51 protein-coding genes (2 of these 51 only partly in view) are annotated in these 56,673 nt (G+C 64.8%); 16 read left to right on the forward strand and 35 right to left on the reverse strand.

Features of this window, described 5'->3' with window-relative positions:
• Both ACSQ3O_RS17990 and ACSQ3O_RS17995 read left to right on the forward strand, forming a co-directional pair.
• Nucleotides 1-297 carry the 3' portion of a cell division protein ZapA gene (locus tag ACSQ3O_RS17990; protein ID WP_298454679.1) on the forward strand. Its footprint begins 72 nt before the window's first position, so only the last 297 of its 369 coding nucleotides appear in the window; its start codon lies beyond the left edge, outside the window; the stop codon is at nt 295-297.
• A 434-nt stretch (nt 298-731) separates the two neighbouring features.
• Nucleotides 732-1,547 (forward strand): sulfite exporter TauE/SafE family protein, encoded by an 816-nt coding sequence (locus ACSQ3O_RS17995; protein WP_436139927.1) that lies wholly within the window; start codon nt 732-734, stop codon nt 1,545-1,547.
• 71 nt (nt 1,548-1,618) lie between these two features.
• Here ACSQ3O_RS17995 and ACSQ3O_RS18000 read toward each other — a convergent pair whose 3' ends face one another.
• The 4 genes from ACSQ3O_RS18000 to hemN form a co-directional block, all read right to left on the reverse strand.
• Entirely contained in the window at nt 1,619-4,063 is a 2,445-nt protein-coding gene (locus ACSQ3O_RS18000; RefSeq protein WP_436139928.1) for an EAL domain-containing protein, read from the reverse strand.
• Complete coding sequence (locus tag ACSQ3O_RS18005) at nt 4,060-5,361, reverse strand: HD-GYP domain-containing protein (protein WP_436139929.1); 1,302 nt, start codon at nt 5,359-5,361, stop codon at nt 4,060-4,062. Before ACSQ3O_RS18005 ends, ACSQ3O_RS18000 begins: the two co-directional genes overlap by 4 nt.
• Before the next feature lie 259 nt (nt 5,362-5,620).
• On the reverse strand, nt 5,621-6,376 hold the full coding sequence (locus ACSQ3O_RS18010) for a sulfite exporter TauE/SafE family protein (protein ID WP_436139930.1): 756 nt from the start codon (nt 6,374-6,376) through the stop codon (nt 5,621-5,623).
• 5 nt (nt 6,377-6,381) lie between these two features.
• The gene (gene hemN / locus ACSQ3O_RS18015) at nt 6,382-7,764 is read right to left on the reverse strand and encodes an oxygen-independent coproporphyrinogen III oxidase (protein ID WP_137748511.1); all 1,383 of its coding nucleotides are present in this window, start codon (nt 7,762-7,764) and stop codon (nt 6,382-6,384) included.
• A gap of 193 nt (nt 7,765-7,957) precedes the next feature.
• Here hemN and fnr point away from each other — a divergent pair, with 193 nt between their 5' ends.
• Complete coding sequence (gene fnr / locus ACSQ3O_RS18020; RefSeq protein ID WP_063461830.1) at nt 7,958-8,680, forward strand: fumarate/nitrate reduction transcriptional regulator Fnr; 723 nt, start codon at nt 7,958-7,960, stop codon at nt 8,678-8,680.
• A 111-nt stretch (nt 8,681-8,791) separates the two neighbouring features.
• On the opposite strand, the gene ACSQ3O_RS18025 is transcribed toward fnr, so the two are convergent.
• The 9 genes from ACSQ3O_RS18025 to ACSQ3O_RS18065 form a co-directional block, all read right to left on the reverse strand.
• On the reverse strand, nt 8,792-9,085 hold the full coding sequence (locus ACSQ3O_RS18025) for a hypothetical protein (RefSeq protein ID WP_137748512.1): 294 nt from the start codon (nt 9,083-9,085) through the stop codon (nt 8,792-8,794).
• Nucleotides 9,086-9,163: 78 nt separating this feature from the next.
• Entirely contained in the window at nt 9,164-9,439 is a 276-nt protein-coding gene (locus ACSQ3O_RS18030) for a FixH family protein (RefSeq protein ID WP_137748513.1), read from the reverse strand.
• Between the two features lie 69 nt (nt 9,440-9,508).
• Nucleotides 9,509-10,954 carry a cytochrome c oxidase accessory protein CcoG gene (ccoG, locus tag ACSQ3O_RS18035; RefSeq protein WP_436139931.1) on the reverse strand — a complete coding sequence of 482 codons (1,446 nt, stop codon included), beginning with the start codon at nt 10,952-10,954 and terminating at the stop codon, nt 9,509-9,511.
• A gap of 87 nt (nt 10,955-11,041) precedes the next feature.
• Nucleotides 11,042-11,962: a cytochrome-c oxidase, cbb3-type subunit III gene (gene ccoP, locus ACSQ3O_RS18040; RefSeq protein ID WP_137748515.1), complete on the reverse strand. Its 921-nt coding sequence runs from the start codon at nt 11,960-11,962 to the stop codon at nt 11,042-11,044.
• Between the two features lie 24 nt (nt 11,963-11,986).
• The gene (locus ACSQ3O_RS18045; RefSeq protein WP_436139932.1) at nt 11,987-12,124 is read right to left on the reverse strand and encodes a cbb3-type cytochrome oxidase subunit 3; all 138 of its coding nucleotides are present in this window, start codon (nt 12,122-12,124) and stop codon (nt 11,987-11,989) included.
• A 12-nt stretch (nt 12,125-12,136) separates the two neighbouring features.
• Entirely contained in the window at nt 12,137-12,769 is a 633-nt protein-coding gene (gene ccoO / locus ACSQ3O_RS18050; protein WP_436139933.1) for a cytochrome-c oxidase, cbb3-type subunit II, read from the reverse strand.
• Between the two features lie 17 nt (nt 12,770-12,786).
• Complete coding sequence (ccoN, locus tag ACSQ3O_RS18055; RefSeq protein WP_436139934.1) at nt 12,787-14,226, reverse strand: cytochrome-c oxidase, cbb3-type subunit I; 1,440 nt, start codon at nt 14,224-14,226, stop codon at nt 12,787-12,789.
• Nucleotides 14,227-14,290: 64 nt separating this feature from the next.
• Complete coding sequence (gene ccoS / locus ACSQ3O_RS18060) at nt 14,291-14,428, reverse strand: cbb3-type cytochrome oxidase assembly protein CcoS (RefSeq protein ID WP_094287546.1); 138 nt, start codon at nt 14,426-14,428, stop codon at nt 14,291-14,293.
• The gene (locus tag ACSQ3O_RS18065) at nt 14,428-16,863 is read right to left on the reverse strand and encodes a heavy metal translocating P-type ATPase (protein ID WP_436141145.1); all 2,436 of its coding nucleotides are present in this window, start codon (nt 16,861-16,863) and stop codon (nt 14,428-14,430) included. The genes ccoS and ACSQ3O_RS18065 overlap by 1 nt, the downstream gene beginning before the upstream one ends.
• A 158-nt stretch (nt 16,864-17,021) precedes the next feature.
• On the opposite strand from ACSQ3O_RS18065, the gene ACSQ3O_RS18070 reads away from it, so the two are divergent.
• Nucleotides 17,022-17,465 (forward strand): universal stress protein, encoded by a 444-nt coding sequence (locus tag ACSQ3O_RS18070; protein WP_137748518.1) that lies wholly within the window; start codon nt 17,022-17,024, stop codon nt 17,463-17,465.
• Between the two features lie 134 nt (nt 17,466-17,599).
• On the opposite strand, the gene ACSQ3O_RS18075 is transcribed toward ACSQ3O_RS18070, so the two are convergent.
• From ACSQ3O_RS18075 to ACSQ3O_RS18100, 6 genes are all read right to left on the reverse strand, one after another.
• Nucleotides 17,600-18,313: an ABC transporter ATP-binding protein gene (locus ACSQ3O_RS18075; RefSeq protein WP_436139935.1), complete on the reverse strand. Its 714-nt coding sequence runs from the start codon at nt 18,311-18,313 to the stop codon at nt 17,600-17,602.
• Nucleotides 18,310-19,080: an ABC transporter ATP-binding protein gene (locus ACSQ3O_RS18080; protein ID WP_436139936.1), complete on the reverse strand. Its 771-nt coding sequence runs from the start codon at nt 19,078-19,080 to the stop codon at nt 18,310-18,312. The genes ACSQ3O_RS18075 and ACSQ3O_RS18080 overlap by 4 nt, the downstream gene beginning before the upstream one ends.
• The gene (locus tag ACSQ3O_RS18085) at nt 19,077-19,958 is read right to left on the reverse strand and encodes a branched-chain amino acid ABC transporter permease (RefSeq protein ID WP_137748520.1); all 882 of its coding nucleotides are present in this window, start codon (nt 19,956-19,958) and stop codon (nt 19,077-19,079) included. Before ACSQ3O_RS18085 ends, ACSQ3O_RS18080 begins: the two co-directional genes overlap by 4 nt.
• 12 nt (nt 19,959-19,970) lie before the next feature.
• On the reverse strand, nt 19,971-20,846 hold the full coding sequence (locus tag ACSQ3O_RS18090; RefSeq protein ID WP_436139937.1) for a branched-chain amino acid ABC transporter permease: 876 nt from the start codon (nt 20,844-20,846) through the stop codon (nt 19,971-19,973).
• A 213-nt stretch (nt 20,847-21,059) separates the two neighbouring features.
• Nucleotides 21,060-22,280 carry an ABC transporter substrate-binding protein gene (locus ACSQ3O_RS18095; protein WP_436139938.1) on the reverse strand — a complete coding sequence of 407 codons (1,221 nt, stop codon included), beginning with the start codon at nt 22,278-22,280 and terminating at the stop codon, nt 21,060-21,062.
• A gap of 30 nt (nt 22,281-22,310) precedes the next feature.
• Nucleotides 22,311-23,543: an amidohydrolase family protein gene (locus ACSQ3O_RS18100; protein ID WP_436141146.1), complete on the reverse strand. Its 1,233-nt coding sequence runs from the start codon at nt 23,541-23,543 to the stop codon at nt 22,311-22,313.
• Between the two features lie 226 nt (nt 23,544-23,769).
• Here ACSQ3O_RS18100 and ACSQ3O_RS18105 point away from each other — a divergent pair, with 226 nt between their 5' ends.
• Nucleotides 23,770-24,729 carry a LysR substrate-binding domain-containing protein gene (locus tag ACSQ3O_RS18105; protein ID WP_436139939.1) on the forward strand — a complete coding sequence of 320 codons (960 nt, stop codon included), beginning with the start codon at nt 23,770-23,772 and terminating at the stop codon, nt 24,727-24,729.
• 58 nt (nt 24,730-24,787) lie between these two features.
• Here the strand turns inward: ACSQ3O_RS18105 and ACSQ3O_RS18110 are convergent, their stop codons facing one another.
• From ACSQ3O_RS18110 to ACSQ3O_RS18160, 11 genes are all read right to left on the reverse strand, one after another.
• Nucleotides 24,788-26,341, reverse strand: coding sequence for a malonate--CoA ligase (locus ACSQ3O_RS18110; protein WP_436139940.1), 1,554 nt, complete (start codon nt 26,339-26,341; stop codon nt 24,788-24,790).
• 56 nt (nt 26,342-26,397) lie between these two features.
• Nucleotides 26,398-27,201, reverse strand: a complete 804-nt coding sequence (locus ACSQ3O_RS18115) for an enoyl-CoA hydratase/isomerase family protein (protein WP_436139941.1) — start codon at nt 27,199-27,201, stop codon at nt 26,398-26,400.
• A gap of 8 nt (nt 27,202-27,209) precedes the next feature.
• Nucleotides 27,210-28,211 carry a Bug family tripartite tricarboxylate transporter substrate binding protein gene (locus tag ACSQ3O_RS18120; RefSeq protein ID WP_137748526.1) on the reverse strand — a complete coding sequence of 334 codons (1,002 nt, stop codon included), beginning with the start codon at nt 28,209-28,211 and terminating at the stop codon, nt 27,210-27,212.
• A 172-nt stretch (nt 28,212-28,383) separates the two neighbouring features.
• Nucleotides 28,384-29,868, reverse strand: coding sequence for a malonyl-CoA decarboxylase (locus ACSQ3O_RS18125; protein ID WP_298454866.1), 1,485 nt, complete (start codon nt 29,866-29,868; stop codon nt 28,384-28,386).
• The gene (locus ACSQ3O_RS18130; protein WP_063461815.1) at nt 29,868-30,536 is read right to left on the reverse strand and encodes a GntR family transcriptional regulator; all 669 of its coding nucleotides are present in this window, start codon (nt 30,534-30,536) and stop codon (nt 29,868-29,870) included. Before ACSQ3O_RS18130 ends, ACSQ3O_RS18125 begins: the two co-directional genes overlap by 1 nt.
• Before the next feature lie 396 nt (nt 30,537-30,932).
• Nucleotides 30,933-31,697 (reverse strand): IS21-like element helper ATPase IstB, encoded by a 765-nt coding sequence (gene istB, locus ACSQ3O_RS18135; RefSeq protein ID WP_374258801.1) that lies wholly within the window; start codon nt 31,695-31,697, stop codon nt 30,933-30,935.
• Nucleotides 31,698-31,702: 5 nt separating this feature from the next.
• Nucleotides 31,703-33,349, reverse strand: a complete 1,647-nt coding sequence (gene istA / locus ACSQ3O_RS18140) for an IS21 family transposase (protein WP_374258795.1) — start codon at nt 33,347-33,349, stop codon at nt 31,703-31,705.
• Between the two features lie 755 nt (nt 33,350-34,104).
• Nucleotides 34,105-34,908 (reverse strand): IS21-like element ISThsp10 family helper ATPase IstB, encoded by an 804-nt coding sequence (istB, locus tag ACSQ3O_RS18145; RefSeq protein WP_436138810.1) that lies wholly within the window; start codon nt 34,906-34,908, stop codon nt 34,105-34,107.
• Entirely contained in the window at nt 34,898-36,424 is a 1,527-nt protein-coding gene (istA, locus tag ACSQ3O_RS18150) for an IS21 family transposase (RefSeq protein WP_436138811.1), read from the reverse strand. The genes istB (ACSQ3O_RS18145) and istA (ACSQ3O_RS18150) overlap by 11 nt, the downstream gene beginning before the upstream one ends.
• A gap of 85 nt (nt 36,425-36,509) precedes the next feature.
• Entirely contained in the window at nt 36,510-36,788 is a 279-nt protein-coding gene (locus ACSQ3O_RS18155; protein ID WP_436139942.1) for a hypothetical protein, read from the reverse strand.
• A 374-nt stretch (nt 36,789-37,162) separates the two neighbouring features.
• Nucleotides 37,163-38,080 (reverse strand): LysR family transcriptional regulator, encoded by a 918-nt coding sequence (locus ACSQ3O_RS18160; protein WP_436139943.1) that lies wholly within the window; start codon nt 38,078-38,080, stop codon nt 37,163-37,165.
• 117 nt (nt 38,081-38,197) lie between these two features.
• On the opposite strand from ACSQ3O_RS18160, the gene ACSQ3O_RS18165 reads away from it, so the two are divergent.
• Nucleotides 38,198-39,151: a DMT family transporter gene (locus ACSQ3O_RS18165; protein WP_436139944.1), complete on the forward strand. Its 954-nt coding sequence runs from the start codon at nt 38,198-38,200 to the stop codon at nt 39,149-39,151.
• Nucleotides 39,152-39,339: 188 nt separating this feature from the next.
• Here the strand turns inward: ACSQ3O_RS18165 and lgt are convergent, their stop codons facing one another.
• Entirely contained in the window at nt 39,340-40,167 is an 828-nt protein-coding gene (gene lgt, locus ACSQ3O_RS18170; protein WP_436139945.1) for a prolipoprotein diacylglyceryl transferase, read from the reverse strand.
• Nucleotides 40,168-40,349: 182 nt separating this feature from the next.
• On the opposite strand from lgt, the gene bfr reads away from it, so the two are divergent.
• Nucleotides 40,350-40,829, forward strand: a complete 480-nt coding sequence (gene bfr, locus ACSQ3O_RS18175) for a bacterioferritin (RefSeq protein WP_436139946.1) — start codon at nt 40,350-40,352, stop codon at nt 40,827-40,829.
• Between the two features lie 159 nt (nt 40,830-40,988).
• Here the strand turns inward: bfr and ilvD (ACSQ3O_RS18180) are convergent, their stop codons facing one another.
• Nucleotides 40,989-42,848 carry a dihydroxy-acid dehydratase gene (gene ilvD, locus ACSQ3O_RS18180; RefSeq protein WP_436139947.1) on the reverse strand — a complete coding sequence of 620 codons (1,860 nt, stop codon included), beginning with the start codon at nt 42,846-42,848 and terminating at the stop codon, nt 40,989-40,991.
• 410 nt (nt 42,849-43,258) lie between these two features.
• Here ilvD (ACSQ3O_RS18180) and ilvD (ACSQ3O_RS18185) point away from each other — a divergent pair, with 410 nt between their 5' ends.
• Nucleotides 43,259-44,962 (forward strand): dihydroxy-acid dehydratase, encoded by a 1,704-nt coding sequence (gene ilvD, locus ACSQ3O_RS18185; RefSeq protein WP_436139948.1) that lies wholly within the window; start codon nt 43,259-43,261, stop codon nt 44,960-44,962.
• Between the two features lie 202 nt (nt 44,963-45,164).
• On the opposite strand, the gene ACSQ3O_RS18190 is transcribed toward ilvD (ACSQ3O_RS18185), so the two are convergent.
• Nucleotides 45,165-45,407 carry a TIGR04438 family Trp-rich protein gene (locus ACSQ3O_RS18190; protein ID WP_124512892.1) on the reverse strand — a complete coding sequence of 81 codons (243 nt, stop codon included), beginning with the start codon at nt 45,405-45,407 and terminating at the stop codon, nt 45,165-45,167.
• Between the two features lie 115 nt (nt 45,408-45,522).
• Here ACSQ3O_RS18190 and ACSQ3O_RS18195 point away from each other — a divergent pair, with 115 nt between their 5' ends.
• The gene (locus tag ACSQ3O_RS18195) at nt 45,523-45,828 is read left to right on the forward strand and encodes a c-type cytochrome (protein ID WP_298454587.1); all 306 of its coding nucleotides are present in this window, start codon (nt 45,523-45,525) and stop codon (nt 45,826-45,828) included.
• Nucleotides 45,829-46,090: 262 nt separating this feature from the next.
• Here the strand turns inward: ACSQ3O_RS18195 and acs are convergent, their stop codons facing one another.
• Entirely contained in the window at nt 46,091-48,085 is a 1,995-nt protein-coding gene (gene acs, locus ACSQ3O_RS18200; RefSeq protein ID WP_137748538.1) for an acetate--CoA ligase, read from the reverse strand.
• A gap of 187 nt (nt 48,086-48,272) precedes the next feature.
• Between acs and ACSQ3O_RS18205 the strand changes: the two genes are divergently transcribed.
• From ACSQ3O_RS18205 to ACSQ3O_RS18230, 6 genes are all read left to right on the forward strand, one after another.
• Nucleotides 48,273-48,881, forward strand: coding sequence for a TIGR00645 family protein (locus tag ACSQ3O_RS18205; RefSeq protein ID WP_137748539.1), 609 nt, complete (start codon nt 48,273-48,275; stop codon nt 48,879-48,881).
• 318 nt (nt 48,882-49,199) lie between these two features.
• A complete protein-coding gene (locus ACSQ3O_RS18210) occupies nt 49,200-50,084 on the forward strand; it encodes an intradiol ring-cleavage dioxygenase (RefSeq protein ID WP_436139949.1) in 885 nt (294 codons plus the stop codon).
• Between the two features lie 67 nt (nt 50,085-50,151).
• Nucleotides 50,152-50,430, forward strand: coding sequence for a hypothetical protein (locus ACSQ3O_RS18215; RefSeq protein ID WP_436139950.1), 279 nt, complete (start codon nt 50,152-50,154; stop codon nt 50,428-50,430).
• A gap of 31 nt (nt 50,431-50,461) precedes the next feature.
• Nucleotides 50,462-52,018: an ATP-binding protein gene (locus ACSQ3O_RS18220; protein ID WP_436139951.1), complete on the forward strand. Its 1,557-nt coding sequence runs from the start codon at nt 50,462-50,464 to the stop codon at nt 52,016-52,018.
• The gene (locus ACSQ3O_RS18225) at nt 52,015-52,713 is read left to right on the forward strand and encodes a response regulator (RefSeq protein ID WP_436139952.1); all 699 of its coding nucleotides are present in this window, start codon (nt 52,015-52,017) and stop codon (nt 52,711-52,713) included. The genes ACSQ3O_RS18220 and ACSQ3O_RS18225 overlap by 4 nt, the downstream gene beginning before the upstream one ends.
• 157 nt (nt 52,714-52,870) lie before the next feature.
• On the forward strand, nt 52,871-53,689 hold the full coding sequence (locus ACSQ3O_RS18230) for a Crp/Fnr family transcriptional regulator (protein WP_436139953.1): 819 nt from the start codon (nt 52,871-52,873) through the stop codon (nt 53,687-53,689).
• Between the two features lie 185 nt (nt 53,690-53,874).
• Here ACSQ3O_RS18230 and fumC read toward each other — a convergent pair whose 3' ends face one another.
• Entirely contained in the window at nt 53,875-55,284 is a 1,410-nt protein-coding gene (gene fumC / locus ACSQ3O_RS18235) for a class II fumarate hydratase (protein ID WP_436139954.1), read from the reverse strand.
• Between the two features lie 190 nt (nt 55,285-55,474).
• On the opposite strand from fumC, the gene ACSQ3O_RS18240 reads away from it, so the two are divergent.
• Nucleotides 55,475-56,673, forward strand: partial view of a fumarate hydratase gene (locus ACSQ3O_RS18240; RefSeq protein WP_436139955.1) — the 5' portion only. The gene runs 379 nt beyond the window's last position; the window shows 1,199 of its 1,578 coding nt (coding positions 1-1,199); the start codon lies at nt 55,475-55,477; the stop codon falls past the right edge of the window.

The raw sequence follows: 56,673 nt of genomic DNA on the forward strand, positions 1-56,673 counted from the left end.
CTGCTTGATGCCGTGGAGCGTGTGGATACCGCGATGACACGCATCCGCGACGCCGGCAAGGTGCGCGCCCGTGAACGCATCGCCGTGCTGGCGGCCCTGAACCTGGCTTTCGAGATCGCAGACCGCGAAGCGGCCGACCTGGCGGCGGGTTCTGCAGCCAAAGCAGCACCGTCTTTATCGCCCGCATCAGGTTCGGGGCACCAGGAATCCCTGTTGCCCGACGACGAAAACCAACGCCTGCAGACGCTGGTGCAGCGCCTGGACCAGGCCCTGGGCGACGACGGCCGCCTGCTCTGAGGTCACCCTCCACCACCCCGGCAGACATACTTCACGCGAAGTACAGGCCGCGCCCGAGGTAGTCGGCCATGCTCCAGCAGACCTGCGGGCTTTTACTTCGCGGCGCCCTCTGCGCCTGCGGCAAGCGCCTACAATGGTGAGGTCTGCGAAGCCGCCGGGCTTTATATTTCCTTGAACCAATGCTCAACGAGCTCGGGCTTGGTACATCGCCCGGTGAGCGTGATCATCTCGCGTCAGATGAACCCAACGCTTGGCTGCCCTCGCCCACCTGAACCCCCGGTTCAGGATGAGAGTCCGGTGGTATTCGCAGACACCCTCTTCTTCATGCCCCAGCCCATGCACACCGTCGCCGCCCCTCTGCGGGCAGGGCATTGCATCCCGGTCGCCGGACTCTGCTCCGCCCCCGTTCCTTTTTCCTTTCTTTTCATCGCGCCATGCTGGACCCTCTCCTGATCATTGAACTCGGTGTGCTGGGCCTGGCTACCGGCTTTCTGGCCGGCCTGCTCGGCATTGGTGGCGGCATGCTGCTGGTGCCGTTCCTGACCTACATCCTGGGCGCACAAAAAGTGGCGCCCGACCTGGCGGTCAAGATGGCGATTGCCACATCGATGGCGACCATCATGTTCACATCGATCTCCAGCGTGCGGGCCCACCACAAGCGCGGCGCTGTGCGCTGGGACATCGTCAAGCGCCTGGCCCCCGGCATCGTGCTGGGTGGCTTTTTGGCAAGCCTCGGGGTGTTCGCGCTGCTCAAGGGGTCCTTCCTCGCCATCTTCTTCGCGCTGTTCGTGAGCTTCTCTGCTACACAAATGTTCCTGGACAAGAAGCCCGCCCCTTCGCGCCAGATGCCCGGCGGCGCAGGCCAGGTGGCGGCCGGTGGCGTGATCGGATTTTTGTCAGGGCTGGTCGGCGCTGGCGGCGGTTTTGTGAGCGTGCCCTTCATGACCTGGTGCAACGTGCCTATCCACAATGCGGTGGCCACCAGTGCAGCATTGGGCTTTCCGATCGCGCTGGCCAATGTGGTCGGCTACGTGGTGGGCGGGCAGAACGTGGAGGGCCTGCCTGCTGCGTCCCTGGGTTATGTCTGGCTGCCTGCGCTTGCAGTGATCGCCACCTGCAGCGTGCTGACGGCCCCGCTGGGCGCCAAGGCTGCGCACAGCCTGCCCGTGAAACAGCTCAAGCGCGTTTTTGCCTATCTGCTGTTTGGCCTCGCGGCCTACATGCTGTGGAAGGGTGTCGCAGCCCTCTGAGGCTGAGACGCTGACAGAGCCGCCGCCCTCTCTGGGCGCAGGCTCTACCGCCCCGGTTGGGCGCCGGGGCCCTACGAAATGATGGGCCGGTGTTTGCCCTGCGCTTTCAGCGGCAGGGGCTCACGCAGCATGGCGCGGAACTTCTCAGCCGGCAGTCCGGGCGCGCACAGAAAGCCCTGGTAGTGTTCGCACAGCATCTGCTGCAACACGGCCTGCTGGGTTTCGGTCTCCACCCCCTCGGCCACCACCTCGATGTGCATGGCGCGGCCCATGCTGATGATGGCACTCACGATGGCACGGTCGCCATCGTCATCGGGCAGGCCACGCACAAAGGACTGGTCGATCTTGAGCTTGTGGATGGGCAGTTTCTTGAGGTAGGCCAGGCTTGAGTAGCCCGTGCCGAAGTCATCGATGGCCAGGCCAATGCCCAGGTCAGCGAGCACCCGCAGCCGCTGCTCCATTTCCTGCGCATCTTGCAGCAGGATGGTTTCGGTCAATTCCAGTTCCAGCAAGGTCGGTGGGAGCTGGTGTACCGCCAGCAGGCGCGTGATCCGGTCCACAAAGTCAGGCTGGCGGAACTCCAGGGCCGACACGTTCACAGAAATCATGATCGGCATGCCACTGTGCATCCATACCGACGCTTCCCGCACGGCCTGCTCCATCACCCAGGCGCCCAGGGTCACGATGTAGCCCGACTCCTCGGCCAGCGGGATGAACACGCCAGGCGAGACCGCGCCGAACTCGGGGTCGGTCCAGCGGATCAACGCCTCGGCCCCGGTGATGCGCCCCGTGGCCATGTTGACCTGCGGCTGGTAGTGCACAGCCATGCGCTGCAGGCCCAGCGCCTGGCGCATGGCGTGCTCCATCTGCATGCGCGCGAGCAGGTTGGCGTTCATCTGCGGCTGGTAGAAGCCGTAGCTGCCGCGCCCCCGTTCCTTGACACGGTACATCGCGGTATCAGACTGCTTGATCAGGTCGTCGAGTGTCGCCCCGTCCTGCGGATACAGCGCAATGCCAATGCTGCACTGGATGGAAAACCCCATGCTGTCGAGCATGAAGGGTTTGAGCATGTCGTCCAGGATGCGGCGCGCCACGCTCTCGGCCACCGGCGCATCACCGCCATGCAGGTAGATGACAAACTCATCGCCCCCAAGCCGGCACAGCATGTCTGTTTGCCGCAAACAGGTCTGCAGACGCTCGGCCACCAGCTGTAACACGCGGTCGCCAAAGGGATGGCCCAGAGAGTCGTTGATGATCTTGAAACGGTCCAGGTCCAGGAAGAGGATCGCAAAACCGGTGTCGCTCTGGCGCGCCCCCTGGATGGCGGTATCAACCCGCTGGGACAACAGCAGCCGGTTGGGCAGGCCGGTGAGCACGTCGCTGTAGGCCAGCTCCTCGATGCGCTTCTGCGCTGCATGCTGCAGCGTGAGGTCGCGCATGAAACCGATGCTCTGCACCAGCCGCCCTTCATCGTCGCGCAGCGCCACCCAGGACAGTTGCACAGCGCAATAGGCCCCGTTGTCGCGGGGCAGCCAAAGCTCTCCCTCCCAGAAACCGTCACGCGACCAGCCCTGCTGCACCCGCTCCATGAAACCAGCGTCCGAGCCACCACCAAACAGCGAGGCGGCCATGCAGCCCTCGAAGGCCTTGGCGGCAGGCCCCACCAGGCGCTCACAGCCTGGGTTCATGCGCATGATGCGGTGCTGGCTGTCGGCAATAAAAATGGCATCCAGGCTGGACTCGAACACGCGGGCCGCCAGGCGCAGGCTGGCCTGGATTTCAGTCTGCCGGGTAATGTCGCGGTAAGAATAGACGCGCCCCACCGCCCGTCCCTGACGGAACTGCGGCACCGTGCGCATTTCCAGCACCATGCCGCCGCGCAATTGCAGGATGTCGGTGCTCTCCTGCATGGGCTCACGCTCAATGGCCGCCATGCGTTCGGCGTAGACGCGCGCATCTGCCACCTGGCTGGCCATGAATGCATAGACGGCCGCATCGTCGCGCTCCACCAGCAGGTGTCGCGGCAAGCCCCAGAGCTGCGCCAGCCTTTGGTTAAAAGCACGCACACTGCGGTCCAGCCCGCAGACCAGCATGCCGTCGGCGGCGGAATCCAGCGTGGCGCGCAGTTCGGACAACAAGGTTTCCAGCTCGTGCTCCGTCGCCTCCTGAGCACTGCGGTCCAGCATGGTCAGCATGAAGGCCGTGCGCCCGTCCTGCCCCCAAGGCACCCGCGTCACATGCCGGTCCACAGGCACCAGCAGGCCATTGGCACGCACCAGGCTGGTGTACGAATGAATCCCCGCCGCAATCACTTCGGGAGGCTCTGCCCAGAAAGCCTGGTCCTGGGGAGTGGCAGCCAGTCCCAGCACGGGCTTGCCGACCATGTCGGCCACAGGCATGCCCACCAGCCGTTCTGCGGCTGCATTGGCATGCAGGATGAGATGGTGCGCCTCATCGACCAGCCAGACGGCTTCCTGCAGACCGTCTAGCCAGCCATGCGATTGCAAGTCGGTCACGTACCCGCCTCTTCGGGGCCGGGGCTGACCGCTCGCTCAAAAAAGTAACAAATGCGCTGCCGGGGCGAAAGATAGTCCAAGGCATCGCGAGGCAGCTGCGCTGGCTTGAGACTGCGGCGGATACCCAGCTCCGGCACGGTTTCCAGGTCCAGGATAGGGGCCTCATCCTTGGGCACCCGGGAATCATGGACGATGACCTTGGGTCGCAAGGGACGCGACGAATTCACCGAGGCCACAATCGCATAGCGGTCGTTGACCAGCTGGACGATGGAGCCGGGCGGATACACCCCCATCATGCGGATAAACGCGCCAAGCACCACGGAATCAAACTTCGCCTTGAGCTGGGCAAAGATGACGGACAGCGCCTCGTGGGGCGTGAGGGCATCAACACCGATGGCTGGATTGCACATGCGGTCATACCGGTTGACAAGCGCGAGCACCTGGCTCGCCCGCCCCAGGTCCGCTCCAGTGAGCCGCTGCGGAAACCCGCTGCCATCGGCCATTTCGTGGTGACGGGCCACAGCCACCACCACCGCCTCAGGAAACCCCATGCGTTTGGCCATCGCCACGGATTCCGCCACATGGGTCTCATACCGTGAGCGCTCCATCAGGGGCATGGAAGGGGTAGGTTGCCGCAGGTTCGGCGGCAGTTTGAGCTTACCCAGGTCGTGGATCAGTGCCGCCACTCCCAGGTCGTGCAACTCCTCGCTCTTCATGCCCAGGGCACGGCCCAGCAGGAGCGAAATGACCATCACGTTGATAGGGTGGAGGGCATTGCGCTCGCCCACCCCCTCTGACAGCAACCGGATCACCGAGTCTCCGTTTTCCAGCAGCTCGGAAACGCAGCCGGACACCAGCACCACGCCCTTGTCGCGCGCTTGATCGGGGTGTTCGGACACCGCCCGCTCCATCGCCTGGTACTGCCGGGTGGCTTCGGCGAATCGCTGGTTGCAGGCAGCCAGCGCCTTGTTCTGGGCCTCCAGCAGCTGCCGCCGCCGCAAGGCTTCGGTATCCACCGCCGCCGGGACACCCGGGGCAGCATCCAGGCCGTTCGCTGGGGGTGCCACCATCTCCGGCACGCTCCAGGCTGCGGGCACCAGCTCCTTGAGCGCGGGATCGCTCTTTTTGGGGAGATACCGCACCTCGGTCAACCCCAGTCCGCGCAAGGTCGCAATCTGCTCGGCCGACGCCACCCGGAAACTGCTGGTCGGAAAAGGATGATGCATCCAGCCCACATCGAGCTGGATGTACATGCCGACCCGCAGTTGGCTGATGTCGATGAGGATGGAGGAGTTCACTTCAGGCGCACGCGAAACATGGAGACATCAATGCCACCAATAGTTACGCAGATTATCACCAGTTACGGAGGCTTGTCTAAGGAGCAGAACCCCATCGCTGCGATACGGCAACACTTGGTAGGCATGTGCCCCCAAAGTGCGCAGAACATGGCAGTTGCGCCCGAAAACAAGGCCAGCCAGGTGTAGTGTCGGCCCGCTCACTACCCTGGGGTCACCCCCTCCCAACCGCCTTCTTACAGCTGTCCGCCAACGGCAAGCATCAGCGACACCAAAGTGAAGGCTTGTAGATCAGGTCCATCCAGAGCGCCCAGGCTGCAACGGCACAGAGCAAGCCCCCCGCAATCCGGGTGCCCCATTCGGCGCGGGCCAGATTCAGGCGGCGCCGGAGGCGGCTCCATGCCCACGGGCCGCCGACAAGCCAGACACCGCTGCCCACGCCAAAAAGCGCCATGCACAGCGCCCCTTCCAGGGGCCCGCCGCTCAACGCGGCCACCAGCAGCGCCGAATAAAGCAACCCGCAAGGCATCAATGCCCAGAGCACACCCGCCACCAGCACACCGCCCGGCGCACTCACCCACGGTCGTACACGCCCCCAGACGGCTCGCCCGGCCTGTTCCACCCAGGCGGGCTGGCGCGACTGCACCATCATCATCAAGCCCCAGGCCATGACGGCCACATGCATCAGGGTCCACGCAGGGCGCAAGGCCGTGGTCTGCTGCGTGAGCCAGGCCAGGCTGTCCATGGCCAGAGCAGCCAGCGCCCCTGCAGCCGCGTACCCCACCAAACGCCCCCCATGAAATGCGACACCACGCAGGGCCACACCACCACGCGGCGCCCAGTGCACGGCCTGCCCTACTGCAGCCTCTCGCTGCGTGCCGCCCCGTCCACCCGCTGCGGCGGCATGCTCCGCTCCCTGCCCGACCAGTGCGCCACAGGGTGCGGCGCACATGGCCAAGCAATGGGACCCGCCTGCGAGCCCCATGAGCAAAGCCGTCCAGGCGACCGTTGCAAGCATAGGACTCAGATGATGCGCGAAAACCGGGCGCGGTTGCGGTCTGCCTGCAGATAGCGGTCGAACACCATGGCAATGCCGCGCACAAAGAACCACCCCATGGCAGTCACCTCAATCCCTTCAGGCCCTACCCGCACCAACCCCTGCTCCGCCATGTCTTCGAGCTGGGCGATTTCGGCTGCAAAGTACTGCCGCACGTCGATCAACCAGGCCTGCTCCATGGATTCATAGAGCAACTCACCCTGGCACATCAGGGCCATGATGGCGGCGCGCCGCACAAGGTCGTCGCGCGTCAGCGCCAGTCCGCGCACCACCGGCAGGCGCCCCTGGTCGAGAAAGTCGTAGTACTCATCCAGCGTCTTGGAATTCTGGCTGTAGGTGGCGCCCACCCGGCCAATGGCAGACACGCCCAGGCCGATCAGGTCACAGTCGGGCTGTGTACTGTAGCCCTGGAAGTTGCGGTGCAAGCGCCCTTGCCGCTTGGCCACGGCCAGGGCATCTGAGGGCAGTGCAAAGTGGTCCATGCCCACATAGACATACCCCGCCTCCATGAATGCATCCAGCGAACGCGAGAGCATGGACAGCTTGCTCGACGCGGTAGGCAGCTCGGCCGACACAATGCGACGCTGGGGCTTGAAACGCTCGGGCAGGTGCGCGTAGGCATACAGCGCGATGCGGTCGGGACGAAGCTGTGCCACCTGCGCCAAGGTGCGGTCAAACGACTCGGGCGTCTGGCGTGGAAGGCCGTAGATCAGGTCCACATTCACCGAATCAAAACCCAGCGAACGAGCAGACTCCACCAGCGCAAACACCTGCTCGGCGGGCTGGATGCGGTGCACGGCCTTTTGCACTTCCGCGTCGAAATCCTGCACACCAAAACTCAGACGGTTGAACCCCAGCTCAGCCAGCAAGGCCAGCCGATCGGCATTGACGGTACGTGGATCCACCTCGATGGAATATTCGCCGCCCGGCGCGAGCGTGAAGCTGCGCTTGAGCATGGCCATGAGTTCGCGCAGACCTGCATCAGACAGGAACGTGGGCGTGCCGCCCCCCAGGTGCAACTGGCTCACGACCTGCCCCACGCCGCAATGGGCGGTGTGCAGATCAATCTCGCGGCTCAGGTAGCGCAGATAAACCTCTGCGCGATCGTGGTGCTTGGTGATGATCTTGTTGCAGGCGCAGTAGTAGCACAACGATTCGCAGAACGGAATGTGCACATACAGGGACAGGGGCAGGGCCTTGGCCACCGAGCCCGTCCGGCGTTGCTCCAACGCGAGGATGTAGTCCTCCTGCCCAAACGCCTCGACAAAACGATCAGCTGTCGGATAGGAGGTATAGCGGGGTCCCGGCACGTCGAAACGGCGCAGGAGATCGGGCGAAACAGCAGTCATGGGGGAATATCCTTGCGTACACCCTGACTGTGCCGTACCCTTAGGAACATGTCCTTGACCTGCATCAAGTGAACAATCAGGCCGACCAGCGACAATTTGATGCATGTCAGTCGCTCAGATGCCCCCGAAGGCCTTCCCAGCTTTTCGCATCGGGCACGATATGCTCGACGCTCCACCCCTAGCTCATGTGCCTATGAACCCGCTCACCATCAAAGTCGCCTGCTCCAACTGCAACCTGCGCGAGCTGTGCATGCCCGTGGGCCTGAACGAAGAGCAACTGCAGCGCATCGACGAGGTTGTTGCCGTTCGCCGCAAGGTCAAGCGCGGTGGCACGCTATTCCGCAACGGCGAATCCTTCACCTCACTCTACGCCATCCGCACCGGCTTTTTCAAGACCTGCGTGGCCACAGAAGACGGCCGCGATCAGGTCACGGGTTTCCAGATGGCGGGCGAAATCATCGGCCTTGACGGCATCGTGAACGACCACCACACCTGCGACGCAGTGGCCTTGGAGGATGCAGAGGTCTGCGTCATGCCCTTCGACCGCATCGAAGAACTGTCTCGTGAGGTCACGGCCCTGCAGCACCATGTGCACAAGATCATGAGCCGCGAGATCGTGCGCGAACACGGCGTGATGCTGCTCTTGGGCAGCATGCGCGCCGAAGAGCGCCTCGCCGCCTTCTTGCTGAACCTGGTGCAGCGCCTGCATGCGCGGGGCTTCTCGCAGTCCGAACTGGTGCTGCGCATGACCCGCGAAGAAATCGGCAGCTACCTGGGCCTGAAACTCGAAACCGTGAGCCGCACCTTCTCCAAGTTTGTGGAAGAAGGCATTGTGGAAGTCAAACAGCGCCATGTCCGCATCCTGGACACGGACGCCCTCAAGCGCATCGTGAATAGCCAGCAGGCCTGCCACTGACTTTGTAAGAGCCCTCGCCGGGCGATCAACTGCTGCCTGCCACATTTGGTGCCGATTTCAGTGCAAAGCAAACCGGCTGCCTAGCAGCCAGCACCGTACCCCACACCGCACTCAAGAGCAGGACGATGTCTTGCGGCAGTCATCCGGCCGCTCGCCCTCTGGCACCGGGCAACGGTTCAGCTCAAAAGGTGACATGGCCAGCAGCGTAGTCAGCGCACTGCTGGCCATGGTGACAACCCAGAACGCAAAAAAAGCCAGGGTATAGACCCCTTGCCGTGACAGCGCCAGCGGCTGGCCGAACCAGTGCAGGTCCTGCGGGTCCACCATCGCAAAAACAAGCATCTCCAGCACACCCGCCATCAAGAAGGCGGGCCATGCAATCCACATCAGGCGTTGCGTCCACATATCGTTCCTGTCTCCCGGGGTGGCTCATTGGTAGCAAGGTGGCACCCTATCCTTGGGCTGCCATGGCCTCGCACAGTTTCAACGTGGCTGGTCCTGCACCGGTGTGGCGGCATGATTGCGGCCCTTCATGGCCGGTGCCAGGCTCTTCTCGGGGGCTTCCAGCGTCTGGTTGATCTCGATTCCCTTGCGGTAATAGTCTTCCGCCACCACAGGGTCTGGCCGAGACACTGCCAGCCAAAGGGTCACAAAACCCGCGACGATCACGATGGCCGGGCCGGCAATCACCAGCCAGACATGGCCAAATTTCCACCAGGGGGCTGCTTCAGCCTGGGCAATGGCTGGGTTTGAAGACATGGCGACTTACTCCTTCACATTCATCTCGATCAACACAAGGCCAGGTCGGGCCTTGCACCGGGGCGCCACTCAGCGTGGCACCAGGAACACAGATTTTTCAGACACATGGGCAGCAGCGCCCACCGCCTGCACATCAAACTGCACGGCATGGGAACCCGGGCTTGCAGAACCATACGGTATCTGCAAGCGCACCGCCACCCAGCGCGACTCGGCCGCACCGATGTCCACTTCGGCGTCGGAGGACACCTCCAGGCCTTCCAGCCCCCGCGCACTGATGCGATAGCGTTGTTCGCCCTCCGTCGCGTTCATGATCTGCAGACGGTAGATGTTCTCCAGCTTGCCCCCAGCCACGATGCGCGACAGCGCTGCGCGGTCCCGCACCACATCGACCTTGAGCGGGGTCCGCACGACCAGGCTGGCCAGCATGGCCACACACAAGGCCAGCAGCACGGCGCTGTAGATCAGCACACGGGGCCGCAGCACACGCCGCAACATCTGCGACTGGGTCCACCGCTGGGCCACACCGTTCTGGGTGGAATAGCGGATCAGCCCCCGGGGATACTGCATCTTGTCCATGACCGTGTTGCACGCATCCACGCACAGGCCACAGCCAATACATTCGTACTGCAGACCCTTGCGGATGTCGATGCCCACCGGGCAGACCTGCACACACAACGAGCAGTCAATACAGTCGCCCAGCCCCTGCGCCTTGTAGTCGATGTTCTTCTTGCGCGGGCCGCGCTGCTCGCCGCGTTCGGGGTCGTAGGTCACGATCAGCGTGTCCTTGTCGAACATCGCACTCTGGAACCGCGCATACGGGCACATGTACTTGCAGACCTGCTCGCGCATGTAGCCGGCATTGCCGTAGGTGGCAAAGCCATAAAACAGCACCCAGAAAATCTGCCAGCCGCCCTGCAGTGCCAGCAACTCGCTGCCCAGCTCGCGGATGGGCACGAAGTACCCCACGAACGTGAATCCGGTCCACAAGGCCACAGCGATCCACACCACCTGCTTGAAGAACTTCTTGCGGATCTTCTCGAAGGTCCAGGGGCCGTTGTCCAGCCGCAGCCGCGCACTGCGATCACCTTCGATCTTGTGCTCGATCCACATGAACATTTCGGTGTAGACAGTCTGCGGGCATGCAAAACCACACCAAAGCCGCCCCGCCACTGCCGTGAAGAGAAACAGCGACAGCGCCGAGATGATCAAGAGCCCCGTGAGGTAGATGAAATCCTGCGGGTACAGCACCAACCCAAAGATGTAGAACCGGCGCGCGCCCAGATCGAACAGCACCATCTGGCGCTGCCCCCATTCAAACCAGGGCAGACAGTAAAACACGATCTGCGTGAGCAGCACCATGCCCCAGCGCCAGCGCGCAAACAGGCCGCTGATGGAGCGCGGATAGATCTTTTTCTGTGCTTCGTACAGCGAGATGATCTCGCCCTGAGCAGACGGCTCGGACGCCACGGGTGCGATGGGAATGACCTTGCGAGCAGGCTCGCCGGGGGGCTTCATGGTGTCAATTTACTCACAGGGAGTTAAACAGCCTAACAACAAAGGAGCCAGGCAACCACCGCCGGTGCGGTCGCCTGGCAACATCGGTCAACGCGCGGCAGCCGCCTGCTTGCCGTTCGACAAACTCCAGACATAGGCCGACAGGACCCCGATCTGGGCCTCCGTCAGCTTGTCGGCCTGCGCGGGCATCTGGTTGACTTTGCCGTTGTTGATCATGGCGGTGATCGCCGCCTCGCCCCAGCCATGCAACCAGATATCGTCCGTGAGATTGGGGGCGCCCAGGGCCTGATTGCCCTTGCCGTCCATGCCATGGCAGGCAGCGCATGCCGTGAACTTGGACTTGCCCAGCGAAGCGCGCAGCGAGTCGTGCGGGCTGCCCGACAGGCTCAGGACGTAGTGCGACAGGTTGCGCACATCTTCTGGCGAACCCACGGCAGCAGCCATGGGGGGCATGTTGCCGATACGGCCCTTTTCCAGGGTTTCGCGGATCTTCTCAGGCGTGCCGCCGTGCAGCCAGTCGCCGTCGGCCAGGTTGGGAAAGCCCTTGCTGCCGCGTGCATCCGAGCCGTGGCACTGTGCGCAGTTGTTCATGAACAGGCGCTCGCCAATGGCGTGGGCTTGCGGGTCCACCGCCACTTCTTCGGGCTTCATGGAGGCAAAACGGGCGTACAGCGGCTCCAGCTCCGCCTTCGCCTTGGCCATTTCGGCTTCGTACTCACCCTTTTGCGTCCAGTTGAGCTTGCCGGTGAAGCTCCCGAGACCTGGGTAGGCGGCCAGGTAGCCCAGGCCGAAGATGATGGTGATGACGAACAGCCACACCCACCAGCGTGGCAGAGGATTGTTCATCTCGACCAGGTCTTCGTCCCAGACATGGCCCGTGGTGTTGTCGGCCGTGGCCATCACCTTCTTGCGGCCCGCCATCCAAAGCAGGATGCCGCAGGCGATGATGCCGACCAGTGTCAGCGCGGTCACAAAGACCGACCAGAAATTGCTGGTGAAGTCACTCATGGGATGTTCTCGTTCTGGTGAGGGTCAATCTTGTTCGAAGGGCAGCTGCGCCGCTTCGTCAAACCGGGACTTGTTGCGGTCCCGGTAGGCCCAGACCCAAATGCCAATGAAGCAGGCCATCGAAGCCAGGGTGGCGACGATGCGCATGGTCGTGATGTCCATGGCCAATCTCCTTTACTTGAGCGCGCGGCCCATGACTTGCAGGTAGGCGACAAGGGCGTCCATTTCGGTCTTGCCCTTCACCTCGGCTGCGGCGGCTGCGATCTGTTCGTCGGTGTAAGGCACACCCACCGTGCGCAGCGCCTTCATGCGGGGCGCCACGCTGGCGGGGTCCACCACACTCTTCTCCAGCCAGGGATAGGCGGGCATGTTGGACTCGGGCACCACGTCGCGGGGGTTGTTCAGGTGGATGCGATGCCATTCGTCGCTGTACTTGCCGCCCACGCGGTGCAGGTCGGGACCGGTGCGCTTGCTGCCCCACTGGAAGGGGTGGTCGTAAACGAACTCACCCGCCACCGAGTAGTGGCCGTAGCGCAGCGTCTCGGCGCGGAAGGGGCGGATCATCTGCGAGTGGCAGTTGTAGCAGCCCTCGCGGATGTACACGTCGCGCCCCACCAGTTGCGTTGCGGTGTAGGGCTCCACGCCCTTCACGGCCTCGGTGGTGGACTTCTGGAAGAACAAGGGCACGATCTCCACCAGGCCGCCAATGGCGATCACCAGCAGGATCAGCACGATCATCAGGAAGTTGTTGGTCTCCACCTTTTCGTGGGTGAAGCCGGTGGAGGAAGATGAATTGTTGTTGGACATGAATTGACTCCTTCGGCTCAGGCGTGTGCGGCATTCACGGCGGGAATGGCCACCTTGACCGAACGGCCCGAGATCGCTGTCATCCACACGTTCCAGGCCATCACAAGCATGCCGCCCAGGTACAGCAAACCACCAGCCACGCGGATCACGTAGAACGGATAGGTCGCCTTCACGCTTTCCACAAAGGTGTAGGTCAGCGTGCCATCGGGGTTGATGGCGCGCCACATCAGGCCCTGCATCACACCGGCAATCCACATCGCGGCGATGTACAGCACGATGCCGATGGTGGCCATCCAGAAGTGCAACTCGATCGCCTTGATGGAGTGCATCTTGTCGCGGCCGAACAGGCGCGGAACCAGGTAATACAGCGAGCCCATAGAGATCAGGCCCACCCAACCCAGGGCGCCAGAGTGCACGTGGCCAATGGTCCAATCGGTGTAGTGGCTCAGGGCGTTGACGGTCTTGATGGACATCATCGGACCTTCGAACGTGGACATGCCGTAGAACGACAGCGACACGATCAGGAAGCGCAGGATGGGGTCGTCACGCAGCTTGTGCCATGCGCCCGACAGGGTCATGATGCCGTTGATCATGCCGCCCCAGCTGGGAGCCAGCAGGATGAGCGAGAACACCATGCCCACCGATTGCGTCCAGTCAGGCAGCGCGGTGTAGTGCAGGTGGTGTGGGCCGGCCCACATGTAGGTGAAGATCAGCGCCCAGAAGTGCACGATCGACAGGCGATACGAGTACACAGGGCGGCCTGCCTGCTTGGGGATGAAGTAGTACATCATCCCCAGGAAGCCTGCGGTGAGGAAGAAGCCCACGGCGTTGTGGCCATACCACCACTGCACCATGGCGTCCTGCACGCCAGCGTAGGCCGAGTAGCTCTTCATGAAGCCGGCAGGAATCGCTGCGCTGTTCACCAGATGCAGCAAGGCTACGGCCAGGATGAACGCACCGAAGAACCAGTTGGCCACATAGATGTGCTTGACCTTGCGGGTACCCACCGTGCCGAAGAACACGATGGCGTAGGACACCCAGACCAGCGTGATCAGGATATCGATGGGCCATTCGAGTTCAGCGTATTCCTTGCCCTGGGTGTAGCCCATCGGCAAGCTGACCACGGCGGCAGCGATGACCAGCACCCAGCCCCAGAAGGTGAATGCGGCCAACGGCCCTGCAAACAGGCGAACCTGGCAGGTGCGCTGCACCACGTAATAGCTGGTGGCAAACAGTGCGCTACCGCCAAACCCGAAGATCACCGCATTGGTGTGCAAGGGGCGCAGGCGGCCGTAACTGAGCCAGGGAATGCCAAAGTTGAGTTCTGGCCAGGCCAGCTGGGCGGCGATGACAACGCCCACCAGCATGCCAACCACCCCCACAACCACGGCCAAGATAGAAAACTGTCGCACCACCGTATCGTTGTAGTGTGCAGTCATAGTTTTTGGAGAATCCATCGGGCACCTCTTTGTATTGCAGTAAGAGTTTGTTGCAGGGCATCATTTCTGACATTGACACAAGTCAACCGTCTCGGAGAATGCGCTCCCCCTCTTGCTCCACGCTCTCGAACTGGCCGTGGTAGACCGCCCACCACAGCCCGCCCAGGATCAAGAGCACCAGCAGCACGGACAGCGGAATCAGCAGATATAGGATGTCCATCAGACGGGCTCCAGGGTGGTCTTCGCAAGGTTCAGGGGCGACTGCGGGGCCTTGCCCGCAGAAGATGTTTCGGCATCGGCCAACGCAGGCAGTGCAGGCAACGCTGGCAGGCCACGCGCCAGCCGCGCGGCGTTGAGCACCACCAGCAGTGAACTCAGCGCCATGCCCAGCCCGGCCAGCCATGCGGGCATCCAGCCCGCCACGGCCAGCGGCACACACAGCGCGTTGTAGCCCGCTGCCCACCACAGGTTCTGGCGCACCACGCGCAAGGTGCGGCGGGCCAGCAACACGGTCTGCGGCACCAGCGCCAGGCTGTCGCCCAGCACCACAAAATCTGCCTGCGACTGGGCCAGTGGCACAGCGCGGCCAAACGCAAACGACACATGGGCACCGGCGAGCACCGGGCCATCGTTGAGGCCGTCCCCCACCATGGCCACCTGGTGCCCACCTGCCTGCAGCGCTTGCAGGGCATCCAGCTTGCCCTGGGGCGAACATTCGCCCTGCACCTGCGCAATGCCCGCCTGCGCAGCCACACGCTGTACGGCCTGCACGCGGTCGCCCGACAGCAACTGCACCGCCACACCCTCCTGCTGCAGTGCTGCGACCACGGCAGGTGCCTCGCTGCGCAGGTCTTCCACCAGATCGAACCGGGCCAGCTCCAGCAGCACACCGTCGGGCCCTTGCGCCGACAGGACCACCTGCAACGCGGAGCTGCCCTGCTCCGGCGCTACCCCGGCATGGCGGGCTGAACCCAGCCAGACCTTGCACTCGGGCACAACGCCGGTGTTGTCCGACACGGTAGCGCTCAGGCCCAGGCCCGCGTCCTCTTGCAGGCTGGCAACGCACCAGCGCGCCTGCTGTGCAGGCGCCGATGCCGCAGCCACCACCGCACGCGATGCGGGGTGCATGGAGTGGCGCGCCAGCGCGGCCGCCAGGCCCAGCGCGTCATCGGCCGCCCACCCCTGCGCGGTGTGCACGGCCTGGAGCGCCATGCCGTCGCGGGTCAGGGTGCCGGTCTTGTCAAACACCAGCATGTCCACCTGGGCCAGGGCTTCCAGCCCCTGCAGGTTGCGCACCAGCACCCCATGGCGCGCCAGCGTGCCCGCCGCCGTGAGCATGGCCACCGGCGTGGCCAGCGACAGCGCGCAGGGGCAGGTCACAATGAGCACAGCCACGGCCACCATGAGCGCATGCCCAGGGTCCGACGGCCACCACCAGGCGGCCGCCAGCCCTGCAGCCAGCAGCACCGCCACCAAAAAGGGCCGCGCAATGCGGTCGGCCAGCAAGGCCAGTCGGGGCTTTTGCAGCGATGCGCTTTCCATCAGCGCCACGATCTGGGCAAACCGGGTCTGCCCGCCCGTGCCTTCCACCCGCACCTCCACGGGCGACTGCAGGTTGTAGCTGCCCGCCGTGACGTGGCTGCCCACCGGGCGCGCCACCGGCGTGGACTCTCCCGTCAGCAGCGCCTCGTCGGCATGTGTATTGCCTGCGGTGATGCAGCCATCGGCCGGGAAAGCCTCGCCCGGCAGCACGCGGATGGTGTCGCCAGCCACCAGGCGGCGGGTGGCCACGCGGGCAAAAGTGCCCGTGGCGTCGTCGCGCCGCTCCACGCTGTCGGGCAGGCGGTTCATCACGGCCTCCAGCGCACCGGCGGTGCGGTCGCGCAGGCGCAGCTCCAGCCAGCGGCCGGTGAGCAGGAAGAACACGAACATGGTCAGGGAGTCGTAGTACACCTCCTTGCCAAAAATGCCGCTCGGGTCAAACGTGCCCGCCGTGCTGACCACAAAGGTGATTGCCATGCCCAGCGCCACCGGCAGGTCCATGCTCACGCGGCGCAGCCGCACATCGCGCAGCGCACTGGCAAAGAAGGGGCCACACGAGAACACCACCATGGGCAGCGTGATGACCCAGGACGCCCAGCGCAGCAGCTGCTCCATCTCGCCCGACAGGTCGCCGGGCTGCGCCACATAGGCGGGCCACGCGTACATCATCACCTGCATCATGCAAAAGCCCGCCACCAACCAGCGCCACAGGGCGCGGCGGCTTTCGCGCTGGCGCTGCGCGCGTGCAAAGGCATCCATGGCCGGCATGGCGCGGTAGCCCGCGTTCAGCACGGCTTTCATCCAATGCGAAGGCAGCACCCTGCCGGGCTGCCACACCACGCGCGCACGGTGCGTGGCCGCGCTCACATCGGCCTGCAACACGCCGGGCACGGCGCGCAGAGCGTCTTCGATGGTGAGGGCGCAGGCGGCGCAGTGCATGCCTTCCAGCACCACATGCGAGTCCCAGGTGGAAGATTCGGGGTGGCCCCGCCCGGCCTCGGCAGCATCGGCGGGCAAGGGGCTGCCTGCGGGTGTGCAGGGGCGGCCAAACGCCAGCCATTCCTGCGGGTCGTCCAGCAACTGGGGGGGCACAGCGGGCGATGCCCCCGCCATGCCATCAGGCAGATGCGCCGGGGAAGCCACCGACACATCGGGTCGAAACATTGACATGGTTCAAGCCTATCGTTGGGCCATGACAGGTACATTGACCTGCATCAAGTCCCGGAACATGATTCATCCTAAGCTTGATCCATCGTTTTGAGGAGACCTTTATGTACAAACGCATCCTGATCGCAACGGACGGCTCCCCCCTTTCGGACAAGGCCGTGGAACATGGGCTGTCCCTGGCCGCCCTCACCGGCGCCTCGGCAGTAGCCCTCAAGGTGGTGCCCCGCTACCCCCGCAGCTACTTTGAAGGCGGCATGCCCGTCGATACGAATGATGTGAAGCGCATCGAAACGCAGTGGGGCGACGCAGCGCAGGCCATGGTCGATGGCGTCAAGGCCAAGGGCGAAGCCCAGGGAGTGTCGGTCAAGCCCGTCATCGCCAAGTCCGACCTCGTGGCCGAGGCCATCATCTCCGCCGCCAAGAAGCACAAGTGCGATGTGATCGTCATGGCCTCACACGGCCGCAAGGGCCTCAAGCGCCTGCTGCTGGGCAGCGAGACGCAGCATGTGCTCACCCACTCGCACATCCCTGTGCTGGTGCTGCGCTAAGCACCAAAATATGCATCAAAACAGGCTCTTCCGCCTATCCAATAAGCGGAAGCAGCTATCCAATCAATAGCAAAACACCGAGAGGTTTCAACGCCTGCTCGGTGTTTTTCATTCCCAGCCGGATCACCGGCCGGTCAATGGTTGCCCAGGTAGAGCTGCGCCATGCGCTCGTCGGCCAGCAGCCCTTGCGCCGGGCCCTGCAACACACAGCGCCCCTGGTCCAGGATGTAGCCCTGCTGGCTGATCTGCAGCGCCTGCCTTGCGCGTTGCTCCACCATTAGCACCGCCACGCCTGCGGCGGGCAGCTTCTGCACCATGTCGAATACCTTGCCCACCAATGACGGTGCCAGCGCCGCCGTGGGCTCATCGAGCACCATGATGCGCGGCGACGGCATGAGCGCCCGCGCAAAGGCCAGTTGCTGACGCTCGCCGCCCGAGAGGTTGCTGGCGGGCTGCGGCAGGCGCTCCAACAACGCCGGAAAGTCGGCCAGCACCTCGTCCATGCGGCGCTTGATGTTGGCCACGCCCCGCACCACCAGCAGGTTCTCGCGCACTGTGAGCGAAGGGAACACATTGGCCACCTGCGGCACATAGGCCAGCCCCGCGTCAAAACGGTCTTCGGCCGACAAGGCCGTGATGTCGCGCCCGCCCAGGTGGATGGTGCCCGCCACACGCGGCAGCAAGCCCAGCAGCGCCTTCACCAGCGTGGATTTGCCCGCGCCGTTGGTGCCCGCAATGGTCACGATCTCGCCCGGTGCCACAGCCAGGTCAATGCCATGGATGATGTCCACCTCGGAATACCCGCCGCGCAACTGCGCGATCTGCAGCAAGTTGTCTGCGCCGCTCATACCACCCCTCCCATATAGGCTTCCTGCACGCGCGGGTCGTCCAGCACGGTGTGCGGGTCGCCCTCGGCCAGGATGGCGCCCCGGTCCATCACGATCATGCGGTTCGACAGCGACTTGAGCGCCTGCAGGTGGTGCTCGATCACGATGAACGCGATGCCCTGCCCGTTCAGCTCGCGCACGCGGTCGCAAATCTCTTCGATCAGCACCGGGTTCACCCCAGCAAACGGCTCGTCCAGCAAGATGCAGCGCGGATCCAGCATCAGCACCCGGCCCAGCTCCACCAACTTCTTTTGCCCGCCTGAGAGGCCACCGGCCTTCACATCGCGCACCCGCGCCAGGTTCAAGAATTGCAGGATGCGGTCTGCCTTGGCAGACAGCTGAGCCTCATGCTCGCGCAGGCTGCGCGTCTGAAAGAAAGCATTCACCAGCCGCTCCCCTTGAGGGTTGGCCGCAGCCGCCATCAGGTTCTCATGCACCGTGAGGCTCTTGAACTCTCGCGGAATCTGGAACGTGCGCACCAGCCCCAGCCGCGCGCGGCGGTACGGCGGGATGCGCGTGATGTCTTGCCCATCAAACTGGATCTGCCCCGCATCCGCAGGCTGCTGCCCGGCAATGGCCGCAAACAGCGTGCTCTTGCCCGCACCGTTGGTGCCTGCAATGCCCAGAATCTCGCCCGCCTTCAATTGCAGCGAGACTCCGTCCACTGCCTTGAAGCCCCCAAACTGCCGCGTGACGGCGCTCACCTTCAGCATCGTTGTTGCAGTCATTGGGATTTGCCTCCAAACAGGCCGTTGGGCTTGTACAAGGTGATCAGGATCAACGCCAGGCCCACTGCCGCCAGGCGCAGGCTGGCCATTCCCACCTCGGACACGCCTGGCACCCAGTCCTTGGCAAAACGCGAGCCTTCCAGAAACACCATGAGCAGCAAAGAGCCAAACACCGCACCGCGCACGGTGCCCGAGCCGCCCATCACGAGGCCCATCCACACATAAAAGGTGATGAGCGGAATGAACTGCTCTGGCGTAATGAAGGTGATGAAGTGCGCATAGAACGCGCCAGCTACACCGGCCAACGCCGCCCCCAGCATGAACACCTGCACCTTGAACCAGGCCGGGTCCTTGCCCAGGGCCGACAGTGCGGGCTCATCGTCGCCAATCGCCTTGAGCAGGCGCCCAAACGGGCTGGCCGCCAGGCGCACTGTGCCCCAGGCCACCACAGCGACCACCGCCAGCAGCGTGGCAAAAATTGCCATGTCAGACACACCACTACCCCAGGACGCAAACAGCTTGGGCAGGCCGGGCAAGCCCTGCACGCCTTTGGTGAGCCAGCTTTCTTGCTGGATGGAGATGCGCACCGCCTCCGAAAAACCCAGCGTGACGATGGCCAGATAGTCATCGCGCAGCCGCAACGACAGCAAGCCGATGGGCAGCGCCAGCAAGCCCGAGAGCACGGCCGCCGCCACAAAACACAGCACCAGCGGCACGCCTTGCAGCGCCAACAGGCCCGAGGTGTAGGCGCCCACGGCAAAGAACGCCACGACGCCAAAATTGACCAGCCTGGTCAGGCCGAACTGCAGGTTCAGGCCCAGCGCCAGCAGGCAGTAAATGAGGGCAACGATGCCAATGGCACACAGGTAAGCAATCATGAATCAGGCTCCTTACCGCACCAGCTGCACACGGCCCATGATGCCCGCCGGGCGAACCAGCAGCACCAGCGCCAGCACCACAAACGACAGCACCAGCTTGTACGACGGCCCCATCAGCGGCACCGCCAGCTCTTGTGCCACACACAGCAGCAGCGCACCCAGCACCGCGCCCACCGGGCTGCCAATGCCGCCCAGCACCATGGCCGCAAACGCGGGGATCAGGCTCTCCCAGCCCATCTCGGGGCTGACCACGGCCTTCATTCCCAGCAGCACGCCGCCCAGCGATGACAGCGCCCCTACCAGCAACCACAGGCTGAGCATCAACCCATTGGCCCGGATGCCGCTGGCGCGTGCCAGGTCGGCACTGTCCGCCACGGCGCGCAGCTGGCGGCCGAAGCTGGTGCGGTAGATGAGCACAAACACCACCAGCAGACACGCTGCCGCCACGGCGGCAATCGCCAGATCGGTAGGCAGGATGCGGATGCCGCCAAAGTTCCAGGCGCGCACCAGGGGCAGGTCAAACGTGCGCTGGTCGTGCCCTGCAAAAAAACCGATCAGGCTGCGCAGCAAAAAACCCAGGCCAATGGCCGCCAGCATGGACGACACCATGGGCCGCCCGGCCAGTTTGCGAAAAATCAGCGTGTACGAGCCCGCAGACACCAGGGCCGCGACCCCCATGCTGATGAGCGCCGCAGCCCACAGCGGCCAGCCGCCCAGTAGCTGCACCGCCACGGCCGCATAGGCGCCGGTGGTCAGCATGTCGCCAGTGGCCGCATTGGGGAAGCGGTTGACGCCCATCACCAGGGTCATGGCCAGGGCGGGCAATGCCACTACCAGGCCTTCGATCAATCCGTTGATCAGCAGGTTTACAAAATCGATCCAGGTCATTGCGTCATTCCGTCATCCCGTGCACATAGCGCGTCCGGAGCACCCATTGGGTCTGCATGTTCAAACTTGAAAAAACCCGTTCGGGCTGAGCTTGTCGAAGCCCTGCGCGGCGCTTCGACGGAGCTCAGCGTGAACGGTTTAAGTGGGTTGATACCGACTCACTCACCAAACCAAAGCCCGGCACCCGCCCCTGCGGCACGCCGGGCACAGTGGTCACATCGTGATGGACACCACGTCGCGCCGCACCAGCTGGCCCTTTTCGATGATGAACACACCAAAGTCCGGCGTCACATCGCCCGCCTTGTCAAAGTCCAGCTTGCTGGAGGAGCCTTCGTAGTTCACCTTGGCCTTCTTGGCCAGTTGGGCCTTGCCTTCGGCAAAGGTAAAGACTGCTGTGCCGGGTGCGTTGGAGACATCGCGCATCTTGGCGTTGATCTGCTCGACCGTGGCCTTGGGGCCTGCTGCTTCCATGGCCAGTGCCAGCGAGATCACCATGTCATACGCCATGGCGGCGTAGATGTTGGTGGAAGCGGCCTTGCCCGTGGCCTTGGTGAAGGCGGCGTCAAACTGGGCATACGAAGCGCTCTTTTCGTTGGACACGGTGTCCACCGAGATGATGCCCTCGCACACCTCGGCGCCCAGGGCCTTCACCAGGTCGGGGTTGGCTGCCCAGCCCGGGATGATCCACTTGGTGTCTGCGCCAGACTGGAACCATTCGCGCAGGATGATGGTGGTGTCGGGCAGGTACGAGCCCATCACGATCACATCGGGCTTGGTGGCCAGAATCTTTTGCAGCTCGCTGCGGTAGCTGGGGCGGTTGGGCTCGTAGGTGACATGTGCCGCCACCTTACCGCCACGCTTTTCCCAGGCGCGGGTGAAGCCTTCCACATTGCCCAGGCCCGATGCGTTGTTGAATGCCATGGTGGCCGGGCGCTTGAAGCCACGCTTGGTACAAATCTCGGCAAACGCCGCGCCAAAGCGGTCGTTGGTGGCCTGAAAACGCCACACCAGGTCCTTGGTGTCCAGCGTGGAGATGGCGGGCGCGCCCGACACGTTCATCTGGATGATGCCTGCCGCATCGGTCAGCGGCATCACCGCCAGCGTCACGCCCGATGCCCAGGTGCCCAGCACCGCCTGCACCTTGTTCACTTCGATCAGCTTCTTGGCGGCCAGCACGGCAGCGTCGGGCTTGGTCTGGTCATCTTCGGTAAAAAGTTCGAGCTTGCGGCCACCCGCACCGCCTGCGGCGTTGACCTCGTCCACCGCCAAGCGAATGGCCTGCTGCATGCCGGGGCCGTAAGGGCTGCCCGCGCCTGTGATAGGCGTGAGCGAGCCGATGCGGAACACATCGCCCTGCTGGCTGAAGCCGATGGAGGGAAGGAGCTGCAGAGCCGCTACGGCGCCGCCGAGCTTGACGAAATTTCTACGTTGCATGGTGATCTCCGGTCAGGTCAGGGTTGGAATTCAGAGGGTGTTCTTGACGAAAGCGCCGTCCTTGACGATGGCGCGGATGTGCTCGCCCTGGCCCAGCAGGCAGGTGATGTCGGTAAGTGGGTCACCATCGACCAGCAGCAGGTCGGCAATGGCACCCGCCGTGATCTCGCCCAGTTGGCCTTGCTGACCCAGGATCTCCGCGCCAATCAGCGTGGCCTGCTGCAGCACCGGGCCGTTGCCCAGAATCTCGGCGCGCAGACGCAACTCGTCAGACTGCAGGTAATGCGTTTCGGCCAGCAGGTCGCTGCCCAGGCCCATCTTCACGCCCGCCTTGGCCAGGATTTCGATGGCCTGCTTGCCCTGGCTGCGCACCGAGTCGATCTTGGCGATGGACACCGCAGGCAGGCCATAACGCTCGCCCTCGTTGGCCAGGCCTTCGTAGGTGATGAGCGTGGGCACCATGAACGCGCCCATCTCGGCCATGAATTCCGCTGTGGGTGCATCCACCAGGTTGCCGTGCTCGATGGTGCGCACGCCGCAGCGCACCGCACGGGCAATGGCGCGCGGCGTGTAGGCGTGGGCCATCACATAGGTATTGGCGTTGGATGCCTCTTCCACAATCGCGTGCAGTTCGGCTTCGGAATAGCCCAGGTTGCCAATCGGGTCGTTGGGCGAGGCCACACCGCCCGAGGCCATCACCTTGATCTGCGTGGCGCCCTTCAGGATTTCTTCACGCACCGCCAGGCGGCACGCATCCACCCCATCCACCACGCGGCCGATGTTTCCCAGCTTGTAGGCGCACGAGCACACATCCAGGTCATCGTTGCGCTGGCGGAAATCCGCATGCCCACCGGTTTGCGACAGCGCCTTGCCCGCCGGGAAGATGCGCGGCCCCTGCACCAGCCCCGTGCGCACCGCTTCGGCCAGCGACCAGTCGGCGCCGCCCGCATCGCGCACGGTGGTGAAGCCCCGGTCCAACATCCCCTTCATGATGGGCAGCGAGCGCATCATGGTGAACACATTGGGCATCTTGGCCACCGTGCCCAGGTTGAACGAAGACGCCACCACGTGCACGTGGCAGTCGATCAGGCCGGGCATCAGGGTCATGCCCTTGGCGTCCACCGTGGTGGTGCCCTCGGGCACCTCCAGCTCGGCGCCTACCGCCGCAATGCGGCCGTCCTGCACCAGAACGGACAGGCCGGTGTGTAGTGTGAGTGCGTGGACATCCAGCACACGGCTGTTTTTAATCAACAAAGAGGTCATGAGGTTCGTCAAAGTGGGCGCAATGGCTTCAAAATTACTCATGGCCCATCTTTTTTAGGCGCCATGATGACCATCAAGCATCCATCCGGCGCATTGCTGCATCTTCAGAGTGTGACGCTTGACACGTTGCTGTCACAGGACGCATTTATCGGGCCAATCGCCCTTATCCGCAACGCCTAAAATCTCACCATCCCATGATCCCTACTCATACCCCCTAGCCACATCCATGCGCCGCCTGTGTCCCACCATCTCCGAGCTGAACGCCTTTCACTCCGCCGCCAAGCACCAGGCCTTCACCATGGCCGCGCGCGAGTTGTGCGTGACGCAAAGCGCCATCAGCCGCCACATTGCGGCGCTGGAGGACTACCTGGGCCAGAAGCTGTTCATCCGCAAGGCCACGGGGCTGGAGCTGACCGAGGCAGGCGCCACCTACCTCAATGCCACCCGCCCCGCCATGGCCGCGCTGGAATCGGCCACGGCGCAACTCATGTCGTACGGGGGCGATGGCGGCTCGCTCAACCTCTCGGTGCCGCCCACGTTTGCTGCGCAGTGGCTGTTTCCCCGCCTGGGGCACTTCAAGCGCACCCTGCCGCAGGTGTCGCTGAACTTTGTGCGCTACCAGCACGCACACGACTTTGCGACACCGCATGAATTCGACGCGGCCATCCAGTACGGCTACGGCAACTGGCCCAGCGCCAATGCGCGCTACCTGATAGGCAAGGAGACCAGCATCGTGTGCAGCCCGCAGCTGCAGGCCACCCTGCCCCTGCGCACGCCGCAGGACCTGATGCGTGCCACGCTGCTGCAGCACATCGAAGTACCCCTGGCGTGGCAGGACTGGATGGAAGCCAACGGCCTGGACACCAGCGCCAGCCGGTTCGGCCCGGGCTTCAATCTGTACTCGCTGATCATCCGCGCCGCCGTCTCAGGCTTTGGCGTAGGCATCGTGCCCACCTGCCTGGTGGAGGACGAACTGGCGGCGGGCACGCTGGTGGAGCCCCTGAAAGACCGCTTTGACAGTCCGCTGGGCTACTACCTGTGCGCGCCTACCGCGCGCACCAACCTGTCGGTGTACCGGCTGGTAGCCGGGTGGCTGGAGCATTGCTGCAACCATGCCGAGGGCGCCGCAGCGCCAGCCGCAACCCCCTGCATTTTCTGCAGCCCCCAAGCCTCAACGACGGGTTAGATCAGGGTATGGGTGGCCCCGCGCAGCCAGCGCAGGGCGCCACACCCGCGGGCCCGCTTCAGGCAAACAGCGCCTTGTGCTGCTCACGCAGCAAATTCTTCTGCACCTTCCCCATCGTGTTGCGCGGCAGCTCGGGCACCACAAAACACTTCTTGGGAATCTTGAAGTTGGCCAGCTGCGACTTGAGCTGCGCCACGATGGCATCGGGGTTGAGCTGCGCACCGGGCTTGGCAATCACCACGGCCACGCCCACTTCGCCAAAGTCGGGGTGGGGCACGCCCACCAGGGCGCTTTCGGCCACGCCGGGCATCTCATTGATGTAGCCCTCGATCTCGGCCGGGTAGACGTTGTAGCCGCCGCTGATGATCAGGTCCTTGCTGCGGCCCACGATGCTCACGTAGTCGCGCTGGTCCACTTTGCCCACATCACCGGTTTTGAACCAGCCGTCGGCCGTGAATTCTTCGGCGGTCTTTTCGGGCATGCGCCAGTAGCCCTTGAACACGTTGGGGCCCTTCACCTGGATGCTGCCGATCTCGCCCACGGGCAGCGGCTTGTTGGCATCGTCCACCACGCGCAGGCCCACGCCGGGCAGCGGGAAGCCCACCGTGGCGCCGCGCCGCTCGCTCTGGCCGCCGTGGCGTGCATCGGCCGCATAGGGGTTGCTGGTGAGCATGATGGTTTCGCTCATGCCGTAGCGCTCCAGGATGGTGTGGCCTGTGCGCTGCTGCCATTCGGTAAAGGTCTCGATCAGCAGCGGGGCCGACCCTGCGATGAACAGGCGCATGTTCTTGGCGGCATCCTTGGTCAGGCCCGGCTCGGCCAGCAGGCGCACATACAGCGTGGGCACGCCCATGAACACGGTGGCGCGCGGCATGGCGGCCAGCACGGCCTTGGGGTCGAACTTGGCGAACCAGATCATCTTGCTGCCGTTGATGAGCGCGCCGTGGATGGCCACGAACAGGCCATGCACGTGGAAGATGGGCAGTGCGTGGATCAGCACATCGCCATCCTTCCAGCCCCAGTAGTCCTTCAAGGTCACGGCATTGCTCAGCAGGTTGCCATGCGTGAGCATCGCGCCCTTGCTGCGGCCGGTGGTGCCGCTGGTGTAGAGGATGGCGGCCAGGTCGTCGGCCGACTTGTTCATCGGCTGGTGTACCTCGCTGTGGTGCGCTGCGCGCTCCAGCAGGCTGCCCGTGCGGTCGTCGCCCAGCGTGAACACATGGCCCGTGCCCTGGGTGAAGGCGATCTTGCTCACCCAGCCGAAGTTGCCGGGCGTGCAGACCACCACGGCGGGCTCGGCGTTGCCGATGAAGTATTCGATCTCGGCGCTCTGGTAGGCGGTGTTGAGCGGCAGGAACACATAGCCCGCGCGCAGCGTGGCCAGGTACAGCACCATCGCTTCGACCGATTTTTCGACCTGCACGGCCACGCGACTGCCTGCGGGCAGCTTCAGCGACGCCAGCAGGTTGGCCATGCGGGCGCTCGCACGGTCCAGGTCGCCCCAGGTGTAGAACAGCGGCGTGCCATCGGCCGCCGTTGTCTCCACAGCGGTGCTCGACAGGTCGGCAGGGAAGGCAGCGCGCAAGGCGCTGAAGAGGTTGTGTTGGCTCATGGCTTGGGCTTTGCTTTTTTTGACAAGGAAGAAGACGGGAAGCGGGGCCGCAGCGGTCAAAACACCGGCGGACGCTTGTCCAGAAAGGCAGTGATGCCCTCGCGGTGCTCGGCGCTGTTCGCATAGCCGTAGGGGTCGGGCGCACCGCTTACTATGTTTTCTATAGCTGAAAACTCTTTACTGTCGAGCGCAGAAGGCGTTTTTAATGCCCTCAATGTCTGTTTGTTCAAACGCGCGGCCTGGGGGGCCAGCGCCGCCACCCGCTGTGCGCTGCCCAGGGCGTCGGTGGCCGCCATGTCGTCGGCCACCACCCGGTTCAAAAAACCGCGCGCCAGCATGTCGGCCGCGCTGAAGGTGGCGGCCTCCAGCAGCATCTGGCGTGCCACCACCTCGCCCACCGCGCCCGCCACCAGTTGCGCCTCGCGCGGGGCCATCGGAAAGCCAAGCTTGGCGATGGGCGCGCCGAATCGGGCGGTGCTGCCCGCGATGCGGATGTCGCAGCAGCTCGCAATCTCGACCCCCGCGCCCATGCAGGCCCCGCTGATGCGGGCCACGATGGGAACGTCACAGGCCAGCATGGCGTTCAGCCCGCCCCACACGTCGTTTTCATGGAAATCACGCAAGGCAGCGGCGTCGAAGCGGAAGGCGGGGTATTCAGAGATATCCCCGCCCGCGCAGAACGCGCCGCCGTCGCCCTCAATGAGCACGCAGCGGGCATTCGGGTCGCGCTGAATGCCCTCGAACACCGCACGCAACTCGCGCCACATGGCGCGCGACATGGCATTGAGCCGCCCCTCGTGACGCAGCACGACCCGCACCACGCCCCCCTCGCCCTGGCGGGCCGTGACATCACCTGGCATGGTGCCCCTCAGTCCAGCTTGACGTCGGCGGCCTTCACCACCTGCGCCCAGCGTTTGACCTCGCCACTGACCATCTTGCCGAAGTCCTGCGGGCTCAGCGTGCCGAACTCGGCGCCATTGCCGGCCCAGCTAGTCTTGATTTCTTCCGACTGGCCGAGCTTGCGCACCTCCTCGACGATGCGCGCCTGCACATCGGCGGGTGTGCCTTTGGGTGTCCACAGGCCATACCAGGTGGTGACCGTGTAGTCGGGCAAGCCCACTTCGGCGGCGCAAGGCACGTCGGGGAAGGCCGGATTACGCTTGGCACCCGCCACCATCAGGGCCTTGATGCGTCCGCCCTTGATGTGCCCGGCGGACGAACCCAGGCCGTCAAACATCATGTCCACCTGCCCGCCCACCAGGTCTGCCAGCGCCGGGCCCGCCCCCCGGTAAGGGATGTGGGTGATGAAGGTCTTGGACTGGATCTTGAACAGCTCGCCCGCCAGGTGGTGCGAGCTGCCCGAGCCCGCCGAGCCATAGTTGAACTTGGCGGGGTTGGCACGCACCAGGGCCAGAAATTCGCGGAAGTCCTTGACCGGCATGTTCTTGGGATTGACCACCAGCACCTGGGGCACGCTGGCCAGCAGGGCCAACGGAATGAAGTCCTTCTCCAGATCGTAGTCGAGCTTGGGATAGACCGAGGGCGCAATCACATGGTGTGCGCCGCCCATGAACAGCGTGTACCCGTCGCCCGGCGCCTTGGCGGCAAAACTGGCGCCCACGTTGCCACCCGCACCGCCACGGTTGTCGATCACCAGCGTCTTGCCGGTGGTCTTGGCAAACTGCGCCGCCAGCGGGCGTGCAAACGTATCGGTGCCGCCCCCAGCCGGAAACGGCACCACCAGGTTCACCGGCTTGGCGGGCCAGGCCGAGGCCTGCGCCCAGCTGCTGCCACTGGCCAGGCCAAGGCCCGCAGCCGCCGCGCCCAGCAGCACATCCCGGCGTTGAATTCGCGATGGGTTCCTATTCATTCGCTTGTCTCCTGTCGTTGTAAAAATCACCTTCAGTAGCGCGGGCCGGGCACCTTGCGGTGCACCCCGTCACATCCAACCAATCCATCGACACATCGATCAATCGATCAGCCAGTCCTTGCGTTCTTCAGTTTTTTTCTTCGGTCCACCTGCACACCTGCCCGTCACAACATCAGTCGCGGCACAGGCTGTCGATGTCGCCCGACACCGGCACCTTGCCCTGCGCCAGCAGGCTGCGGTGCTTGTCGATGCGCTTGAGGTCATACAGGTAGTTCACCATCAGCCCGTACGACTGTTTTTGCCCCTTGGACGAAGGGTCGCCCGCCCAGTTCAGGCGTTCTACCCGCGCACCGTTGCCCAGGTGGAAACGGGCCACGGGGTCCACCGGTTTGCCCTCCTGCATTTCGCGGCCCAGATAGTACGCCGCGCACTCCAGCAGCATCTGCCGCACGGGCGATTTGGCGTCCAGCTCCAGCGCCTTGTCGATGGCACCCAGCAGGTGGGTGGCTTGCGGCGGTTCAAAGCCCACGGCGCGGCCCAGCTCGGTGCGGCGCTTGTCGTCCAGGCGCTCCAGCATCGCACCCGCATGCTTGCCCAGCCAGGCGCGGAAGCCCGGAATGGGCGACAGCGTGGCGAAGGTGCGCAGGCGCGGAAACTCGGCCGTGAGCGTCTCCACCACGTGCTTGATGAGCGAGTCGCCAAAACTCACGCCGCGCAGGCCCGTCTGTGTGTTGCTGATCGAATAGAAGATGGCCGTGGTGGCGCGGGTAATGTCGGCGGGCGCGGCGGCTTCATCGAGCAGCGGCGTGATGCTGGACGAGATCTTGTCGAGCAGCGCCACCTCCACAAAAATCAGCGGTTCGCCCGGCAGGCGGGGGTGGAAGAAGCCGTAGCAGCGGCGATCACTGTCCAGGCGGTTCTTCAGGTCGGCCCAGCTGCGGATGTCGTGCACGGCCTCGTACTTGATGAGCTTTTCGAGCAGCGAAGCGGGCGAGTCCCACGACAGGCGCTTGAGCTCCAGAAAAGCCACGTCGAACCAGGTCGAGAACAGGTGCTCCAGCTCGGCATCGAGCGGCAGCAGGCGCTTGTCGGCCTTGAGCAGGGGCAGAATCTCGGCGCGCAGGTCCACCAGAAAACGCATGCCTTCGGGGAAGACAGAGAACCGCTGCAGCAGCCGCGTGCGCGGCGACACCAGCGCGCGGCGCAGGCTGATCTCGGCCTGCCCCTCTTCGGCCGTGCCCGCTGCGGCCTCGTAGCGCTGGCGGGCCGACTTGAAGCGCGTGGCATCGGGTGCGAACTGCTCACACATCAGCAGCCACATGTCGCGCCGCTCCTCGGGCTCGGCCTTGGCATACCACTCGGCCACGGCCTGGGCGCGGCGCCCGCCTTCGATCTCGCTCACCTGCGGGGCCACCACCTCCTGCAGGTCGGCCAACAGGCGGCGCAGCGCGCGGGGCGACAGTGCCTCGCTCCCCCGCCGCAAGGTGGCCTGCAGCCGCTCGTGGGTGGAGCGTGGCACAGCCACCTTGGCCACCACGTCGGTCACGGATTTGTCGAGGGCAGCCTTGGCCAGCTTGTCACCGCCCTTGTCGGCGGCAGGGGCGCTGGTGCGCAGGCGTGACACGCTGCGGGTGATCCATTCGGGGGTGCTGTTCATCATGGTGTCAACCTCGATTGCTGATTGCGGGCGATGTCGCGCAGCGCATCGCGCTGGCGCAAGAGATGGGTGCGCATGGCCTCTTCGGCGGCTTCGCTGTCGCGCGCCTTGAGGGCGGCAAACACAGCCAGGTGCTCGGCCAGGCTTTGCTGCAGGCGGCCCGGGGCATGCAGCGTCTGGTGGCGCGCCAGACGCAGGATCTTGCGCAGGTCGCCAATCACCTGAGCCAGCCAGCGGTTGTCGGCCAGCGTGATGAAGGCCTCGTGGATGGCGTAGTTGGCCTCGTAGTAATCGGTGATGCGCCCTTCGGCCGCGCACTGCTGCAGCCGCTGGTGCAGCAGCTCCAGCGCCGCCACGTCGGCCCCGCTCGCCTTGTGCGTGGCCTCATGTGCCGCGCGGCCCTCCAGCAGCGCAATTACAGGGAACAGGTCGTCCAGGTCCTTGTCGGTGATCTCGGCCACAAAACAGCCCCGGCGCGGCTCGTGGCGCAACAGGCCCTCGGCCACCAGCACCTTGAGCGCCTCGCGCAGCGGCGTGCGCGAGATTTCGAGCCGCTCACACAGCGCTGCCTCGTCCAAAAAGCTGCCGGGCCGCAGGTCGCCCGCAAAAATCTGGTCCCGCAGCCGCGAGGCGACTTCGTCGTGCAGTGAATTCGGAACGGGACGCATGGTGGGCAGAGCTCCAGGGTCATCGACCCACTGGGGTACTTTTTTTGATCGCTTGATTGCCACGGCGCGCGCAGATCGGAAGGAGCCGCCGCGAACAATCAACGACCGGCCCCGCCTTTACTGCTCGCAACACACCACTAAAAGCTGGCTACCGGGTGCATTGCCTCGCCATGTACGTAATTTCTCATAATTACGCAAAATAACAAGCGAAAAAATGCGAGTTGAAGGGTTCGGTTACACAAAAGTGGGGGATTGCGGCGGCTGAGCAACGTGGGGCGCTGGCTGGGCGGTGCCAAAAGGCCTCCAAAAAAGCCGCCACCGCGCTCCGGTCCCCGATGGCCACCCCAAACTGCTCCACTGTTGGCCAGTCAAACTGCTCCAGGCAGGACGGGGTGATTATGCGGGGTCTGAGGTGATGATCAGGCGTGCAGCAGCCTCTTTGAGCCTGTAGCTCTTGCCCTCGAACTCCAGCATGGCGCAGCGGTGCATGAGGCGATCGAGGATGGTGGTGGCCATGGTCGCGTCGCCCAGGTAGCGACCCCAGTCCTGCACGACGCGGTTGGAGGTGATGACGATGGAGCGGCGCAGCTTGTAACGCTGGTGGACCAGGGCCTGCAGCAACTCGGCGGCATGCTCGCTGATGCGCCTTGCCAGGAACAGGTCATCGAGCACCAGCAAGTCGGCCGCCACCCAGCCCTTGAGCAGACTGGCGCGCTCGTCGGCGTCGGCCAGCGCATAGCGAGCGAACTCGCTGTCAGCTTCGATGTAGGACACGTCATGACCGAGCAAGGTGGCTTGGTAGGCCACGGCCTTGGCGATGTGGCTCTTGCCGGTGCCGGGCTTGCCTACGATCAGGGCGTTGGCGCCTTCGCTGAGGAACTTCAAGGTGTGCAACTCGAAGCAGGCTGCGCGCGGCAGCTTTGGGTTGAAGCGCCAGTCGAAGTCGGCCAGGGAGGGCTTCTCATCCAGGCCGGAGAGCTTGAAGCGACGTGCCATCAGCCTGCTGTGGCGTCGGTCGAGTTCGTCTTGCAGCAAGGCTGAGAGCGTATCCAGAAAGGGCTCCTGAGCGGCCTGGGCCTGCATCAGGCGCGTCTGCAGGGTCTCAGCCATGCCTGACAGGCGCAGCTTGCGCAGGGTGGCCTCGATGTCGTGGGGGGTCATGGCGGTCATGCGAAGAAATCTCCTTGAGGTGTGATGGCGGGTGTCGTGGCCGCTGTGGCCATGGCGAAGAGTTCGCCGTACTCCTGTGGGTTGCGGATGAGGTCGTGCGTTTGCGTGGTGCTCGCGGGTGCGGCCTGCGTCGCTGTCGGGGCGGCATCGAGTTGGGCCAGAGCCTGCGCCACCAGGCGTTCGGTGATGGCCTTGACGTGGCGGTAGCTGTGCACACCGTCGTCGATGGCCTGGGCACAGGCGGTGTTGACCATCTGGCGTGGATAGCGGTCGGCCAGGTGCACGATGCCCCACAGCTTGCGCTGGCCCACACGGCCTTCGATGGCAAACAGCATCTGGCACAGCCGGGCGGCGTCCACGCCGATGGCATCGGCCTGCTTGAGGATGTGGAGGGTCTCGCGGGAGGGGTTGAAGACGCGCTCGTCCATGGGCAGCACCACGGTGCCTGGCCGCTCGGCCAAGGTGTGCGTGCGCAGCAGGGCCTGGGTCTGTAGGTCGCGAATCTCCAGGCGGCGCTCGAAGATGCGCACCAGCACCTTGGTGCCAATGTGCGCCGGCCGCGCGGCGTAGCTGCAATGGGCCACGCGCACGCAGCCGTCGTCGCACACGGTGCGCTGCTCGTCACGGAAGTACGCCATGGGCAGCGTGGGCAAGGGCTGCAGGTGGGGCCGCTCTTCTTCGAACATGGCCTGTACCTGGCGGCGCTCTGAGCCGTGGATGCGAGAGGCCGCCCACTTGGTCTCCCAGTGCTCCAGGTAGGTGTTCTGTTCTTCAATGGTCTCGAAGCGCTTGCCCTTGAGTGCCGTGGCCTGAGTGTGACCAATGGCATTCTCGACACTGCCCTTGCGGTTGGGGTCACGTACCCGCGCCGGGTCGGCCACGACCTCGTAGTGTGCCAGGGTGGCGGCGTACACGGGGTTGAGCTCGGGCTCGTACAGGTCGGGCTTGAGCACGCCTTCCTTGAGGTTGTCCAGGACCACGTATCGGCACGAGCCGCCAAAGTAGCGCCAGGCTTGTTCGTGCAGTTCGGCCCAGACCTGTTGGCCAGAATTCCAGACCACGCGGCGGAAACTGCGGCGCGAATACCGAAGCGTGGCCACGAACAGGCGTGGCTTGCGCCAGCGGTCGGTGCCGGGCACGCGGGTGGGCGCGCCTTCGCCGAAGTCCACCTGCATCTCCTCGCCGGGCAGGAAGCTCAGGCGGTCGAACTGCTCAGGCTCACGCACCCGGATGCGCGCCACGAAGCGTTTGACGGAGTTGTAGCGTGCAGCAAAGCCGTGGGCATCGACCAGGTCCTGGTAGATGGCCGTGGCATTGCGGCCCAAGCGCAACTGAGCTTCGATGAAGGCGCGGTGGGGCTCACACAGCGAGGTGGCCGCCGGCGCAGGCGCCAGCAGTAAAGCCGGTGGCCGGGGTGGAGCAGTTTGGCTGGCCAGGGGCACAACCAGGTCGGTGGCCACCCCGGGGCAGTTTGAATCGTCAGGCGACGGGGGCGGCGGATCGCCCTGGGCCTCAAAGCGCTTAGCCCAGGCGCGGATGGTGTGGCGGGAGATGCCGGTGCGGCGCTCAATCTCGCGCTGGGTGTTACCCGCGCGCAGGAGCGTCCAGATCGTGGTTTGTAGATGTGGCTTCAAGACGTTCACCTCGTGAATCCCCCCTTGTGATCAAGGGGGTGGAAGTTACGTCCTGCACGTCAGAGCTGAGGCGCCTGACTCACCGAAATCAATGGGTCAACTCACCCCGGCCAGGTGGAGCAGTTTGGGTGGCCATAAGTGGGGCAGTTTGGGTGGCCGCCGGGGCTCCGGTCCACTGGGGTGGCCCCCTCTGATCGCGCGTCAGTCAGCTCCCGGCCTGCATCAACCAACTCTGCGCAAAAAAATAGCCCGCACTGGGCGGGCTAAATCTTGCATATCTCGATGCTTCGTGGGATCGAACCGTCAGAATTAACGGCATCCGAATGGTATGGGCGCAATTGCCAGGCGACCCAGATCGCAGGTGAAGAAGCGTGACATATGCCTCACTTTGCCTCGTCCGTGCGACCCGGTGAGCTATGAGTCATCTTCCGGCAAGCTGACCAGTCAGTCCAGCACCATGAACACTGCGGTGGATATCCTCTTTTGCGCGGGGACCATCGACCAAGAACAGCCGTTGGCCTCGGTCACACGCAGTCACTCAACGCTCCAATTGAGACGAGAGCGGAGCCCGTACCCTTGAGTCCACCGCGATAGCGGGCTGCCTAGCTACATAAAGTGCGCTTGCTGCGTACATGCAGCCAAATACACCGCCAAATACGACAGCCCAGACCGGGACGGTGAATGATTCGCTTGTTGATTTCCACGCAAAGCTGACCCACCATTTCCATCGAATCTTGACCCACCCTGGTTCGTGAGCTTTGCGCTCACGTTGTGGATAAGTTCTTGGTCGCCTTCTCCTTCTTGGTGGTCTGTGGTGGTTGCTGTGCGGAGCTATTCTTGAACCGGTAGCTGTCATTGCCGGTCTCAAGAATATGGCAGTGATGCGTGAGCCGGTCCAGCAATGCCGTGGTCATCTTGGCATCCCCGAACACACTGGCCCATTCGCTGAAGCTCAGGTTGGTGGTGATCACGACGCTGGTGCGCTCGTAGAGTTTGGACAGCAGGTGGAACAGCAAGGCGCCTCCTGATGCACTGAACGGCAGGTAGCCCAACTCGTCCAGAATCACCAGATCCACATATGCAAGCCGGTGGGCCATCTGCCCTGTCTTGCCTTGGGCCTTCTCTTCTTCCAGCGCATTGACCAACTCTACCGTGGAGAAGAACCGCACCCTTCGGTGATGGTGTTCAATGGCTTGCACTCCGAGGGCTGTGGCAATGTGGGTCTTGCCTGTGCCCGGCCCGCCCACCAGCACCACGTTGTTGGCATCCTCCAGGAACTCACACCGGTGCAACTGGTGCACCAGTGCCTCGTTCACCTCACTGTGGCCGAAGTCGAAGCCTGCCAGGTCCCGGTACGCGGGGAACCTGGCCACCTTCAATTGGTAAGCAACCGAGCGCACCTCCCGCTCGGCGGTCTCAGCCTTGAGCAGTTGGGACAGGATGGGCTGTGCTGCCTCGAAGGCCGGCGCACCTTGCTCAGCCAGTTCCGCAACCGCCTGGGCCATGCCGTGCATCTTGAGCTCGCGCAGCATGATCACGATGGAAGCGATGGCAGGGTCATGACGCATAGCGCACCTCCCTCAATTGGTCATAGCGCAGCACGTTGGCCTGGGGTTCCACAGACAGCTTGAGGGCCTGGGGCGAGGTGACCGGTGCTGGGGCGGGCTTACCGTCCAGCAGGCGGTGGAGCACGTTCAGGATGTGGGTCTTGCTGGCAGCCCCTGACTCCAGTGCCAACTCCACTGCAGCGAGCACAGCTTGTTCATCGTGGTGCAGCACCAGAGCCAGAACCTCCACCATCTCCCGGTCGCCGCCGGGTTGCTTGAGCAAGGTGGCGTGCAGTCGCTTGAAGGCCGCTGGCAGTTCTAGGAACGGAGCGCCGTTGCGCAAAGCTCCTGGTTTGCGCTGCAGCACCGCCAAGTAGTGGCGCCAGTCGTACACGGTCTGTCCCGCACCATGGTGGTTACGCTCGATCAGACGCTGGTGCTCGCACACGATCTGGCCTTCGGCGGCGACCACCAGGCGATCCGCGTAGACCCGCAGGCTCACCGGCCGATTGGCATACGGTGCCGGCACGCTGTAGCGATTGCGCTCGAAGTGGACCAGGCAGGTGGGCGAGACGCGCTTGGTGTGCTCCACAAAGCCATCGAAGAGCCTTGGCACAGGCATCAAGGCTGCCCGCTCCTCGGCCCAGACATCCGCGACGGTGCCCGGCAGCTTGCCGTGCTCGATCTCGTGCCACAGCGCCACGCAGCGCTCCTCAAGCCAGGCATTGAGATCGGGCAGGCTCGGGAATGGCGGCACCACCTGCCACAGGCGATGGCGGGCGTCGCGCACGTTCTTCTCTACCTGGCCCTTCTCCCAGCCCGAAGCCGGGTTGCAGAACTCTGCCTCGAACAGGAAGTGACTGACCATGGCAGCAAAGCGTGCGTTGACATCTCTCTCCTTGCCCCGGCGCACGCGGTCTACGGCGGTGCGCATGTTGTCGTAGATGCCTCGGCGGGGCACACCGCCCAGCACGACGAACGCATGGTTGTGGGCATCGAACAGCATCTCGTGCGTCTGCAGAAGATAGGCACGCAGGTAGAACGCCCGGCTGTGACTGAGTTTGAAGTGAGCCACCTGCAGCTTGGTGCGCACGCCGGCGAGAACAGCCCAGTCCTCGCTCCAGTCGAACTGGAAAGCCTCACCCGGACCGAAGGCCAGGGGAACGAAGGTGCCGCGGCCGGTGGTCTGCTGGGCCACAAGGCGCTGCTCGTGCCAGAGGCGGGCAAAGGCCGCTACGCGGTTGTAGGAGCCGGTATAGCCCAGGCCCCGCAGATCGGCGTACATCTGCTTGACGGTGCGCCGCTGCTTGCGGGACCGGCCCGCTTCCGTCTTGAGCCAGCCGGCGAGCTTCAAGGCGAAGGGATCGAGCTTGGATGGACTGACCCGCTTGGCATAGTGCGGCTCGGCCTCGCCGGCGCGCAGGTACTTGCGGATGGTGTTGCGCGAGAGGCCCGTGCGGCGGGCGATCTCCCTGATGGACAGCTGCTCTCGCAGGGCCCAGCGCCTGATGACACTCAGTGTTGCCACGTCTATCACTCCTGGTCTCCTGCTGCTCAACAAAGCAGCAGGTTAGGGTTAGTACGTGGGTCAGGTTTGGATGGAAATCCCGGGGGTTAGTGGGTCACTTCTGCGTGGAAATCAACAATTCGCTTCCAGCACCAAGGAAAAAAGCGAGGAGCCAGCCTGATGCGTTGTAGGCAAAAAAGACTGAAGCCAAAACACGGGTGGCACGTTGTTTGACACGAATTAAGACAACCAGCGAAATTAAGGCCCAAAGAAACTCGAACGAGGCAAAAGTGAGTGTGGTGTTGGTAGCCGCCCCCCCGTTTAAAAACAAAACGAAGGCGTCAGCCACCTGGAGAACTCCTATTGCCACACTGCCGATCGGATACTTTTTCATAAATTTCTGCATAAGATGAGAGACTCAGCCCGGCTTGGCGCCACCTAGGCTGAAGGTGTAGGCCGCATTCGTTTCATGAAGCAAGAAGGCTGACTCCTACCGACCGCAGAATATCTTGCAGACGTAACAAACAAGCCCTTTTTTGCCCAACCAGCCCTATGGAGGCAACGGGTTGAACGGCCCATTGTCCCTTTTGATTGCGTGCCAAACAATTGCTGACCGATGCTGGCGGTCGAATCTTTTAGGGGCACTATAGCGCCCAATCTCGACGCCTATTGCTGCGCTTGGCAGCTTGATCCCTACACTGAAGCGCGCACAAGACCCTCTCGGTCGGAGTCCAAACGCCCTGACAGCCACCACCCCAACTCAAACACCTACTCCACCCCCGCAAACCCCACCACCAGGTGGTCAATCCACACCCGCAGCTTGGCAGGCAAAAACCGATTGGGTGGGTAGAGCAGCCAGGCCGTGCCCGCATACGAGGTCTTGTGCTGCCAGTCCGGCAGCACGGCCACAAGGTCGCCCCGCTGCAGCGCCGCACGCGCGGCAAAGCCCGGCAGGCTGGCGATGCCCAGGTGGCTCAGCGCCGCCTCCAGCCGCACCTCGCTGTGGTTGGCCACATAGCGGCCGCGCACGGCCACGGTGGCAGATTCGCCTGCGCGTTCAAAGCGCCAGTGCCGGTCGCGCTCGTCCTCGCCCAGGGTGATACAGGCGTGCCGCTCCAGGTCACGCGGGTGCTGGGGGTGGCCGCGCTCGGCCAGGTACTGGGGGCTGGCGCAGATGCAGTGGTGCAAAGTGGCCAGCGGCCGCCCCGCCAGACCCGGGGGCGGGTTATCGGTCACGCGCAGGGCCAGGTCGATGGATTCTTCGAACAGGTCCACCGTGCGGTCGGTGATGAGCAGTTGCACATCCACTTCAGGGTACTTGTGCAAGAACGGCAGCACCAGCGGGTGCACCAGCTGGCGACCCACAGCCTTGGGCATGCTCATGCGCACCAGGCCCGAGGGCGCAGCAGAGTGGGTGTCGCTCAGCGCCCATACCTCGCGCGCGGCGGACACCATGGCCTGGCAGCGGCTGTAGGCGGCGGCCCCGGCGTCGGTGAGCTTGAGCTTGCGGGTGGTGCGCTCCAGCAGGCGCACACGCAGCGAGCCTTCCAGCCGCGCCACCTGCCGGCTCACGGCCGAAGGCGTGATGCCCAGTTGCCGGGCGGCTGCAGAAAAGCTGCCCGCGTCCACCACACGCGCGAACACCGCCATGTCGGGCAGGCTGTCGAGGGGTTGATTGATGCTCATGGCGCACAAGTGCTGTTCTTGAGATTCGATTATCACCAAGAGTGAGCAAATCGATAATTTCAGTGCGCTGCAGCACAGCCACGAGCCCCCTCCTCCCCCCCAGATCACTTCACCCCCATGCACCCCACCCTGCCCCTTGCCCCCGCCTCCCCCCTGGCCCCGCGCCTGTCTGACCTGGCCTTGTTGCTGGTGGCCGTGGTGTGGGGCACGAGTTATGGCGTGGCCAAGGGGGCGCTGGTGTTCTACCCCGTGCTGGGGTTTCTGGCGGTGCGCTTTTTGCTGACCTTTGCCCTGCTGCTGCCCGCTCTGCTGCGCGCCCCGGCGCCAGAGCGGCGCGATGCCCTGGCGGCGGGCCTGCCGCTGGGGGCGCTGATGCTGGGTATTTTTCTGTGCGAAACCTTTGGCCTGGCGCTCACGCAGGCCAGCAATGCAGCCTTTTTGATCAGCCTGTGTGTGGTGCTCACCCCGTTTGCCGAGTGGTGGCTGCTGCGCCAGCGGCCCGGCCGTGCGATGTTTGTGTTTGCGGCGGTTTCGCTGCTGGGGGCTGCGCTGCTCAGCGGCGGCTATTCAGGCGACTGGGGCTGGGGCGACGCGCTGATGCTGGCCGCCGCCGTGCTGCGCGCCATCACCGTGTGCCAGACCACCCGGCTCACGCGCCGCCGCAATGCGCCCGTGCTCGCCCTCACCGCCGTGCAGGCGGGCGTGATCGGCCTGGGCAGCCTGCTGCTGGCGCTGGCCCTGCCGGGCGCGCTGCCGCCCCTGCCCTCGCTCAGCAACGCCAGCGCCTTCTGGCTGGCCTGCATTTACTTGGTACTGGGCTGCACGGTGTTTGCGTTTGTAGTGCAAAACTGGGCCCTGCGCCACAGCCCGCCCACCCGCGTGGGCCTGCTCATGGGCAGCGAGCCCGCGTTTGGCGCGCTGTTTGCGGTGTTCTGGCTGGGCGAGCAGCTCAGCCCCACGGCCTGGCTGGGGGGCGCGCTGATTGTGGGGTCAGCGCTGTGGACCATGGCGCGGCGCAGCGCGTCGCCCCCGGGATCTGCACACACGGCTGCGGAAAGCGCATCCAGCTAACGACGAGATGCTGCTGCCGCCCATACCGGGCAGCAGCCCCTTGGCGACGGCGCGCATGGTGCGGCGGAGCAACCCACAGCCCACAGGCGCCACAAAAAAGCCGCTGGCACCTTGCAGTGCCAGCGGCTCTCAATCACTATATTTTTGATAGCTACCAGGACATATCCATCGCGCGGTAGCAGCCAATTTCACCTTGATCCGAGCGCCAACGCAGGCTGGCGCTGGGCCCACAGCCACAGCGCAATGCCGCCCGCAATCATGGGCACACACAGCCACTGCCCCATGCTCATGCCCAGCGACAGGATGCCCAGGAAGGCATCGGGCTCGCGGAAATATTCGGCGATGAAGCGGAACACGCCATAGCCAAACAGGAAGGCGGCGGCCACCTGGCCCGGGCGGCGCTCCTTGCGTGCGTACAGCCACAGCAGGATGAACAGCAGCAGCCCTTCCATCAGGAACTGGTAGACCTGCGACGGGTGGCGCGGCTGCATCGAGCCGCTGTGCGCAAACACCATGCCCCAAGGCAGGTCGGGGCTGGCAAAGCGGCCCCACAGCTCTCCATTGATGAAGTTGCCCACGCGCCCCGCCGCCAGCCCCGTGGGCACGCAGGGCGCCACAAAATCGGCCACCTGCAGCCAGGGGCGCTGGCGCGAATGCGCAAACCACAGCATGGCCACGATCACGCCCAGCAAGCCGCCATGAAAGGCCATGCCGCCCTGCCACACCGCAAAAATCTCCAGCGGGTGGCTGAGGTAGTAACCGGGCTTGTAGAACAGGCAGTAGCCCAGCCGCCCGCCAATCACCACACCGGCCACGCCCAGAAAGAGAATGTCCTCCACGTCCTTGCGCATCCAGGCGCTTGGGCCGGTGATGGAGGCAAAGGGCTCGTGCCGCAGGCGGCGGATGCCCAGCAGCATGAACAGGCCAAAGGCCGCCAGGTAGGTGAGGCCGTACCAGTGAATGGCCAGCGGGCCGATCTGCAGGGCAACGGGGTCGATGTGGGGGTAGGTCAGCATGGTGGGCGGTATTGTGCCCTCGTGCGAATGGCCCGGGCACCACGCGCCCAATCTGCGCCACCCCCCGTCCAATGCGAACGCTTCTGATCCCCGTACGCATGCAGAACGCAAATGCGGGGACATTGCCTGCAGCCCACCCGCGTCCGCGCGATACTCGCCGCCCGGAAGCAAAGGACAACAACATGCAGGGAAACCCACAAGTCATCGACTATTTCAAGGAACTGCTGCGCGGCGAGCTGGCTGCGCGCGACCAGTATTTCGTGCACTCGCGCACCTATGAGGACCTGGGCTTCATCAAGCTTTACACGCGCCTGGACCACGAGATGCAGGAAGAAACCCAGCACGCCGACGCGCTGCTGCGCCGCATCCTCTTCCTGGGCGGCCGCCCCGACATGCGCCCCAACCCCTTCACCCCAGGCGAGACCGTGCCCGAGATGCTGAAGAAAGACCTGGCCACCGAATACGAAGTGCGTGCGGCACTGCAAAAAGGCATGGCCCTGTGCGAGGGCGTGGGCGACTACGTGAGCCGCGACCTGCTGCTGGCCCAGTTGCGCGACACCGAAGAAGACCACGCCTACTGGCTTGAAAAGCAGCTGGGCCTGATCGACAAGATCGGCCTGCCCAACTACCTGCAGTCGCAGATGGGCAGCGCGGCCGCGTAGGCCATTTGTTTCCAAAATATCAAAAGAAAATCGGCCTCTCCGCGCGACCAGCATGCCGAATATGCTATCAAAATAGAAGCATTCCCAATAAAAAAGCCGCACCCTCGGGATGCGGCTTTTTTGTGGGCGGGGCATCGCCCCACCTTCATGCTGGTGGGCTCAGTCGTCCAGCAGCGACAAATCGCGCACGGCGCCCTTGTCGGCCGACATCACCAGCTTGGCATAGGCCTTGAGCGCGGCCGACACCTTGCGGGGGCGTGGCTGCGCGGGCTTCCAGCCCTTGGCGTTCTGCGCTTCGCGGCGCTTGGCGAGTTCTTCATCGCTCACCAGCACATTGATCGTGCGGTTGGGAATGTCGATGCGGATCCGGTCGCCGTTCTGAACCAGGCCAATCGCGCCGCCCGCAGCCGCTTCGGGTGAGCAGTGGCCAATCGACAGGCCAGACGTACCACCCGAAAAGCGCCCGTCCGTCAGCAGCGCACAGGCCTTGCCCAGGCCCTTGGACTTGATGTAGCTGGTGGGGTACAGCATTTCTTGCATGCCGGGGCCGCCCTTGGGGCCTTCGTAGCGCACGATGACCACATCACCGGCCTTCACCTTGTCGGCCAGGATGTTGGCCACAGCCTCGTCCTGCGATTCCGTCACGTGGGCCATGCCCTCGAACACCAGGATGCTTTCGTCCACACCTGCCGACTTGACCACGCAGCCGTCCACAGCAATGTTGCCGGTCAGCACGGCCAGGCCGCCTTCCTTGCTGAAGGCGTGGTCGTACGAACGGATGCAGCCCTCGGCGCGGTCCAGGTCCAGGCTGGGCCAGCGGGTGTTCTGGCTGAACGCCACCTGCGTGGGCACGCCAGCGGGGCCGGCCATGTAGAAGGTGCGCACGGCGTCGTCCTGCGTGCGCACGATGTCCCACTGGTCCAGCGCGTCTTTCAGCGTAGCGGTGTGCACGGTGGGCACATCGGTGTGCAGCTTGCCTGCACGGTCCAGCTCGCCCAGGATGGCCATGATGCCGCCCGCGCGGTGCACGTCTTCGATGTGGTACTTGTTGGTGTTGGGCGCCACCTTGCACAGTTGCGGCACAACGCGCGAGAGGCGGTCGATGTCGGCCATGGTGAAGGGGATCTCAGCCTCGCTCGCAATGGCAAGAAGGTGCAGGATGGTGTTGGTGGAGCCGCCCATGGCGATGTCCAGCGTCATGGCGTTCTCAAACGCCTTGAAGCCCACCGAGCGTGGCAGCACGCGTTCGTCGTCCTGCTCGTAGTACTGCTTGGCCAGGTCCACGATGCGGCGGCCTGCGCGCTTGAACAGTTGCTCGCGGTCGGCATGGGTGGCCACTACCGTGCCGTTGCCGGGCAGCGACAGGCCCAGCGCCTCGGTCAGGCAGTTCATGGAGTTGGCGGTGAACATGCCCGAGCACGAACCGCAAGTGGGGCAGGCCGAGCGCTCGACCTCGGCCACGTCGGCGTCGGAGTAGTTGGTGTCAGCGGCAATCACCATCGCGTCCACCAGGTCGAGCTTCTTGAACTCCATGACCTTGGTGACCGGGTTGGCCAGGCGGGTCTTGCCCGCTTCCATGGGGCCGCCGGAGACGAAGATCACCGGGATGTTCAGGCGCATGGCGGCCATCAGCATGCCGGGCGTGATCTTGTCGCAGTTGGAAATGCAGACCATGGCGTCGGCGCAGTGCGCGTTGACCATGTATTCGACCGAGTCGGCAATGATGTCGCGGCTGGGCAGCGAATACAGCATGCCGTCGTGGCCCATGGCGATGCCGTCGTCCACGGCGATGGTGTTGAACTCCTTGGCCACGCCGCCAGCGGCTTCGATCTCGCGGGCCACCAGCTGGCCCAGGTCCTTCAGGTGCACGTGGCCGGGCACGAACTGGGTGAACGAATTGACCACCGCGATGATCGGCTTGCTGAAGTCATCGTCTTTCATGCCGGTGGCGCGCCACAGGGAACGCGCGCCTGCCATGTTGCGACCGGCGGTGGAGGTTTTGGAACGGTAGATGGGCATCGTGCTGGCTTCTGGAAAATCGCTGAAAAGGAAGCGGGCCGCAGGAATAAAGGCCCCTTGGGATGCTCTTCACGCATCATCGCGCCGTGTGCATCTGCGGCCTCGGGCGGTCTGCAGCGTTGCAAATGCTCGCAATAGCACCGGCTATTGCTGCGCTTTGCGCCTTGCAGCCCATCCCGATCCGCAGTGCTCACTTTCCGCTCGATTCGTGAATAGCACCCCTCGCTCCCGTGCAACCAACCTCTTGAGCCGTGCCGGGGGCAAACCTGTCAATTATCGCCCAGCCCTCCGGGCCCGCCCGGGGCGTGGCGTTGAGGATTGCGGGGGCAGACCCCACGCACTGCGACGGCGCTGGCAGAATGATCCATTCCGCTCCAGCCTCCCCCAACCCGACACCAGGACGCCCCACGATGACCGACTCCAGCAAGCCCTCCGCGCCCATCAACCGCCGCAGCACCAACATCACCCAGGGCAAGTCGCGCGCACCCAACCGCTCCATGTACTACGCCATGGGCTACGAGGAAGGCGACTTTGTGAAACCCATGGTGGGCGTGGCCAATGGTCACAGCACCATCACGCCCTGCAACAGCGGCCTGCAGAAGCTGGCCGACGCGGCCATCGCGGGCATTGAGGAAGCCGGGGGCAACGCCCAGGTGTTCGGCACCCCCACCATCAGCGACGGCATGGCCATGGGTACCGAAGGCATGAAGTACAGCCTGGTGAGCCGCGAAGTCATCAGCGACTGCATCGAGACCTGCGTGGGCGGCCAGTGGATGGACGGCGTGCTGGTGGTCGGCGGCTGCGACAAGAACATGCCCGGCGGCCTGATGGGCATGCTGCGCGCCAACGTGCCCGCCATCTATGTGTACGGCGGCACCATCCTGCCCGGCCACTACCAGGGCAAGGACCTGAACATCGTGAGCGTGTTCGAGGCCGTGGGCGAAAACGCGGCGGGCAAGCTCAGCGACTTCGACCTCAAGGAGATCGAAAAGCGCGCCATCCCGGGCACCGGCTCTTGCGGCGGCATGTACACCGCCAACACCATGAGCAGCGCCTTCGAGGCCCTGGGCATCAGCCTGCCCTATTCGTCCACCATGGCCAACCCGCACGACGAGAAGATGAACTCGGCCAAGGAATCTGCCAAGGTGCTGATCGAGGCCATCAAGAAGGACATCAAGCCGCGCGACATCGTGACCAAAAAGTCCATCGAGAACGCCGTGGCCGTGATCATGGCCACGGGCGGATCGACCAACGCGGTGCTGCACTTTCTGGCGATTGCCCATGCGGCGGGCGTGGAGTGGAGCATCGACGACTTCGAGCGCGTGCGCGTGAAGACCCCTGTGCTGTGCGACTTGAAGCCCAGCGGCAAGTACCTGGCCGTGGACCTGCACCGCGCAGGCGGCATCCCGCAGGTTATGAAAGTTTTGCTGAATGCAGGCTTGCTGCACGGCGACTGCCTCACCATCGAGGGCAAGACGATTGCCGAGGTGCTGCAGGACGTGCCTGACCAGCCGCGCGCCGACCAGGACGTGATCCGCCCCATCAGCAACCCCATGTACGCACAAGGCCACCTGGCCATCCTGAAGGGCAACCTGAGCCCCGAAGGCGCCGTGGCCAAGATCACGGGTCTGAAGAATCCTGTGATCACCGGCCCCGCCCGCGTGTTCGACGACGAGCAGTCGGCACTCGAAGCCATCCTGGCGGGCAAGATCAAGGCAGGCGACGTGATGGTGCTGCGCTACCTGGGCCCCAAGGGTGGCCCCGGCATGCCTGAAATGCTGGCCCCCACCGGCGCCCTCATCGGCGCCGGCCTGGGCGAGAGCGTGGGCCTGATCACGGATGGCCGCTTCTCGGGCGGCACCTGGGGCATGGTGGTGGGCCACGTGGCGCCCGAGGCGGCGGCGGGCGGCACCATTGCTTTTGTCAACGAAGGTGACAGCATCACCATCGATGCGCGCCAACTGCTGCTGGAGCTGAACGTGCCTGACGAAGAAATCGCAAAACGCCGCGCCACCTGGAAAGCGCCTGCGCCGCGCTACACGCGGGGTGTGCAGGCCAAGTTTGCGTTCAACGCCTCCAGCGCCAGCAAGGGCGCCGTGCTGGACGCGTTCTGACCGACAGCAGCGGGTGTTCTGGCGGCCCTGCTGCGCAGCGCACCGGCTGCCTGCAGCACGGGCCCGCCCCTAAAAACACAAAGAAAAAGCGCCCGGAGCTTCAGGCTCCGGGCGCTTTTTTTGATGTTGTTGTTACAGGCGGCGAAGCCAGCCCGCTCACCCGGTGTGGCGGCAGGCGCACACCTTGGCCTGGTGCGGACGCTCAGCGCGGCTTGCGTGGGCGGATGCCCAGGGCTTCCTTGTGTTTGTTGATGCGGTCCTGCTTGCGCTGGTCCATTTTTTCCATGGCCTTGCGCTTGGTGTAACCCGTGGAGTCGGCCCAGGCCCACCACAGCGCAGTGGCTGCAAAGGGCGCCAGCACCCACCACCAGGACCAGGTCGCCACGGGGCCGATTTCAAAATACTTCAGTGCCAGCATGAGGAGGGAAAGACCCAGCAGATACATCGCAATCTCCAGAAAATGCCATCACAGGCCTGATTGACGCGGGACAAGGGCTTGTCAACCCAAGTCACTACAATCCCATTAAAAGCACTGTAACTCAACCACAGGAAATCCCACCATGAAGCGTACCCTGATCACTCTTGCCATGACGCTGTCGGTTGCGGCACCCGCAATGGCCGACCTGGCCCTGGCGACATCGAAGAACTGCATGGCCTGCCATGCGGTGGACAAGAAACTGGTGGGCCCGTCGTACAAGGACGTGGCAGCCAAGTACGCAGGCCAGAAAGACGCCGTGGACAAGCTGGCCGCCAAGATCGTCAAGGGCGGCTCTGGCGTGTGGGGCCCCGTTCCCATGCCTGCCAATGCACAGGTCAACGACGCTGAAGCCAAGAAGCTGGCTGCCTGGGTGCTGACGCAGAAGTAAGCCGCCGTTCAAGCCACTGCGGTTCTGGGGCCTGGCGCCCCAAAGCCGCAACAAAAAAGCCGCGCCACAGGGAATGTGACGCGGCTTTTGTTTTGGGGGCATCTCAAGCGCAGTCTGCGCGACGCCTCCCTGAATCAGTGGGTCTGGGCCAACTGATCGAGAACTGCAGGGTTCTGTGGCCACGTCACATCGCTGCGCGATATGAGTGTTCACAAACCCCGCAAGCATTGCGCGCTGGCGCCGCTGCACGGCGCCTCCTGGATCAATTGGCCTTGGCCAATTGATCCAGGATTGCGGGGTTTTCCAGCGTCGAGGTGTCCTGCGTGATGGCCTCGCCCTTGGCAATGCTGCGCAGCAGTCGGCGCATGATCTTGCCGCTGCGGGTCTTGGGCAGGTTGTCGCCAAAGCGGATGTCCTTGGGCTTGGCAATCGGGCCGATTTCCTTGGCGACCCAGTTGCGCAGCTCATTCGCGATCTGCTTGGCTTCCTCGCCGGTGGGGCGGGCGCGCTTGAGCACCACGAAGGCGCAAATGGCCTCGCCCGTCACGTCGTCGGGGCGGCCCACCACTGCGGCCTCTGCCACCAGGTCGGTCTTGGAGACCAGCGCCGATTCGATTTCCATCGTGCCCATGCGGTGGCCCGAGACATTGAGCACGTCGTCGATGCGGCCCGTGATGCGGAAGTAGCCCCGGTCAGCGCTGCGCACGGCACCGTCGCCAGCCAGGTAGTAGCCCTTGAGCTCTTCGGGGAAGTAGGCCTTCTTGAAGCGCTCGGGGTCGTTCCAGATGGTGCGGATCATGCTGGGCCAGGGCTTCTTGATGACCAGGATGCCACCCGCGCCGTTGGCGACATCGTTACCAGTTTCGTCCACGATGGCGGCGGCAATGCCGGGCAGGGGCAGCGTGCAACTGCCGGGCACCAGCGGCGTGGCGCCGGGCAGCGGGGTGATGACGTGGCCGCCGGTCTCGGTCTGCCAGAAGGTGTCCACGATGGGGCAGCGCTCGCCGCCCACATTCTTGTGGTACCACATCCAGGCTTCGGGGTTGATGGGTTCGCCCACGCTGCCCAGGATGCGCAGGCTCGACAGGTCCGAGCGCGCGGGGTGCACGGCGGCGTCGCCTTCGGCGGCCTTGATGAGCGAGCGGATGGCGGTGGGCGCGGTGTAGAAGATCGAGACCTTGTGCTTCTCGATCATCTGCCAGAAGCGGCCAGCATTCGGGTACGTGGGCACGCCCTCGAACACCACCTGGGTGGCACCGGCCGCCAGCGGGCCATAGGCCACGTAGCTGTGGCCGGTGATCCAGCCGATGTCGGCCGTGCACCAGAACACATCGTCTGCACGCAGGTCGAAGGTCCAGTCCATGGTGAGCTTGGCCCACAGCAGGTAGCCGCCGGTGGCGTGCTGCACGCCCTTGGGCTTGCCGGTGGAGCCGCTGGTGTACAGGATGAACAGCGGGTGCTCGGCGCCGACGGCCACGGGGGCGCATTCGGTGCTCTGCCCGGCCAGCATCTCGCCAAAGGTCTTATCGCGCCCGGCCACCATGTTGCAGGCCGTGGGCGTGCGCTGGTAGACGAACACGTTGCGGATGGTGTCGCAGCCGCCCATGGCCAGGGCTTCATCGATGATGGCCTTGAGTGGCAGCTCCTTGCCGCCGCGCATCTGGTAGTTGGCGGTGATCACGGCCACGGCGCCTGCGTCGATGATGCGCTCCTGCACCGCCTTGGCGCTGAAGCCACCGAACACCACGCTGTGAGTGGCGCCAATGCGCGCGCAGGCCTGCATGGCGATCACGCCCTCGATGGTCATGGGCATGTAGATCAGCACGCGGTCGCCCTTGGCCACGCCGTGGGCCTTGAGCGCATTGGCAAACTGGCTCACGCGGGCCAGCAGTTCCTTGTAGGTGATCTTGGTGACCGTGCCATCGTCCGCCTCGAAGATGATGGCGGTCTTGTTTTCGGTGGGGGTGCCGATGTGGCGGTCCAGGCAGTTGGCGCTGGCGTTCAGTTCGCCGTCGTCAAACCACTTGAAGAAGGGGGCGTTGGAGGTGTCCAGCGTGCGGGTGAAGGGCTTGGTCCACTGCACGTTCTCGCGCGCCAGGCGGGCCCAGAAGCCTTCGAAGTCCTTGTCGGCCTCGGCGCACAGGGCGTCGTAGCCCGCCATGCCCGAGACGCGGGCGGCTTTGACGATGGCATCCGACGGCGGGAACACACGGTTCTCAACCAAAACGGACTCGATCGCGGATGTGGGCGCACTCATGGTGTTGTCTCCTGGGTCTGATGGAATTGGAATTGGGCGGTACTGTCGGGCGCAGCACTTACAAGCCACTGACTGGCGCGAAGCTTACAGAATCTGCACGCTGCACCGGGCCGGGATGGCCACCGGGTAGCAGGGCTGTCACGCCGCGCCCCTAAAATCGCGCGACCCTAGACCCTCCGACCTTTCCATGTCCCAGCCCAAAAACTCCGCCTCCCCCTCGCCGATGCGCCCCCTGCCCTCGCTGATTTTTGCCAGCCGCTGGCTGCAGTTGCCCCTGTACCTGGGCCTGATCCTGGCGCAGGCGGTGTATGTCTTCCACTTCTGGGTGGAGCTGGTGCACCTGATCGAGGCGGCGTTTGGCAACAGCGCTGCGCTCAAGAGCCTGGTCTCCAGCATCGGCTACAAGAGTGATTTCGAGGTCACTGCGCTCAATGAGACCATCATCATGCTGGTCGTGCTGGCGCTGATCGATGTGGTCATGATCTCCAACCTGCTGATCATGGTGATCGTGGGGGGCTATGAGACCTTCGTCTCGCGCCTGCACCTCGAAGACCACCCTGACCAGCCCGAGTGGCTGAGCCACGTGAACGCCTCGGTGCTCAAGGTCAAGCTGGCCACCGCCATCATCGGCATCAGCTCCATCCACCTGCTCAAGACCTTCATCAACGCTGCCAACTACGACCTGAAGGTGCTGATGTGGCAGACCATCATCCACGTGACCTTCCTGCTCAGCGCACTGGCCATCGCGTTGACCGACCGGCTGATGTCGCACACCCCGCCCCCGGCACGCCACTGACCCCCTGGCCGCGTGCGCCATGCAATGCCCACTCTGGGTAGCTGGCAGCACCCGGCTTCACACACCCACCGCAACACCCACCGCCCCACGCACTGCAGGGCGCCGTGGCCAGCTCGGCGGCGCGGGGCCCGCTGCGCACCCGGCGGGCAGTGCACGGGTCAAAAATTCGAATAAAAACAGGGCTTACCGCGCAACAGCCATGCCCTGATAGCTATAAAAATAGCAGCATTCATACGCAACATCTCCCTCCCAGATTTCTCCCCAATCGGGCGGCACAGTGCAGGTCATCCCCACTGTTCCCACCTGCAGGAGAAATCCATGGACCCCACCCGTATCCCCACCACCCCCATCGCCACGGCCGCGCCGGCCTTGGCCAACCGACGCCTGGCCCTGAGTGCCCTGGGCTCGCTGGGCGTAGCCACCCTGTGGGGCTGCGGGGGCGGCGGAAGCGACACCGCCGCCACGGACACCACCGACACCTCGGGCTCTGGCAGCGGCACTGGAACGGGCTCCGGGACCGGCACAGGCACCGGTACTGGCACCGGAACGGGCACCACCACCTGCTCGGTGGTCCCAGAAGAAACCGCCGGCCCCTACCCCGCTGACGGCTCCACGGCCAGCAACAACACCTACAACGTGCTGGCGCTCAGCGGCATCGTGCGCTCGGACATCCGCAGCTCCATCGGTTCGTCCACCCAGGTCGGGGGCGTGCCGCTCACCATCACCATCACGCTGACCAACACCCAGGCCAGCTGCGCACCGCTGGCGGGCTACGCCATCTACCTGTGGCACTGCACACAGGACGGCAACTACTCGGTCTACACCTCCAACAACATCGCCGACAACTATCTGCGCGGCGTGCAGGCCACCGATGCCAGCGGCACCGTCACCTTCACCACCATCGTGCCCGGCTGCTACGCGGGCCGCATGCCCCACATGCACCTGGAGGTCTACCCCAGCCTTGCCGCCGCCAGCAACGCACGCAACAAGGTCAAGACCACGCAGCTCGCCTTCCCCACCGCCCTGCTCAGCAGCATCTACAGCGGCAACGCGGGCTACAGCGCCAGCGTGCGCAACCTGGCGGCCATCACATTTGCCACCGACAACGTGTTCAGCGACGGCACCACGCTGGAGATGACCACCATGCAGGCCAACACGGGCGGTGGCTACGCCGCCAACCTCACCATTTCCATCGCGGCCTGAGACCCGCGTGCGCCCCGCCTGACCAGCACCCACCTCCGTTTCTTCACGCACTCTGCAGCCACACACCATGCAAACCATCCACCCCTTCCTCGCCAGCCTGGCCCTGGCATTTCTCGCCGCCACCCCCAGCCACGCCCAGCCTGCCCGTGGCACGCCACCCGCCCCACCGCCCGAGGCCTATGCCGCCTGCAAGGGCAGAACCGAAGGCGCCAGCGTCACGCTGACCATGCCCGACGGCAAATCGCTGGCAGGCACTTGCCGCACAATCGACGGCACCCTGGTAGCCATGCCCGCAGGCGGGCCTGGTGGCCCCGGCGGCGCGGGTGGCCCGCCACCTGCCCGCTGATTGCCGACCCGCTGACCGCCACCGCAGCCCCATGCCCCACCTGACCCTGCACCGCAAAGCCTTCATCGCCCTGGCCGCCCTGCTTGTGGCCTTGCTGCTGATCTTTGCGGGCTTCTCGCGCCTGGGGCTGCAGCGGGGCCTGGGGCCGTATGTGGCCGAAATCGAACTGGCCCGCATGGACTGGCTGGCCGAGCGCCTGCAGGCCCACCACACCCAGGCGGGTGGGTGGGACAGCCTGCGCAGCCAGTCCACCCTGTGGGGCCGCCTCAGCCACCCCGGCGGCGGCCCGCGCCGCCCCGGCCCACCGCCCTCGGGCGACCTCGGCAGTTCACCTGACACACGCCCTGGCCTGCCCCCGGGCCAGACGGACTCGGCCCCTCCGCCCCCACCGCCCGACGACCAGCGCAGCCAGGGCCCGGGCAGCGGCCCACCACCCCAGCGCCACCGCGATGACATCTACCCCCGCCTGGGCTTGCTCGATGCACAGGAGCACCTGGTGGTGGGCACCGCGCCCCAGCCCGGCAGCGCTCGGCTTGCGCTGCGCAGTCCCGATGGCCAGACCATCGGCCATCTGGTGCTGGCCCCTCCCCAGGGCGTGCGCAGCGAGGCCGACCAGGCCTTTCTGGCCCAGCACCTGGGTTTTGTGGCGTGGACGGGCCTGGCCGGGCTGGCGCTGGCACTGCTGCTGTCGGGCTGGCTCGCACGGCGCTGGCTGGCCCCGGTCGAAGCCCTGGCCACCGGTGCACGCGGCATTGCGCAGGGCCACCTGCACACCCGCGTGCCCGTGCACGGCAACGACGAACTGGCCCAGCTCGCCCGCACCTTCAACACCATGGCCGAACAACTCAGCAGCATCGAAGCCAGCCGCCGCCAGTGGCTGGGTGACGTGGCCCACGAGCTGCGCACCCCCCTGGCGGCCATGCGCGCCGAGATCGAGGCCGTGCAAGACGGCATCCGCCCCTTTGACGACAAGACCGCGCTGCGCCTGCACCGGCAGGTGATGCGCCTGATCCAGCTGGTAGGCGACCTGCGCGCCAGCCTGGACGCAGCGGGCACCAGCGCGCCCTCGGCCCAGGTGCCCGTGCACCCGCTGTTGCTGCTGGCCGAAGCGCTGGCCTCGATGCGCCCGCGCCTGGCCCAGGCCGCCATCGACGTGGACACCAAAGGCCTGGACGCGCTCGCCGCACAATCCCCCGCCCCGGTCGTGCAGGGCGACGCCCAGCAACTGCACCAGGTGTTCCTGAACCTGCTGGAGAACAGCCTGCGCTACACCGATGCGGGCGGCCGGCTGCAGATTTCGGCACGCGAGGTGGCGGCGCCCAGCAGCGCGGCCCACCCGCAGGTGCTGCAAGTGCAACTGGACGACAGCGCGCCGGGCGTGCCCACGCACGAGCTGCCGCGCATCTTCGAGCGCCTGTACCGCGCCGAAACCTCACGCAACCGCGACCACGGCGGCTCGGGCCTGGGCCTGGCCATCTGCCGCGCCATCGTGCTCGCGCATGGCGGCACGCTGACGGCCGACGCATCGCCCCTCGGCGGCCTGCGCATCACGCTGACCCTGCCCCTTCTGGACAACACCGCGCCATGAGCCCACGCATCCTCGTCGTCGAAGACGAACCCGACATCGCCGCCATCGTGGTGGACTACCTGCGCCACGCGGGCTACACCGTCGAACACCAGGCAGAGGGCCGCGCAGCCCTCGCCAGCATCGTGGCCGCGCCGCCGGACCTCACACTGCTGGACATCATGCTGCCCGGAATGGATGGCCTGGACATCCTGCGCCAGGCGCGGCGCCACACCGAGCACCCCATCATCATGCTCACGGCCCGCGTGGAAGAGGTGGACCGTCTCATCGGGCTGGAGCTGGGTGCGGACGATTACATCTGCAAGCCGTTTTCGCCACGCGAGGTGGTGGCCCGCGTCAAGGCCGTGCTGCGCCGCGCAGCGCCCGGCGCGCCGCTGGCGGGCGTGGAAGGCGTGGCGACGGCCCTGGTGCTCAACGAAAACCTGTGGCAGGCCACACTGCACGGCACGCCGCTCAACCTCACGCGGCGCGAGTTCAAGCTGCTGCAGGTACTGGCGCGCCAGCGAGGCCGCATCTTCTCGCGCGCCCAGCTGCTGGACCAGGCCTACGACGACACGCTGGATGTGAACGAACGCGCCATCGACAGCCACATCAAGAACCTGCGCAAAAAGCTCAAGGCCGCCAGTGGCGACGACACCGACTGGATCCGTTCGGTGTATGGCGTGGGCTTTGCACTCGACCCGGGTGCATCGAACTGAGCCAGCGCGCCATCTCAACACGCGGCACACGGAGGTGTCGCGCAGGTGCGGCCCTGCAGGGCAACCCGCCTGGGCCCGCCGCTAAACTGGCGCCTCCGCCCCCTGCCAGCCCAGCACAGCGCCGTGGACCATCGGCCCTGCGCCCAGAGAGCCGCCCATGCCCGCCACCACCCTGCCCGAGCCCGCCGCCAGCCTTGAACACCACCTGCAGCGGCCCTTCTTGAGCCCACCAGAGCGCGAGGCCATCAACCGGGGCCGCTGGTTTGCGGCGCTCACGCCCTCGCTGCGGCACGACATCTTCCGGCTGGGCCGCGTCACGCGCTATGCGCATGGCCAGATGATTGTGGAGCAGGGCGAGCTGGCCCAGGACTGGTTTGCCTGCGCCAGCGGCGCCATCCGCTTTCGACGCACCACCCCTTCGGGCAAGCAGGTGACGCTGGCCTATGTGGAGCCCGGCATCTGGGTGGGCGAGGCCGAGGTGCTGCACCAGGGCCCCAACACCTACGACGCCCATGCCCACGGCCCCACCACGGTGCTGAGCGTGGCCGAAGGCGTGTTCCGCCAGCTGCTGCGCGCGCACCCCGAGTTTGGCGAGGCCCTGCTCACGCTGCAGGCGCGCCGCATGCGCTACCTGTACTGGATGATGGAAGACATGGCCACCCTGCCCTTGCGCGCGCGGCTGGCCAAGCAGCTGCTGCATGTGCTGCGCCGCTTTGGCGAACGCGCCGCCATGCCGGGCCAGCGCGGCGCCATCGGGTTGTCGCTGGTGCAGGACGAGCTGGCGCAGCTGCTGGGCGGCTCACGCCAGCGCATCAATGTGGAACTGAAGTGGATGGAGCGCGAGGGCATCATCGGCATCCACCAGCGCAGCATCGTGGTCTACCAGCAGGAGCAGCTCGAAGCACTGGCGCAGCAGGAGGTGTCGGATGCCCGGGCCGAGACGCTGGGTGGCAGCCAAGGTGGCTCGGCGCCTTGAGCCTTGCACGGAAGGGACTTCGCCCTTCAACACCACTCTTCGCCACACATTGGTGGCCGTTGGCGTGCCCAAAACATCAAATTTGATAGCAGCTATCGCTTGATGGGTGCGCGCAGAAGCCCTTTTTTCTTCATAAATTCAGCGGAGCGCAGCAGACACAGGGGGCGCAGCACCCCAGGCTGGCATCAGCGCCCCACCATCTGCGCAGGCACCACCCACTGGTCAAACTGCTCGCCCGTCACATGGCCCGACGCGATGGCTGCGGCACGCAGGCTGGTTCCCTCCTTGTGCGCCTTCTTCGCAATGAAAGCCGCCTTGTCGTAGCCGATGTGCGGGTTCAACGCCGTCACCAGCATCAGCGACTGCTCCACCAGGTCGTTGATGCGCGCCTGGTTGGGCTCGATGCCCACGGCGCAGTGCTCGTTGAAGCTGGCCATGCCGTCGGCCAGCAGGCGCACGCTCTGCAGGAAGTTGTGAATCACCATCGGGCGGAACACGTTCAGCTCGAAGTTGCCAGAGGCCCCGCCGATGTTGATGGCCACATCGTTGCCCAGCACCTGCGCGCACAGCATGGTCAGCGCCTCGCACTGCGTGGGGTTGACCTTGCCCGGCATGATGGAAGAGCCCGGCTCGTTCTCGGGGATGGTGATCTCGCCCAGCCCGCTGCGCGGGCCGCTGGCCAGCCAGCGCACATCGTTGGCAATCTTCATCAGGCTGGCCGCCAGGGTCTTGAGCGCGCCATGGGCATGCACCAGGGCATCGCAGCTGGCCAGGGCCTCGAACTTGTTGGGGGCGGTGACCAGCGGCAGGCCGGTCAGGTCTGCCAGCTCCTTGGCCACGGCCTGCGCGTAGCCTGCAGGCGCGTTGAGCCCCGTGCCCACGGCCGTGCCGCCCAGGGCCAGCTCGCCCAGGTGGGGCAGCGCGGCGCGCACATGCTGCTCGCCATGCTGCAGCTGTGCCACCCAGCCCGAGATCTCCTGGCCCAGCGTGAGCGGAGTGGCGTCCTGCAGGTGGGTGCGGCCAATCTTCACGATGCCATCAAACGCCTTGGCCTTCGCCGCCAGCGTGGTGCGCAGGCCGTGCAGCGCGGGCAGCAGGCGGTGCATCAGCGCGTCCACCGCCGCCAGGTGCATGGCGGTGGGGAACACGTCGTTGCTCGACTGGCTCTTGTTCACCTCGTCGTTGGGATGCACCAGCCGCGCCTCGCCGCGCGGTCCTTTCAATAGCTCGCTGGCGCGGTTGGCCAGCACCTCGTTCATGTTCATGTTGGTCTGCGTGCCCGAGCCGGTCTGCCACACCACCAGCGGAAACTCCTGCAGGTGGCCACCGCCAATCACCTCGTCCGCCGCCGCCACGATGGCCGTGGTCTTGGCCGCATCCAGCAGGCCCAGAGCATGGTTCACATAGGCACTGGCCCGCTTGACCTGGGCCAGCGCGCGGATCAGCTCGGGCGCCATGCGCTCCCCTGAGATCGCAAAGTGGTGCAGCGAGCGCTGCGTCTGCGCCCCCCACAGCCGGTCAGCGGGCACATCGATGGGGCCGAAGGTATCTTTTTCGGTCCGGACTGCGGTCGGGGCGGAGGTGGAGTTTTTCACGGGTGGGCCTTGCCGCTCAACGAGCGAATGGGGGTGGAACGAAACACCAGACCGCAGCATACCCACCCCGGGCCACGGCGCGCCAGCACCCGCTAGCACCCGCCACCACCCGCGTTGGCCCCTGACAGGACCACGCAAGCCCGGCGGGGGATAATTCAGGGTTCGCGTTTTCCCTAAAACCCCCACCGCCATGACCACGACGACCATTCGCCAAGAAGACCTGATCGAATCCATTGCCGGCGCGCTGCAGTACATCAGCTACTACCACCCCACCGACTACATCGCCCACCTGGCCCGCGCCTATGAGCGCGAAAAGAGTCCAGCGGCCAAGGATGCGATCGCCCAGATCCTGACCAACAGCAAGATGAGCGCCACCGGCCAGCGCCCCATCTGCCAGGACACCGGCATCGTCAACGTGTTCCTGAAGGTGGGCATGGATGTGCGTTGGGAAGGCTTCGATGCTGGCGTCGATGGCAAGCCCTGCAGCCTGGACGACGCCATCAACGAAGGCGTGCGCCGTGGCTACAACCACCCCGACAACACGCTGCGCGCCTCGGTCGTGGCCGACCCCCAGTTCGCCCGCAAGAACACCAAGGACAACACCCCCGCTGTGATCTTCACCGAGATCGTGCCCGGCAACACCGTGGACGTGACGGTGGCGGCCAAGGGCGGCGGCTCGGAGAACAAGTCCAAGATGTACATGCTCAACCCCGGCGACAACGTGGTGGACTGGGTGCTCAAGACCGTGCCCACCATGGGCGCCGGCTGGTGCCCGCCCGGCATGCTGGGCATCGGCATTGGTGGCACGGCCGAAAAGGCGGTGCTCATGGCCAAGGAAAGCCTGATGGACGACCTGGACATGTACGAACTGCAGGCCAAGCAAGCCAGCGGGGCCGAACTCGACAATGTCGAAAAGCTGCGCCTGGAGCTGTTTGAAAAGGTCAACGCCCTGGGCATTGGCGCCCAAGGCCTGGGCGGCCTGACCACCGTGCTGGACGTCAAGATCAAGATGTACCCCACGCACGCGGCCAGCAAGCCGATTGCGATGATCCCCAACTGCGCGGCCACGCGCCACGCGCACTTCGTGATGGATGGCTCGGGCCCGGTGTACCTCACGCCCCCCAGCCTGGACCTGTGGCCCAACGTGGACTGGGCTCCGGACTACAACAAGAGCAAGAAGGTCAACCTCGACACGCTGACCAAGGAAGAAGTCGCCAGCTGGAAGCCCGGCGACACGCTGCTGCTCAACGGCAAGATGCTGACGGGCCGCGACGCCGCGCACAAGCGCATCCAGGACATGCTGGCCAAGGGCGAGAAGCTGCCCGTGGACTTCACCAACCGCATCATTTACTACGTGGGCCCTGTGGACCCCGTGAAGGGCGAGGCCGT

The organism is Acidovorax sp. LjRoot74, from assembly GCF_964254355.1.
Taxonomy (GTDB): domain Bacteria; phylum Pseudomonadota; class Gammaproteobacteria; order Burkholderiales; family Burkholderiaceae_C; genus Acidovorax.

Bases quoted from the DNA above. Each gene is read 5' to 3' on its own strand.
- ACSQ3O_RS17995 (WP_436139927.1), top strand. From the start codon at position 732: ATGCTGGACCCTCTCCTGATCATTGAACTCGGTGTGCTGGGCCTGGCT.
- ACSQ3O_RS18010 (WP_436139930.1), bottom strand. From the start codon at position 6,376: ATGCTTGCAACGGTCGCCTGGACGGCTTTGCTCATGGGGCTCGCAGGC.
- hemN (WP_137748511.1), bottom strand. From the start codon at position 7,764: ATGACTGCTGTTTCGCCCGATCTCCTGCGCCGTTTCGACGTGCCGGGA.
- fnr (WP_063461830.1), top strand. From the start codon at position 7,958: ATGAACCCGCTCACCATCAAAGTCGCCTGCTCCAACTGCAACCTGCGC.
- ACSQ3O_RS18025 (WP_137748512.1), bottom strand. From the start codon at position 9,085: ATGTGGACGCAACGCCTGATGTGGATTGCATGGCCCGCCTTCTTGATG.
- ACSQ3O_RS18030 (WP_137748513.1), bottom strand. From the start codon at position 9,439: ATGTCTTCAAACCCAGCCATTGCCCAGGCTGAAGCAGCCCCCTGGTGG.
- ccoG (WP_436139931.1), bottom strand. From the start codon at position 10,954: ATGAAGCCCCCCGGCGAGCCTGCTCGCAAGGTCATTCCCATCGCACCC.
- ccoP (WP_137748515.1), bottom strand. From the start codon at position 11,962: ATGAGTGACTTCACCAGCAATTTCTGGTCGGTCTTTGTGACCGCGCTG.
- ACSQ3O_RS18045 (WP_436139932.1), bottom strand. From the start codon at position 12,124: ATGGACATCACGACCATGCGCATCGTCGCCACCCTGGCTTCGATGGCC.
- ccoO (WP_436139933.1), bottom strand. From the start codon at position 12,769: ATGTCCAACAACAATTCATCTTCCTCCACCGGCTTCACCCACGAAAAG.
- ccoN (WP_436139934.1), bottom strand. From the start codon at position 14,226: ATGGATTCTCCAAAAACTATGACTGCACACTACAACGATACGGTGGTG.
- ccoS (WP_094287546.1), bottom strand. From the start codon at position 14,428: ATGGACATCCTATATCTGCTGATTCCGCTGTCCGTGCTGCTGGTGCTC.
- ACSQ3O_RS18065 (WP_436141145.1), bottom strand. From the start codon at position 16,863: ATGGCGGGGGCATCGCCCGCTGTGCCCCCCCAGTTGCTGGACGACCCG.
- ACSQ3O_RS18070 (WP_137748518.1), top strand. From the start codon at position 17,022: ATGTACAAACGCATCCTGATCGCAACGGACGGCTCCCCCCTTTCGGAC.
- ACSQ3O_RS18075 (WP_436139935.1), bottom strand. From the start codon at position 18,313: ATGAGCGGCGCAGACAACTTGCTGCAGATCGCGCAGTTGCGCGGCGGG.
- ACSQ3O_RS18080 (WP_436139936.1), bottom strand. From the start codon at position 19,080: ATGACTGCAACAACGATGCTGAAGGTGAGCGCCGTCACGCGGCAGTTT.
- ACSQ3O_RS18085 (WP_137748520.1), bottom strand. From the start codon at position 19,958: ATGATTGCTTACCTGTGTGCCATTGGCATCGTTGCCCTCATTTACTGC.
- ACSQ3O_RS18090 (WP_436139937.1), bottom strand. From the start codon at position 20,846: ATGACCTGGATCGATTTTGTAAACCTGCTGATCAACGGATTGATCGAA.
- ACSQ3O_RS18095 (WP_436139938.1), bottom strand. From the start codon at position 22,280: ATGCAACGTAGAAATTTCGTCAAGCTCGGCGGCGCCGTAGCGGCTCTG.
- ACSQ3O_RS18100 (WP_436141146.1), bottom strand. From the start codon at position 23,543: ATGACCTCTTTGTTGATTAAAAACAGCCGTGTGCTGGATGTCCACGCA.
- ACSQ3O_RS18105 (WP_436139939.1), top strand. From the start codon at position 23,770: ATGCGCCGCCTGTGTCCCACCATCTCCGAGCTGAACGCCTTTCACTCC.
- ACSQ3O_RS18110 (WP_436139940.1), bottom strand. From the start codon at position 26,341: ATGAGCCAACACAACCTCTTCAGCGCCTTGCGCGCTGCCTTCCCTGCC.
- ACSQ3O_RS18115 (WP_436139941.1), bottom strand. From the start codon at position 27,201: ATGCCAGGTGATGTCACGGCCCGCCAGGGCGAGGGGGGCGTGGTGCGG.
- ACSQ3O_RS18120 (WP_137748526.1), bottom strand. From the start codon at position 28,211: ATGAATAGGAACCCATCGCGAATTCAACGCCGGGATGTGCTGCTGGGC.
- ACSQ3O_RS18125 (WP_298454866.1), bottom strand. From the start codon at position 29,868: ATGAACAGCACCCCCGAATGGATCACCCGCAGCGTGTCACGCCTGCGC.
- ACSQ3O_RS18130 (WP_063461815.1), bottom strand. From the start codon at position 30,536: ATGCGTCCCGTTCCGAATTCACTGCACGACGAAGTCGCCTCGCGGCTG.
- istB (WP_374258801.1), bottom strand. From the start codon at position 31,697: ATGACCCCCCACGACATCGAGGCCACCCTGCGCAAGCTGCGCCTGTCA.
- istB (WP_436138810.1), bottom strand. From the start codon at position 34,908: ATGCGTCATGACCCTGCCATCGCTTCCATCGTGATCATGCTGCGCGAG.
- ACSQ3O_RS18155 (WP_436139942.1), bottom strand. From the start codon at position 36,788: ATGAAAAAGTATCCGATCGGCAGTGTGGCAATAGGAGTTCTCCAGGTG.
- ACSQ3O_RS18160 (WP_436139943.1), bottom strand. From the start codon at position 38,080: ATGAGCATCAATCAACCCCTCGACAGCCTGCCCGACATGGCGGTGTTC.
- ACSQ3O_RS18165 (WP_436139944.1), top strand. From the start codon at position 38,198: ATGCACCCCACCCTGCCCCTTGCCCCCGCCTCCCCCCTGGCCCCGCGC.
- lgt (WP_436139945.1), bottom strand. From the start codon at position 40,167: ATGCTGACCTACCCCCACATCGACCCCGTTGCCCTGCAGATCGGCCCG.
- bfr (WP_436139946.1), top strand. From the start codon at position 40,350: ATGCAGGGAAACCCACAAGTCATCGACTATTTCAAGGAACTGCTGCGC.
- ilvD (WP_436139947.1), bottom strand. From the start codon at position 42,848: ATGCCCATCTACCGTTCCAAAACCTCCACCGCCGGTCGCAACATGGCA.
- ilvD (WP_436139948.1), top strand. From the start codon at position 43,259: ATGACCGACTCCAGCAAGCCCTCCGCGCCCATCAACCGCCGCAGCACC.
- ACSQ3O_RS18190 (WP_124512892.1), bottom strand. From the start codon at position 45,407: ATGTATCTGCTGGGTCTTTCCCTCCTCATGCTGGCACTGAAGTATTTT.
- ACSQ3O_RS18195 (WP_298454587.1), top strand. From the start codon at position 45,523: ATGAAGCGTACCCTGATCACTCTTGCCATGACGCTGTCGGTTGCGGCA.
- acs (WP_137748538.1), bottom strand. From the start codon at position 48,085: ATGAGTGCGCCCACATCCGCGATCGAGTCCGTTTTGGTTGAGAACCGT.
- ACSQ3O_RS18205 (WP_137748539.1), top strand. From the start codon at position 48,273: ATGTCCCAGCCCAAAAACTCCGCCTCCCCCTCGCCGATGCGCCCCCTG.
- ACSQ3O_RS18210 (WP_436139949.1), top strand. From the start codon at position 49,200: ATGGACCCCACCCGTATCCCCACCACCCCCATCGCCACGGCCGCGCCG.
- ACSQ3O_RS18215 (WP_436139950.1), top strand. From the start codon at position 50,152: ATGCAAACCATCCACCCCTTCCTCGCCAGCCTGGCCCTGGCATTTCTC.
- ACSQ3O_RS18220 (WP_436139951.1), top strand. From the start codon at position 50,462: ATGCCCCACCTGACCCTGCACCGCAAAGCCTTCATCGCCCTGGCCGCC.
- ACSQ3O_RS18225 (WP_436139952.1), top strand. From the start codon at position 52,015: ATGAGCCCACGCATCCTCGTCGTCGAAGACGAACCCGACATCGCCGCC.
- ACSQ3O_RS18230 (WP_436139953.1), top strand. From the start codon at position 52,871: ATGCCCGCCACCACCCTGCCCGAGCCCGCCGCCAGCCTTGAACACCAC.